Origin of the sequence: Flavobacterium hydrophilum (assembly GCF_003202405.1) — a bacterium.
Taxonomy (GTDB): Bacteria; Bacteroidota; Bacteroidia; order Flavobacteriales; family Flavobacteriaceae; genus Flavobacterium; species Flavobacterium hydrophilum.
In genome coordinates, this window is record NZ_QJHL01000007.1 from 1 (window position 1) to 57,671 (window position 57,671).

Annotated in this window: 34 protein-coding genes (1 of these 34 running past the window's edge); 26 read left to right on the top strand and 8 right to left on the bottom strand. The window is 33.1% G+C overall.

From position 1 onward, the window contains the following. The 4 genes from DMB68_RS20930 to DMB68_RS20945 all read right to left on the bottom strand — a co-directional run. Positions 1 to 2,545 (bottom strand): leucine-rich repeat domain-containing protein (locus DMB68_RS20930; protein WP_124019459.1); only part of this gene is annotated, 2,545 nt, incomplete at its 3' end. 15 nt (positions 2,546 to 2,560) lie between these two features. Beyond that, complete coding sequence (locus DMB68_RS20935) at positions 2,561 to 8,245, bottom strand: hypothetical protein (RefSeq protein ID WP_110348592.1); 5,685 nt, start codon at positions 8,243 to 8,245, stop codon at positions 2,561 to 2,563. Next, positions 8,242 to 8,850, bottom strand: coding sequence for a hypothetical protein (locus DMB68_RS20940; protein WP_110348593.1), 609 nt, complete (start codon positions 8,848 to 8,850; stop codon positions 8,242 to 8,244). Before DMB68_RS20940 ends, DMB68_RS20935 begins: the two co-directional genes overlap by 4 nt. Then, positions 8,834 to 9,337 carry an OmpH family outer membrane protein gene (locus tag DMB68_RS20945; RefSeq protein ID WP_317047379.1) on the bottom strand — a complete coding sequence of 168 codons (504 nt, stop codon included), beginning with the start codon at positions 9,335 to 9,337 and terminating at the stop codon, positions 8,834 to 8,836. Before DMB68_RS20945 ends, DMB68_RS20940 begins: the two co-directional genes overlap by 17 nt. A 460-nt stretch (positions 9,338 to 9,797) precedes the next feature. Between DMB68_RS20945 and DMB68_RS20950 the strand changes: the two genes are divergently transcribed. Next, positions 9,798 to 10,046 (top strand): hypothetical protein, encoded by a 249-nt coding sequence (locus tag DMB68_RS20950; protein ID WP_110348595.1) that lies wholly within the window; start codon positions 9,798 to 9,800, stop codon positions 10,044 to 10,046. Between the two features lie 134 nt (positions 10,047 to 10,180). Here the strand turns inward: DMB68_RS20950 and glmM are convergent, their stop codons facing one another. Then, positions 10,181 to 11,554, bottom strand: coding sequence for a phosphoglucosamine mutase (gene glmM, locus DMB68_RS20955; RefSeq protein WP_110348596.1), 1,374 nt, complete (start codon positions 11,552 to 11,554; stop codon positions 10,181 to 10,183). A gap of 367 nt (positions 11,555 to 11,921) precedes the next feature. Here glmM and DMB68_RS20960 point away from each other — a divergent pair, with 367 nt between their 5' ends. After that, complete coding sequence (locus DMB68_RS20960; RefSeq protein WP_110348597.1) at positions 11,922 to 12,572, top strand: sugar-binding protein; 651 nt, start codon at positions 11,922 to 11,924, stop codon at positions 12,570 to 12,572. Positions 12,573 to 12,577: 5 nt separating this feature from the next. On the opposite strand, the gene DMB68_RS20965 is transcribed toward DMB68_RS20960, so the two are convergent. Continuing rightward, positions 12,578 to 13,618 carry a LacI family DNA-binding transcriptional regulator gene (locus DMB68_RS20965; protein WP_110348598.1) on the bottom strand — a complete coding sequence of 347 codons (1,041 nt, stop codon included), beginning with the start codon at positions 13,616 to 13,618 and terminating at the stop codon, positions 12,578 to 12,580. A 410-nt stretch (positions 13,619 to 14,028) separates the two neighbouring features. On the opposite strand from DMB68_RS20965, the gene DMB68_RS20970 reads away from it, so the two are divergent. The 18 genes from DMB68_RS20970 to DMB68_RS21055 all read left to right on the top strand — a co-directional run bounded on the left by DMB68_RS20970 (position 14,029) and on the right by DMB68_RS21055 (position 44,005). Continuing rightward, positions 14,029 to 15,105 carry a mevalonate kinase family protein gene (locus DMB68_RS20970; protein WP_110348599.1) on the top strand — a complete coding sequence of 359 codons (1,077 nt, stop codon included), beginning with the start codon at positions 14,029 to 14,031 and terminating at the stop codon, positions 15,103 to 15,105. Positions 15,106 to 15,129: 24 nt separating this feature from the next. Next, positions 15,130 to 16,002, top strand: a complete 873-nt coding sequence (locus DMB68_RS20975; RefSeq protein ID WP_110348600.1) for a sugar phosphate nucleotidyltransferase — start codon at positions 15,130 to 15,132, stop codon at positions 16,000 to 16,002. A 21-nt stretch (positions 16,003 to 16,023) separates the two neighbouring features. Then, complete coding sequence (locus DMB68_RS20980) at positions 16,024 to 16,947, top strand: NAD-dependent epimerase/dehydratase family protein (RefSeq protein WP_110348601.1); 924 nt, start codon at positions 16,024 to 16,026, stop codon at positions 16,945 to 16,947. 82 nt (positions 16,948 to 17,029) lie between these two features. Then, positions 17,030 to 18,412, top strand: coding sequence for a sugar MFS transporter (locus DMB68_RS20985; RefSeq protein ID WP_231131713.1), 1,383 nt, complete (start codon positions 17,030 to 17,032; stop codon positions 18,410 to 18,412). A 34-nt stretch (positions 18,413 to 18,446) separates the two neighbouring features. Further along, complete coding sequence (gene nagB / locus DMB68_RS20990) at positions 18,447 to 20,375, top strand: glucosamine-6-phosphate deaminase (RefSeq protein WP_110348602.1); 1,929 nt, start codon at positions 18,447 to 18,449, stop codon at positions 20,373 to 20,375. A 421-nt stretch (positions 20,376 to 20,796) separates the two neighbouring features. Next, positions 20,797 to 23,949, top strand: coding sequence for a polysaccharide lyase family 8 super-sandwich domain-containing protein (locus DMB68_RS20995; RefSeq protein WP_110348603.1), 3,153 nt, complete (start codon positions 20,797 to 20,799; stop codon positions 23,947 to 23,949). A gap of 122 nt (positions 23,950 to 24,071) precedes the next feature. Further along, on the top strand, positions 24,072 to 27,128 hold the full coding sequence (locus DMB68_RS21000) for a chondroitinase family polysaccharide lyase (RefSeq protein WP_110348604.1): 3,057 nt from the start codon (positions 24,072 to 24,074) through the stop codon (positions 27,126 to 27,128). Positions 27,129 to 27,133: 5 nt separating this feature from the next. Further along, complete coding sequence (locus tag DMB68_RS21005; RefSeq protein WP_110348605.1) at positions 27,134 to 28,258, top strand: glycoside hydrolase family protein; 1,125 nt, start codon at positions 27,134 to 27,136, stop codon at positions 28,256 to 28,258. A gap of 319 nt (positions 28,259 to 28,577) precedes the next feature. Further along, positions 28,578 to 31,742 carry a SusC/RagA family TonB-linked outer membrane protein gene (locus DMB68_RS21010; RefSeq protein ID WP_196783715.1) on the top strand — a complete coding sequence of 1,055 codons (3,165 nt, stop codon included), beginning with the start codon at positions 28,578 to 28,580 and terminating at the stop codon, positions 31,740 to 31,742. A gap of 20 nt (positions 31,743 to 31,762) precedes the next feature. Beyond that, positions 31,763 to 33,439 (top strand): RagB/SusD family nutrient uptake outer membrane protein, encoded by a 1,677-nt coding sequence (locus DMB68_RS21015; RefSeq protein WP_110348606.1) that lies wholly within the window; start codon positions 31,763 to 31,765, stop codon positions 33,437 to 33,439. Positions 33,440 to 33,527: 88 nt separating this feature from the next. After that, a complete protein-coding gene (locus DMB68_RS21020; protein WP_165830185.1) occupies positions 33,528 to 34,730 on the top strand; it encodes a glycoside hydrolase family 88 protein in 1,203 nt (400 codons plus the stop codon). Positions 34,731 to 34,910: 180 nt separating this feature from the next. Next, positions 34,911 to 36,467, top strand: coding sequence for a DUF4955 domain-containing protein (locus DMB68_RS21025; RefSeq protein ID WP_110348607.1), 1,557 nt, complete (start codon positions 34,911 to 34,913; stop codon positions 36,465 to 36,467). 40 nt (positions 36,468 to 36,507) lie between these two features. Continuing rightward, positions 36,508 to 37,455, top strand: coding sequence for an alpha/beta hydrolase (locus tag DMB68_RS21030; RefSeq protein ID WP_110348608.1), 948 nt, complete (start codon positions 36,508 to 36,510; stop codon positions 37,453 to 37,455). Positions 37,456 to 37,512: 57 nt separating this feature from the next. Continuing rightward, complete coding sequence (locus DMB68_RS21035; protein WP_196783716.1) at positions 37,513 to 39,003, top strand: sulfatase family protein; 1,491 nt, start codon at positions 37,513 to 37,515, stop codon at positions 39,001 to 39,003. 25 nt (positions 39,004 to 39,028) lie between these two features. After that, positions 39,029 to 39,811 carry a gluconate 5-dehydrogenase gene (locus tag DMB68_RS21040; protein WP_110348609.1) on the top strand — a complete coding sequence of 261 codons (783 nt, stop codon included), beginning with the start codon at positions 39,029 to 39,031 and terminating at the stop codon, positions 39,809 to 39,811. A 71-nt stretch (positions 39,812 to 39,882) separates the two neighbouring features. Continuing rightward, positions 39,883 to 41,013, top strand: coding sequence for a DUF4861 family protein (locus tag DMB68_RS21045; RefSeq protein ID WP_110348610.1), 1,131 nt, complete (start codon positions 39,883 to 39,885; stop codon positions 41,011 to 41,013). A 354-nt stretch (positions 41,014 to 41,367) separates the two neighbouring features. Further along, a complete protein-coding gene (locus DMB68_RS21050; protein ID WP_110348611.1) occupies positions 41,368 to 42,849 on the top strand; it encodes a serine hydrolase domain-containing protein in 1,482 nt (493 codons plus the stop codon). Between the two features lie 358 nt (positions 42,850 to 43,207). Continuing rightward, complete coding sequence (locus DMB68_RS21055; RefSeq protein ID WP_110348612.1) at positions 43,208 to 44,005, top strand: DUF2971 domain-containing protein; 798 nt, start codon at positions 43,208 to 43,210, stop codon at positions 44,003 to 44,005. A gap of 289 nt (positions 44,006 to 44,294) precedes the next feature. Here the strand turns inward: DMB68_RS21055 and DMB68_RS21060 are convergent, their stop codons facing one another. Then, positions 44,295 to 47,606, bottom strand: a complete 3,312-nt coding sequence (locus DMB68_RS21060) for an HD domain-containing protein (protein ID WP_110348613.1) — start codon at positions 47,604 to 47,606, stop codon at positions 44,295 to 44,297. Positions 47,607 to 48,098: 492 nt separating this feature from the next. On the opposite strand from DMB68_RS21060, the gene DMB68_RS21065 reads away from it, so the two are divergent. Genes DMB68_RS21065 through DMB68_RS21080 form a run of 4 tightly spaced genes read left to right on the top strand, consistent with a single transcriptional unit; the run spans position 48,099 to position 52,758 of the window. Then, positions 48,099 to 49,352 carry a hypothetical protein gene (locus DMB68_RS21065; RefSeq protein WP_110348614.1) on the top strand — a complete coding sequence of 418 codons (1,254 nt, stop codon included), beginning with the start codon at positions 48,099 to 48,101 and terminating at the stop codon, positions 49,350 to 49,352. Beyond that, positions 49,349 to 50,347, top strand: a complete 999-nt coding sequence (locus tag DMB68_RS21070) for a hypothetical protein (RefSeq protein ID WP_110348615.1) — start codon at positions 49,349 to 49,351, stop codon at positions 50,345 to 50,347. The genes DMB68_RS21065 and DMB68_RS21070 overlap by 4 nt, the downstream gene beginning before the upstream one ends. Further along, complete coding sequence (locus DMB68_RS21075) at positions 50,340 to 52,163, top strand: metallophosphoesterase (protein ID WP_110348616.1); 1,824 nt, start codon at positions 50,340 to 50,342, stop codon at positions 52,161 to 52,163. The genes DMB68_RS21070 and DMB68_RS21075 overlap by 8 nt, the downstream gene beginning before the upstream one ends. Before the next feature lie 37 nt (positions 52,164 to 52,200). Next, positions 52,201 to 52,758, top strand: a complete 558-nt coding sequence (locus DMB68_RS21080; protein ID WP_110348617.1) for a CinA family protein — start codon at positions 52,201 to 52,203, stop codon at positions 52,756 to 52,758. A gap of 346 nt (positions 52,759 to 53,104) precedes the next feature. Here the strand turns inward: DMB68_RS21080 and DMB68_RS21085 are convergent, their stop codons facing one another. Continuing rightward, positions 53,105 to 53,569, bottom strand: a complete 465-nt coding sequence (locus DMB68_RS21085) for a JAB domain-containing protein (protein WP_110348618.1) — start codon at positions 53,567 to 53,569, stop codon at positions 53,105 to 53,107. 426 nt (positions 53,570 to 53,995) lie between these two features. On the opposite strand from DMB68_RS21085, the gene DMB68_RS21090 reads away from it, so the two are divergent. Further along, positions 53,996 to 54,664 (top strand): SLATT domain-containing protein, encoded by a 669-nt coding sequence (locus tag DMB68_RS21090; RefSeq protein ID WP_052483594.1) that lies wholly within the window; start codon positions 53,996 to 53,998, stop codon positions 54,662 to 54,664. Between the two features lie 419 nt (positions 54,665 to 55,083). Then, a protein-coding gene (locus tag DMB68_RS21095; protein ID WP_110348619.1) for a P-loop NTPase fold protein crosses the window boundary here: on the top strand, positions 55,084 to 57,671 show its 5' portion. 661 nt of this gene lie beyond the right edge of the window; the window shows 2,588 of its 3,249 coding nt (coding positions 1-2,588); it begins with the start codon at positions 55,084 to 55,086; its stop codon lies off the right edge, out of view.

Sequence of the window (57,671 nt, forward strand, 5' to 3'; positions counted from 1 at the left end):
TGATAGTCATTTGCGGATTGGTGGATACACAATGATAATCACCGGCATTGGCAAGCGTTAAATTCGACAAGGTATATTGTCTGGAAGTTGCACCTGATATAGCGACCCCGTTTTTATACCACTGATAGGTATCAGCAGGCGTAAAACGATTATCCTCATACATGGTCAGGGTCTGGGTTTCTCCAACTGATTTTGTTAGTGTTGTTTCAGAATCTGTTTTAGCCTGGTTTGAATATTGAAAAAAAGTAAGTTTACTTTTGTATGCACTAAATTGAGAAGCAAAATCGACAAATCGAAACTTATTACTTTGAAAACTTAGATTGGTTGTAACATTTGTTAAATTCGGAATATTACCTTCTAATTGGTTATTGTATAAATTAAGGATTTGAAGCTGAGTTAACTGTCCAATTGTAGTAGGAATTGTTCCGTTTAATAGATTATTATTTAAATAAAGGTTTTGAAGTTTTGTTAGTTGTCCAATTGTAGCAGGAATTGTCCCTGTTAATTGATTAACATGTAAATAAAGATTTAGAAGCAGCGTTAACTGTCCAATTGAAGTAGGAATTGTTTCGCTTAATTGATTATAGCTAAAATTTAGATTTATAAGTTTTGTTAGTTGTCCAATTGTAGCAGGTATTGTACCGCTTAATTGGTTGTAGCTCAGATTTAAGCTTTGAAGTTGTGTAAGTTGTATTATTTCATTAGGAATTGTTCCGCTTAATTGATTACTATACAAATGAAGATTTTGAAGGTTTGCTAGCTGTCCAATTTCAACAGGTATTGTTCCACTTAATTGATTAGTGTGTAAATAAAGATTTCGAAGTTTTGTTAACTGCCCAATTTGAATAGGTATTACTCCCTTTAGTTGATTATTGTATAAGGAAAGTTCTAAATTTTCTGTTAATAGTCCAATTTCAGATGGTATTGTTCCGCTTATTTGATTGGAATGCAAATAAAGTCCTGTAAGTTTTGTTAACTTTCCGATTTCAACAGGTATTGTTCCGGTTAATTGATTATTATTTAAATAAAGGATTTGAAGTTGCGTTAGCGGTCCAATTGCAGGTATTACTCCACTTAGTTGATTGGAGCTAATATTAAGATTTTGAAGTTTTGTTAACTGCCCAATTGTAGCAGGTATTTTTCCGGATAATTGATTAACATGTAAATAAAGATTTAGAAGCGATGCTAATTGTCCAATGGTAGCGGGAATAGTTCCGCTTAATTGATTATAGCTAAGATTTAGGTTTGTAAGTTTTGTTAACTGTCCAATTGTAGGAGGAATTGTCCCAATTACTATATTGTAATTTAAATAAAGTGTTTGAAGTTGAGTTAACTGTCCAATTTCAATTGGTATTGATCCACTCAATTGATTATCATTTAGATAAAGAGTATTAAGTTGTGTTAATTGTCCAATTGCTGCAGGAATTGTCCCGTTTAACTTATTAGTGTATAAACTAAGTGTCTGCAGTTTTGTTAATAGTCCAATTTCAGGAGGTATTGCCCCGCTTAATTTATTATTACCAAAAAAAAGTGATGTAAGTTGTGTTAACTGTCCAATTGCAGTAGGTATTGTTCCGGTTAATTGATTAGTATGTAAAGAAATTGAGATAAGTTTTGTTAATAGTCCAATTTCATTAGGTAAAGTCCCGCTTAATTGATTTTGGTGTAGAGAAAGTGATGTAAGCTTTGTTAATAGTCCAATTTCCGCAGGTATCGCGCCACTTAACTGATTAACATTTAAATAAAGTGTTTGAAGTTTTGTTAATTGTCCAATTGAAACGGGTATTATTCCGCTTAATTGATTAGCGTATAAATGAAGTGTATGAAGTAATGTTAACTGCCCAATTGATGTAGGTATTGTTCCGTTTAATTGGTTTTGATGTAAATATAGAGATGCAAGCTTTGTTAACTGTCCAATTTCAGTAGGTATTGTTCCGCTTAATTTATTATTATTTAAATAAAGGGTTTGAAGTTCTGTTAGCTGACCAATTGCTGCTGGTATTGTTCCGTTTAAATTATTATTACTTAAATTAATTGCATTGACATGTCCTCCTATAACACTAATACCATACCAGGCTGAAGTAACAGGAGTACTAAAGTTCCAGCCAGTTTTGTTGGTCCAGTTGTTACCATTGGTACTGTTGTATAGAGCCAATAGAGCATCTTTTTCTGTTTGTGGAATGTCCACCGCAAGAGTACTTGCGGTTTTTGCGGTTAGACTATTGTTTACGGCTAAACTCTTGTTTGTATTTAGGGTATTATTTTGGATTATATTTGTTTCTGCTTTTAAGGTTAGCTCCGATGACATTTTTTGCAAAATTTCATCTTCACTTTTTTTCATTGCTGCATACTGTTCATTATGAAGCTTACGCATAAGTGCAACTTCTTGTTGTATGTTCTCATCTGTAAGACCTCGCTTTTTTAATGTCACACTAATTCTGGCAGTATCAAAGCCTGTTTCCTGATCGCTGAAATTTTGAGAAAATACAGTAGTGATACTCAAAAAGAGTAGTATGCTGAAAACAAATCGGCAGGTTAATTTCATTTGAATTTTAAAGTATTATTGAACTGTAGTTCCTGTTGGAGCGCAAAGAATTACTTGTTTTTTTACTGTTGCTTTTTTACCGGGAGCTATCCTTAAACTTTTTCGTCCTGTATGAGACTGAGAAGAAGATACACTGATGTCGTTTTGTTTTAACTGCGCTTTATAATCAAAATGCGATGCTTTTACACATTCAGGATTACTGTCATAATCTTCAAATCCATCATTGGCAAGTTCATTATACTTTGTGTTGGAACCGACGGCGACAGGAAAACGATTGTTATAGCCATAAATAGCAGAGGAATAGCGGTTTAAGGCATCTCTGTTTTCTACTTCCTGACCATATGGGTTGTACTGCGTAACTTCTGAAGCATAGGTCCATTTGTCAGTGTTTTTTATACTCCATTTATTATCTTCAAAAAGGTAGAATGAAGCAAAATCGATAAAAAATCCTGTTTTACGAGGTGTAGGGTCAGCAGTATAATTTCGTCCTGTTAAATAGGCAAAAGATTTATTGGCTCTCCAGTTTCCTAAAACATTATAGAGATATGGATTGTAATATTTATCAGAATCAGCATCGTCATCTTCACTTATTATTTTTTCATATTCATATATTAAACTTCCATCTTCTGCAAATGTCATTTTTGGCAGATTGCATTCACATTGTGAAGGCCATATATCATTATATTCTACTGCAGAAGCATTTACAATTCTGTCATTAGCATTTGGAAGATAGGCAGGATTATTCTTTGATTCGGCAGCTGCTATTACATCTCTTGGACCGGTTATATCATTATTGGCATTATACTTATACAATGGGTTTCTCATAGAAGTTATACTTGCCATTGAAGCCATTTGCATATTACGATATCCTGAACGGATTACTTTCATTTTTCCATCGCTTGCGATATTTTTAACTAATTTTCCATTTATATCGAGCAATTTGAAATTTGTATCGGTTAGTTTTACGATCCAGGCTCTTATATATTGTTTAAATCCTTCGACATCTTTCCCTGTAACCCAGACTTCATCTCCATTAATTAAGTAGTCAGATAGTTTGTCTGTTGAATTTCCTTCGAATCTGTAGCCGTTATCGGATGCTACTATTTTTGATGTTAGCTCTGCATTTTTGGCAGCCTGACTCATCCCGGCATAACTCCAATAGGCAGGGAAATTAAAACTGTAATAATGGTCGTTGTACTCATTTGTCGTTTCAGTTAACAAAACTTCGCCTGTATCAGCATCCCAGGCGAGATTTTTGGTGGACACTTTTGATCCGTTGTCAAAAGCTATTTTTTCAACGAGAATTCCGGAGCTATGAATCACTTTTGTGGTAGTAGCTATCCTAATTTGATCTTCATGTTTAGAATAGGTGTAATTGACCATTGGAACAACAATAACTACCAGGGTAAAAGGCAGGGTTGCAAGATTAAACTGAACTCCTCCGGTTGTCGTGGTGGTTGTGCTTTCCCTGAAATCGTTTATGACATCATAATCTACACCTACCAGTTTATCTCTGATAGCACCTTCAGAGTCAATTGTGGATATAGTATTATTCAGCCTTCCGGAATTTGAGTTTTGAACAGTGGTCGTTTTGCTATAATTGTATTCAACTCCCGAGATTGGTTCTTTTTGATCTTCACCATATACCTGTTGATTTTTTATTTTTCCATCCATATCATTTGTATGAACAGAAAATCCTTGCGATAAAGTAATATGGTTTTTTACACTTAGATTTAATATATTGGCCAAAGCGGTAGACGTATCAAAATTATGTGCCAAAGTGGTACGATCTGTTAGGGTTGGAAATTCTTTTGAAGTGTAAAATTCGGTTACAACAGATCCAGTGGCATGTTTTTTAACCACCATATCTACACTGTTTTGTTTTTTTTCCCTAGGCAAATTTGCTACAGTAACCCTGCTATACGTTATTTTAGGGGATGGAAAAAAAGATTCTCCAAAAGGCTCCTCGACATAATTTTGTACATCCGGACCTAATAAAAGTTCTTTTTTATTTTTATCATAAAAAGGTTTTACAAATGGATTTTCTTTGCAGCCTAAAGGTTCGTAAGTAGCCACACCGGATGAATTACCATCTTTATCGGTATAGGTATATTTCTGTCCATAAAACTGCTTGTAATTGTCATCACTGGTATTTTCGGTCATTACATCCCATTGATCATGAAGCTGGATGTTTTTAACCCTGCTGCCTCCTCCAATTTTATGTCCGTTTGTATTCATAAGTCGAATCCAGGACTTATTCGTAACAAATTTGCTGGCAATTCCATTGTCTTTTAGCTGTTGGTCCGGACTTTTGAAAATATTCGAAAGCTCCTGAATAGAGCCAATTAACTGCATTACAATCCCTTTTACATTTTTAGTGTCTTCCTCTCTGTGTTTATCGTACATTAGACGGCTTAAGTATTGTCTTCCAAAATTCCAGCCTGCCTTTTGTATAGGATTTACCTTTTGTATAGGGCTTACTGGTGTACTAGATTCAAAGTTGTCTCCACTTCCAGTGTCCTGAACTGGAATTGAGGCATATTTGTTCACTCCAATTTCAAAAAGTCTACAGCCAGAAATATCTTTCCTTACATAACCGGTAACATAATCATATTTATCTTCGCTTGCTCCCGGTAAGGGCTTTGTGGTGGTCATGTTAAGAAGGAATCTGAAATACAGAGGGTTGTCTTCGCCTCCTAAAGATTTCAGATAAGTATCTTCAAATTTTTTGACGGCATTAGTTTGATGGATATCAAAATTTTTATCAATTTCAATATAAATATACTTACCCAAAGAAATTTTATTTATGTCGTTATAAATAGTACCGCTAGGGTTATTGCCGCTTCCTACTACTTTAAACATCTGCATGGCTTCCTTATTTTGTACAAAAGCATAGTCATCAGTTTCAAAATTAACTTCAATCTTTCCTCCCGATGGCAGCTGTATTGTTTTAAGCAACCATGTTGCGGCATATAGGTCTGCAGCTTCACGATCACTTTGGTCAACAAACGGGTACTCTGCATTAGAAAGATTTCCTAATGTTTTGCCATCGATAATATCATTTGATTTTTTGTAATTTCCCCATACGTCATAAGCCTTCATGTCATAAGGGACATTCAAATCGTATTCTTTGACGTTGTTTTCGTGGTTAACAGTTACTTTAGAAGCATAGTTGAAAACATAGGGAGTAAATTTCCCCATTTTCGAGTTTTTATAAGTAAAATAAACTTTACTTAGGGTTAATTTACCTCTTTCTCCATCAAGGTCATCATTGTCTTTGTTAGCACCTGTGTTGTTTATATTGTTATCAATTCCTGGGCACAAACTATAATTATACTCAAAATGCGCTTCTTTAATTGGTGTTGGTTCTTCTTTTGCTTCGTATTCGGGCTTAGAATAAAGTGAGATTTTATCGAGTTTATACATTTTAGAATCTTCACCTAATCCTCCGTTCTCATCGGCTACTCCATAACCATCTTTTCTTTCTGAGAGATGAAAAATGGCTACATGTGTTTTGGTAACTATTTTTTTAATATACAGTAATTCTTTCTCTCCATAAATATAATTCCCTTTATTATCTTTCTTGCTCGCACGTAATCCTTCGTCATAATTAGCCATATCTTTTTTGAATGGAACCCTCCACTTATAAGTAGATTTAGCCTTGTTTTTATTTTCGTATTCAAATTTGGTATAGGTGCCTAAGTCATCATCAGAAGGGCCGTCATCAGTCAAATCCTGATATTCAGATGATAAAACAGACGTCAGTAAATACGAATGGGCATAAGCAGGTGTAGTAATACGATTAAAATATTTATCACCATCCTGGTCATTATTTATAGAATTGTCAGCATTTTTTTTATAAGAGACTAAACCATTTTTAAAATCTGCATCTTTTGCTAAGCCCACATCAAAAGTTGTTTCTTTTTTAACGGTATTATAAGCCGCACGCCCGTAAATATAGCGTTCACCGCCGTCTTTGGTGATTTTTATTTCTGAAGTGTGATGATCATGTTTTCCTTTTATAGAAAAAGGGCTGATGTTGTCAAAACCTTCTTTATTTTTGTATTTGCTTGATCCATAGCTTAAAGCTTCTGATCGTGTCAATTTCTGGATAGATTGATTTCTTGACAGACGTTTTTTACGTATAATTGAACCTGTTCCTTCTACCTTTGGTGTTGCAGTAATATCTGTGTAGTAGTTTTTACTGGTTTTTCTTGAAAATTTTCCTCCTTCAATGTTTAACCTTATGGGGCTATAACCTCCTAAATTTTCTTTCAGAATGTTTAATTCCTGATCAACATGGCTTCCTCCAATATTCTTGAAAAAGACTTTTTCATAATCAGGACTGTTGCCGCTCTTTTTTTCTTTAAATCTTTCTAAAGCAGGGTTTAATTGGTTCCATACTGCAGATTTGCTTTTTCCCAATGTTATTGTTTTGTCTATACCAAAATGTACACCACCGCCGGCACCAAACTCAAGACCTAAATTTCCTCCTGAACTTGCATCTGTAGTTTCATTATCGTATACATAGCCTACCTGTGATTTGTACGGGCGGTACATACCTGAGATACCTTGTCCCTGAATACTGTATATGTCATAAGTGTTGTTAGTAACAGGTAATGATGTCGTATTTTTATTAAATGTCCTGTCTTTTTCTCTGTTAAAATCCAGTACATCAGATTTACCGGCATTGTAAGTGTTTTCAAAGCCATAAGCTTTTTCTGTTTTATATTTTTCAGAGTCTTTTATTCCCTGACTTGAAATATACCCTGAGAATTTCATTCCGGGCTCAATTCCCCAGAACTCTCCTTCAATATTAAGATTAAACATAAAATTAGAAGAAGTCATTCCTACTCTTTTAGTAGGTGTAAAGGAAGCATCGATAAAAGATAGTGTGCCTGACATACTTCCCGCACTTGATTCGTTTTCACTCTTATGCTTTTTTATATTTTCTTGATTATTGAATTTAGTAGACAATGACATTCCTATCGTCATACTTTCAACACCTTTTCTGCTATTGTAAGAAACACCTGCATTTAGTCCCGGATATATATCATTGTTTGTTGTACTTCCTAACCTAGGAGAAAAAGAGGCTCTCGGTGAAACGGAGACTCCTTCTGACATAGAAGAAGAAACATCCATACCAACAGAAAGATTATCACTTATTTGATAGCTAAGACCAAAAGTCGAAGAAACACTGACACCGTCATAATTATTGTATTTAACCCCCAAACCTGCGCTGACTTTAACTTTTGATTCCTTTACACCAAAAGCAGTTGCGAAAACATTTGCAGCCGATCCAATAGTAATATTAGGTTTTAGGTTGTTTTCATAAATCATTTCATCACCATTAAAATCATCCGGTATACCACGTAGCTGTCTGTTTATTTGTCCAACATCCAGATTCCAGCCAAGTCCTACCCATGAAGCTTCCTGATCCATGGTTACTCCGGAATTGTAGGCAAGGTTGATTGGATATCCTCCAACATCCATGATTGGTATGTTATAATTAAAATCACCACTGGCTAAATCTACCATGTCTGAAGTCCCGATAGGAGTAAAGGCCTCAAATTCCGGTTGAGAAGGACCACCGGTCAAAGCATAAATCTGCATTGGCTGAAGGGTTTCCAACAATATCATCATGGCTAAATAAATAGCAACTGTTTTTTTAAATTTACTTATTTTTCTTTGCTGGATCATAAGGCTAATGGAGTATAGGTATCTTTAAATTTAAATTTTAGGGTGCCCTTTCTAAAAAGGTAATCTGTATATACTAATTGTATTTTATCATTTGGGTCAATTCCGGAGAAGAACAGCATCACTTTTTGATAAGGAGCTATTTTATAACTACGTTCATAAGTAACTCCCGAGCATGGAATGGTATCTTTTTTTGAAGTCACAACATAAAAGTCTTTATCAAGACCAAACGACATGTATTTTACAGCGTCGGTATATTCCATTCCTGTAAAATCTTTAGCTAGTAAATCTTTCTCTTCGTCCTGCTGAAAAGTAAATTCAATTACACGTTCTCTTTTATTTTCTTCGTAAAGAGAGTCTACCGTTTTTAAGTTTTCTGTACCCTGATCTTTTAGTAAATAATACTGAATTGGGACTTCAGTAGCGGTAAAGCCGATATCCTCAATTTTTTGTGTATAGGCACGGGATTTCCATCCTATTTTTTCTAAGTTAAAATAGCGATCTCTAATCTCTGAATCGTCAATTTTTGTTGATTGGGAATCTTCTTTTTTACAGGAAAACAAAACAAGAAGCAGAAAGGCCAAAACAAGCCTACTTAAGTCCTTCATATTTTTTGTTTATGTATGTAAGTAAATCGTTTGTAACATCAATCTTTTCATCAGCAAATAAAACATTGATTTTATTTTCTGATCCGATTATAAGCTGGTATTTATTTTCTTTAGAGAATTCTGAAGCATAACTTTTTATTCTTGCCCAGATTTTTGAGGATTGTTCAGCAGCGAAATATTGATTAAACTGCTCTAATTCTTCTTTTTGCTGAACGAACTGCTGCATAACCAGTTTTTTTTGTGAAGGAGAAATTTCCGGAGATTGTAGTTTTGTATATAAAGAATCAACGGCCATTTTTTTCAGGTTGAATTCTTTTTCTCCTGAATTTTTTAACTCCTTAGTCATATTAAAATTATCAAAGAGTTTGATGTTATCTACGTACACAATTTTAGGAGAATTATTGTAATTAAATAAAATAAAAAATAGTAAGATTGTGATTGTTAATATGTTGCTAAATAGTAAAACGCTTTTGTAGTTTTTTATCACGGAATTATTGGTTAAATTTCCTGCAAATGTAATTTTTTTTTTAAAATGTTAAAATAATTCTCACTTATTTTGTTAAAATTTTTTAACATTTGTTCCTGATTACACAGACAATAATTAAGTGTGAAATCTAAAATAAAAAGGATGAATTTAATTTTCTTTTATAAGTTTAAGAACAGACGTTTTTTGCAAATTTTTAAAAACACTTTAATAATTTCTCCATGAGAAATTCCAACAGTATATTTCGAGCAAAAAGAAAAGAGTTAAACCAAGTGCGACTGCACATTATAATTTATAGTAAAGACTAGTGTTTTTAAGGTAATTGATAATTTTATTCTTCTTTGAAATTGTTATTAATGTGTTGATAAATAATATTTTATAGATTGTTTCGACGATTGTTTTAAAATAATTAATAGTTATATTTGAATTAATCAAATGGTTTATTAATTTAAAAATATTTACTATGGATAAAGCTATAAAACTAAAAGTTCGTAAGGAGTTAAATGGTCAGCAGCAGTTGAATATAATTAGATTAAAAGGAACTTTAATTTCTAAAGGATATACAGAAATAATACATATCCTGGATCAGGATGATGAATTTCATATCAATTCGTTTGAAACACCTTCGGAGACTACTAATGAAGTGCAGGAATATATTACGGCATTTATTAGTAAAGAAAATTTGACCGATACAATAACCCTGTATAAATAATACTTTTAGTTATTATAGAAACGAAGATTAAAATCCTCAACAATAAATAGTTTACCAAAAACAAAAAATGTTCGATATTCGAACATTTTTTGTTTTAATAAATTGATAACTTTTAAAACCAGATTTTAAAAAGATTAAACTACCAAATCACTAATTTCCAAGGCGATTTCTTTAGCTTTTTCCGGACTTCCTGCTTCCGAATAAACACGTAAAATAGCTTCAGTGTTTGATTTTCTCAGATGAACCCAGCTGTTATTCATTTCGATTTTGATACCGTCTATTGTATTAATTCGATAATTAGGGTATTTATCGACTATTTTTCCCAAAATCGTTTCCATAGATAAATTATCCGGAAGATCGATTTTGTGTTTGTACATAAAATACAATGGAAATTTGTCTTTCAATGCTGATAATGAAAGACCTGATTCTGCCATATAGCTTAACAGAAAACCAATTCCAACTAAAGCATCCCTTCCATAATGTAATTCGGGATAAATCACTCCGCCATTTCCTTCACCGCCAATTATGGCATTCACTTCCTTCATTTTTTCGACAACATTTACTTCTCCCACAGCAGCAGAATAGTATTTTCCGCCTCTTGCTTCCGTAATATCTTTTAAGGCACGGGTAGAGGATAAGTTAGAAACCGTATTTCCTTTTTGATGTGATAAAACATAATCTGAAACGGCTACCAAAGTATATTCTTCATTAAAAGGTTCACCGTTTTCACAAATTACTACCAATCTGTCAACATCCGGATCTACGGCAATACCAATATCAAAATTGCCTTCCTTCATTTTTTTGATTAAATCTCCTAAGTTTTCTGTTAACGGTTCAGGATTGTGGGCAAATTTACCTGTTGGGTCACAATGTAAAAGTTCAATCTGATCAATCCCAAGACTATTCAGTAATAAAGGAACCGCAATTCCTCCGGTAGAATTTACGGCATCAACAGCAACTTTAAATTTTCTTTTGCTGATGACTTCAGTGTTGATAAGTGGCAAGGCTTTAATTGCTTCAATATGATAGTTAAAATAATCATTATTTAGGCTGTAACTGCCCAAATTGTCTACATCGGTATACTGATAATTTTCTGCTTCAATACTTTCTAAAATGACCGTTATGTCTTTGGCTGAAATAAATTCTCCTTTTTCATTTAATAATTTTAAAGCATTCCATTCCTTAGGATTATGACTGGCGGTTAAAATGATACCGCCGAGGGCTTTTTCGGCAACGACTGCCATTTCTACTGTTGGCGTGGTAGACAATCCTAAATCAACAACATCCAGTCCCAGCAACTGTAAAGTCCCGCTTACAATTTTAGAAACAGTTTCTCCCGAAATTCGGGCATCACGACCAATGACGATTTTTTTAATTGTAGTGTCTTTTGTTTTCAGCCAATAACCAAAGGCTGCCGTAAAAGATACAATATCGTTTGGTGTAAAGCCATTTCCTGCAGTTCCGCCAATGGTTCCTCTTATTCCTGAGATGGATTTTATTAAAGTCATAATTAATAATTTTTTGTATTAAAATAATTGTGTTTGCTGATTATTGGTGAAGTTGTTTACGATGATAAGATGATTCTGTTTTTAAATATTTTTTCCAGGTTTAAAGCTGAATTTAAACACGAAAGCAAATTTTAAATTTTATAAAGAAAAACAAGAGTTTGAAATAAAATTTGAAACCAAATAATTGAATTTAAATAACTAAAAATCAATTAGTTATATTTTTGATTATTGAGTTTTATAAATTTTTATGTGACAAAAGTAGCGATACACTATAAAAAAAACAAGCAATTGTGTTAAAAATGTTCTCGAGCACACTATATTTGTAAAAAATAAATCCGGACAAATATTCTAGAATAAATTGCTCATTATGGAAAATGGAAATAATATTTATAAAGTCAATCTGATTAATAAAGAAGAATTAAAAATCACCGGAAAAGGGGAGAGTGATGTCTGGAGGAAATCAGAAGTTTTAAGCCAGTTCATTTCGCCATGGGATTCAAAGGAGCCTTCAAAAATTGAATTTAGAGCATTATATGATGGAGCTAATTTCTTTTTTTGCTTTACTGTTTTTGACACAGAAATTCATATTGACACAACAGATGATACAGCAGACAGTATTAATAACTCAGACAGAGTTGAACTTTTTTTCAGACCAAATCATTCATTAAATCCCTACTACTGTTTAGAAATAGATACTCAGGCAAGAATAATGGATTTTATAGCGTATCCAAATAAAAATTTCGATTTTAACTGGAATTGGCCAAAGGGTGATATTAGTGTCAAATCATCAAAAAATGATAGCAGTTTTACTGTAGAAGGAGCTATCAGTCTGGATTCTTTAAACAAATTAAATTTGATTAAAGGAAATAAAATAGAAGCAGGTGTTTTTAGGGCAAAATATAATTCTAAGATTAATGGCAATTTTGAGCCAGTCTGGATTACCTGGATTGACCCTGAAACGGAAACCCCAAACTTTCATACAGCATCTTCTTTTGGGGTATTCCATCTAATGGACTAAATTAGTTATTCCATATAATAACTGGCGTTTTCAGAATTGACAATATCAATAGGTAAAAGTGCCGAATGGTTAATTTCTTTTCCAAAAATAAAATGATCGACCAAAAAGCTTAATCCCAAATAAACCTGTTGTTTAGGATTTTGATTGATCAGGAAATCAATGGTTCCCTGATTTAGAAAACTTATGTTTTTATCCAACAGGTCATAGCCGATAAGAGCGATCGTATTATTTTTAGTTTTATCAATAATTTCGGCAATTTGATATGCTTTTGATGTAGTGATAAATATACCTGTGAGTTTCGGATTTTCTTTAAGAAAGTCTTCCAGCTTAGTTTCGTAGTTTTTTCTTTTTAATTTTAAAGTAGTGACTTCGTAATCTGAATTTTCTTCTTGGAGAAAGTAATTTCTAAATCCTTTTTCTTTCTCCTGCATGTGCACGGCATTCTTGAATTTTTCATCAAAATGAATGATCGCTATTTGGCCTTTCTGAGCAATAGAATCTATTAATTTTGCAGCAACCCTGCCGCTTCTGTACAAATCCTGACCTACAAAGTTTCTGATTTCATCAGATTCCAGCTGATTATTAAATGTGTTCACTAAGATGTTTTGAGCGCTATATTTTTCTACAGCATCAAGTGCTTCTTTAGAAAATAAAGGCGCTAATAAAACAGCATCGGGTGATGAATTTAAAACGCTTTCGTTTACAGCTATAAAGGATTCTGTATTTTCCGGATCAAAATAATGAGCATTAATGGATAAATTAAATGCTTTGAATTCCTTTTTTGCCTGTTCTATTCCTTTAATACAAGGAAGCCAGTAGGAATCGGATTCAGGATTTGGCAGCACTACACATATAGAGTAAATCTTATTGTTTTTAAGATTTCGTGCAATTAAATTAGGCTCGTAATCTATTTGTTCTAATACAGCATTAATACTTTCCAGCGCTTTTTGAGAAACTTTACCTCTTTTATGTAAAACCCTGTCAACTGTTCCTTTTGAAACACCCGCCAATTGAGCAATATCTTTTATTGTAAGCTTTTTATCCATAACCACAAATATATAAAAGTTTGGTTTATTAATTTTTTTGCAAATTTTCTTAATCCATAAAGTATGTCTTTTCCCTGTAGATTTTCTTAGTTTTTGTTTAGAAAATATAAGGTAAAATCTTAAAGACAGATTTATTTAAAGATGAAAAAGAAAGTTGCGTTTTGGTTTAAAATTTTGAGACAATTAGTAAAATGATTTTTCAATAATACGTCTTTTTTTTCAGTTTCCGTTTCTTTTTTTGTGCTCGAGAACATAAATTTAGTGTGTTCGAGCACATTTTTATGTGTTTTCCTTGTTTTAGTAAAATTAAATCTATAGTTTCGCATTATGAAACCTATATTTAATATGGTTTTACGATGTCGGTTGTGTATTTAAGTTGTTGTTTAACAGAGTTTTGAAAATAATAAAAAGTGAAAAAAATTATATCATTAGCACCAGGGAGAACATGTTTGTTTGGTGATCATCAGGATTATCTTGGGCTGCCTGTTATTGCCTGTGCAATTGACAGGGACATAAGGCTGACAGCAGTGCAAAACAGCACCAGTGTTTTTAATTTAAACATGGTGGATATTAACGAAACGAGGATTATTAAGATCGATGAAACTTTCCCTGAATTAAAACCACGAGATTATTTTGCCTCTTCGTTAAGAGTGCTTAGAAGGTATGGTTGTATTCCAAATATTGGATACGATATCAATATCTCCGGAAATATTCCAATCAATTCCGGAACCTCGAGCTCATCGGCATTGTTGTTGGCATGGATCAATTTTTTGATCGAAGCTTACGGAGTGAATGAAGAAGTGACTCCCGAATTTATTTCTAAAATAGGCTACCTGTCTGAAGTCGTGGAGCACGGAGAACCGGGAGGAATGATGGACCATTACAGTATTGGTGTTGGAAACGTGGTTTACATAAATACTGTAAATCCTTTTGCTGTTACAGTCATAGGAAAAGAACTGAATGGTCTTGTTACAGGGGTTTCAGGAGTTCCAAAGGAAACAATCGGATTAATTGGCGAATTAAAAAATAATGCACTGTTGTCTATTGATTTGGTAAAACAAAATGATAAAAGTTTTGATTTAAATACTGCTGAAATTGAAGATTTAAAAAAGTACTCCAACTTTTTACCGGACAGACTGATTCCTTATTTTGAAGCAGCGGTTAAAAATCACCATTATACCAAACTGGCACTGAAAGAATTTCAAAAAGCCTCTCTTGATTTAAAAAAGATTGGCGAATTAATGAACGGTCATCATGCTGTTTTAAGGGATCTGCTAAAAATTACAGTGCCAAGAATTGATGCTATGATTAATGCGTCATTAAAAGCAGGTGCTTATGGAGCCAAAATAGTGGGTTCAGGAGGTGGAGGCAGTATTGTAGCCATAGCTGAACCCGGCAAAGAATCGCAGGTTGCAGAAGCAATGCTGGCAGCGGGTGCAGTTGCAGCTTATGCTGTAAATGTTGATCCTGGAGCGAGAATAGTATAGATATTAAAATTAAAAAAAAAGAGTATGCATGACAATTTAGTAATTTTAGCAGGAGGCGCTTCTTCAAGAATGAAAAAACCGGCTGAGGTAAGTAATCTGAGCGAGGAAGAAATAGCTCAGGCTAACGAAAGAAGTAAAGGACTGATAGGGGTAGGACCAAATGGAAGACCATTGATGGATTATCTTTTAGTAAATGCAAAAAAAGCAGGCTACAAAAACATATACATTATAATAGGAGAGCAGGGAGATTTATTCAAATCTTTTTACGGAAGCAAGGATAAGGATAATGATTTTCATGGTTTGAATGTTTCGTTTGCTGTTCAGTATATTCCTGAAGGAAGAGTGAAACCATTTGGAACTGCTGATGCATTGTTTCAGGCTGTAGAACAATATCCTGAACTAAACACTCAATTTTATTCGGTTTGTAATAGTGATAATTTGTATTCATCAGAGGCATTGTATGCACTTCGTGAATCGAATAGTCCTAATGCGTTTATCAGTTATGATCGTGATGCAATGGAATTTCCTTCTGAGCGTATCTCTCGTTTTGCGGTGGCAGAATTGAATAAGGATAATTTTCTTCTTGATATTGTCGAAAAACCGGATGCTGCTGTCGTAGAATCTTTTAAAGATGCTGAAGGTAAAATCAGGGTGAGCATGAACGCCTTTAAGTTCAAAGGAGAAGCCTTATATCCTTATCTTAAAAATTGTCCGGTTCATCCCGAAAGAGATGAAAAAGAATTACCAACTGTACTTTTGAATCTATTACAGGATTTTCCGAATACGGCATTAGGAATCCCTTTTTCTGAACATGTTCCGGACTTAACGGCAAAAGAGGATATTGTAGAAGTAAAAGCCTATCTGAAAAAACATTTCCCTGTACTGGACTGGAATTAATAATTTTTAACTGAAAACGAAATGAAAAAATATGTAATCACAGGAGGTGCAGGATTTATAGGAAGTCATATTGCAGAACAGCTATCCGGAGAAGGGCATGAAGTAATTGTACTGGATAGTTTAAGAACCGGATTCGAAAAAAATCTCAACGGACTGAATGTTCAGTTTGTTCATGGAGACATAAGGGATAAAAATCTTGTAGAAAAGTTGGTACAAGGCGCAAGTGGTATTTTTCATCTCGCAGCTTTGGTTAGTGTTCCCGAATCGTTATTGCGTTTAGATGAGTGTATTGATATTAATACCATCGGAACCATTAATATTCTGGAAGCTGCAAGAAAAAATAACGGATGCAAGGTGGTACTTTCTTCTTCGGCTGCGAACTATGGAAATAACCCTGTTCTGCCTAAAGTAGAAAGTATGATTCCGGAACCGATGACTCCTTATGCCATTACAAAATTAGACGGAGAATTTTATCTAAAAATGTATCAGGATCAATGGAATGTTCCGACAGCTTCACTGCGCTATTTCAATGTTTTCGGACCAAGACAAAACCCTCAGTCGGCTTATGCGGCTGCGGTGCCTATTTTTATTAATAAAGCGCTTCAGAATGAAGCGCTAACAATATATGGTGACGGTTCTCAAACCAGAGATTTTATTTATGTGAAAGATGTGGTAAAAGCGAATATTCTGGCTTCTCAGATTGGGACAGAAACGTATAATGTTGCTTTGGGATACAGCACTTCTATTTTAGAATTAGCAGAAAAAATAATTAAAATCACAAATTCCAAATCCCAAATTCAGTTTCTGGAAGAGCGTTCCGGTGATATAAAACATTCAAAAGCAGATCCGTCAAAATTTAATGATTTAGGATTTAAACCCGGTCATTCGATTGAAACTGCTTTAGAAGAAACCATTGCCTTTTACCATCAGGAATTGCTAAAATAAAAAAGGATGATTTGATTCATCAGACAAATTTTGATACTTTTCAAAAAGAATAGATTTACCAAATAAATACTGTATTGAACAAATGGCACAAACTCAAAACACATTAGAAAAAGGTCAGGGTAATGTTTTAATTCCTATGGCAATTTTGACCCTGTTATTTTTTATTTTAGGATTCGTTACCTGGCTAAATGGACCATTAATTCCATTCTTCGAAATTGCCTGTGATTTAACCGGATCGCAAGCCTATTTTGTAACTTTTGCCTTTTACATTGCTTATTTTGTAATGGCGATTCCATCTTCATGGATTATAGAAAAAACAGGTTATAAAAATGGTATTTCACTCGGTTTAACTGTAATTGCCATTGGTGCATTTATGTTTTATCCTGCTGCAGAAACGAGAACCTTTCTTTTGTTTTTGATAGCCTTATTCATTATGGGTACAGGATTGGCTATTTTGCAAACCGCTGCTAATCCGTATGTTGTTGTAATTGGCCCAAGAGAAAGTGCCGCAGCAAGAATTAGTGTTTTGGGAATTGCCAATAAACTGGCAGGATTTATAGCTCCGTTAGTATTGACCACTTTGGTACTCTCCAACATGAAGCAGTATACGAAGGAAAAAATAGATCTCCTGGATGCTGCCGCCAAATCGGCTACACTGGACACACTAGCACTGCAATTACAAACACCTTACATCTACATGGGAATTGTAATTTTGATTTTGGCAATTTTAGCGAAGTTTTCCCCTCTTCCTGAAATAGACTTAGATGAAGATGGTCACGTTGCCGATTTAAGTATTTACAAACAAATTAAAAGTGCATCAAAATACCCTCAGCTTGTTTTGGGGGCAATAACGCTGATGCTATATGTTGCTGCAGAGGTTATTGCAGGTGACACCATTGGAACTTTTGGAAAACAGCTTGGAGTTTACGGAGAAAATGGTGATTTCTATCTTAACCTGACCTCATTTACCATGACCGCAATGCTGATAGGCTATATCGTCGGAATTACTTTAATACCAAAATACCTGTCTCAGGTTACGGCATTAAAAATTTCAGGAATTTTGGGAGTTGTTTTGGTAATCTTAATAGTTTCTTTATCTCCGGGAATTATCATTCAATTACCTTTATTACCAGATTTGCCTTTGATAATTATTTTGGTCGCCCTGTTTGGACTTGCCAATGCGCTTTGCTGGCCGGCAATCTGGCCTTTGGCGCTTCAGAATTTAGGAGGTCATACTAAAATTGGCGGAGCAATATTAATTATGGCAATCATTGGCGGAGCAATATTTCCATTATTATACGGACTTTTAGCAGAAAGTATCAATCTGGCAAATGGAACGGAACACATTTTAACAACAGAAAAATCCGGAAACCAGATAGCGTATTTAATGCTTTTACCGGCTTACTTGATGATTATCTTCTTTGCGCACAAAGGACATAAAATTACCAGTTGGTCCCGGGCGTAGATTCACAATAAATAAAATTTAAAATTAACTTACAATGTTAAAAAGTAATATAGACAAATCTACAGGATTTGAAAAGCGATTTGAAAACATTAATACAGTGGTTTTTGAAAACTCTACCGCTGCTTCTGTATCAGTTGCAAAAGAAATAGCGGCATTGATTCAGTCAAAACAAAAAAACAATGAATTATGTGTTTTAGGTTTGGCAACCGGTTCTTCACCAAAAGGATTATATGCAGAGTTAGTACGTCTGCATAAAGAAGAAGGTTTGAGTTTTAAAAATGTGGTATCATTCAATCTGGATGAATATTACCCGATGGAACCAGATTCAATAAACAGCTACGTGCGTTTTATGAAGGAATTATTGTTTAATCAGGTTGATATTTTGCCTGAAAACATTCATATTCCGGACGGAACTTTATCAAAAGAAGAAATTGCGAATTATTGTGCCGATTATGAAAACAAAATTGAAGCTCTGGGCGGAATTGATTTACAGATTTTAGGAATTGGAGGTAACGGTCATATCGGATTTAATGAATCAGGATCTTTGCAGAATTCAAAAACACGTCTGGTTGCCTTAGATCATATCACCAGAGTTGCAGCAAGCGGTGATTTTTCAGGATTGAGCAATACACCAAGAACAGCAATTACGTTGGGTGTAAAAAAGATAATGGAAGCAAAACAAGTGATTTTAATGGCTTGGGGAGTTGGAAAATCCAATATCATCAAAGCTTCTGTTGAAGGTGAAGTGACAAACCGTATTCCGGCTTCTTTTCTTCAGGAACATCAAAATGCTGTTTTTGTTTTGGATAAAGAAGCTTCTTCAAAACTAACCAGAATCAATACGCCATGGCTGGTTGAGAAAATTGTCTGGACAGACAAACTCATCCGAAAAGCTGTTTTAGGATTGGCGCTTCATTTGCAAAAACCAATTTTAATGCTGACCGATGCAGATTATATTGAAAACGGAATGAGCGATTTATTAGCAGATTCAGGTCCTGCATACGATATCAACATCAAAATATTCAATCAGTTACAAAATACCATTACGGGATGGCCAGGCGGAAAATCGAATGCAGATGATTCACACAGACCTGAAAGAGCTGAGCCTTCAAGAAAAAGAGTGTTAATCTTCAGTCCGCACCCAGATGATGATATCATTAGTATGGGAGGAACTTTTATGCGATTACAGGATCAGGGACATGAAGTGCATGTAGCGTATCAAACCTCAGGAAACATTGCCGTTGCTGATGATGAAGCGTTACGATTTGCCAGTTTTGTTTGCGATTACAATGATAAATTTGGAATTAAAAGTGAAGAAGCTGAAACCATTTATAAAAAAGCTTCTGCATTTTTAAAGAACAAAAAAGCAAGTGAAATCGACATTCCGGAAGTTAGATATATAAAAGGATTAATCCGAAAAGGAGAAGCGCGTGCTACAAGTCATTTTGTTGGTTTACCGGACGAACAGATTCATTTTATGGAGCTTCCTTTCTATGAAACTGGTAAGATTGAAAAAAATCCTATTGGTAAGGAAGATATTCAGTTAACGATGGATTTAATCGAAAAAATCAAGCCACATCAAATTTATGCTGCAGGTGACTTAGCAGATCCGCACGGAACACACAAGGTATGTCTGGATGCTATTTTTGAAGCTGTAAAAAATCTGAAACAAAAAGATTTCATGAATGACTGCTGGGTTTGGTTATACAGAGGAGCATGGCAGGAGTGGGGGATTGACGAAATCGAAATGGCCGTTCCGATGAGTCCGGATCAGGTACTGGCAAAAAGACACGGGATATTTAAACATCAATCTCAAAAGGACGGTGTTGTGTTTCAGGGATCAGATGCAAGGGAATTTTGGCAGAGAGCCGAAGACAGAAACAGTGAAACAGCCAATTTCTATAAACAGCTCGGTCTTGCTACTTACGCAGCCATGGAAGCGTTTGTGAGATGGGAATATTAGTGTAAAGAATCTTATTTTGCCCCAAAAAAATAAATGATTCAAAAGACCTTTAAAATTAATTTTTTAAAGGTCTTTTTGTTTTTAAATTCTTTAGAATTTAAATTTTACACTACTCAGTTTTATCTTATAATTTTAAAATGTGTTCGAGTACATTTAAGTGTTCTCGAGCACATTTTTGTGTTTTTCCTTGTTTTTATGAAACAGTTTTTGTAATGTTGTGAGGCTTAAGCGCTATAACCAATCTTTATTATCATTTTAATTTGATTTGAAACAAGCTGTGTTTTAATTCTTTCCGTGCTTGGTAGATGTTTCTTCCAAATTAGCAATGGAGAATATTAAATGGCTTTTGTATTGTATGTTGGCGGATTCGATTTAAAATGTTAATGAAAAAAAAATTAACTAATTAAAAATCACTAAAAGAATGAAATCTAAAATTACGCTGTTACTGATTTGTTTGTTTTTAATTTCAAATAAAATCAGTGCTCAAATTATAATTGACGGATTCAACTATAATTGGGCAAGAATTGAAAATACTACCCCTGTAACGCTGGCTTCTACAGATGCAGACAATGGAGATGGTCTTAATGATGGTGCAATGCTTATTAAAGGAACTGCCAATACACCTGCACTTCAGGGTGTGCAATATACTTTGGGTGGAAGCCCGCTAACTGGCGAGCAGATTAATCTTGAAATAAAATATTATCAAAATGCGGCATCATTTGCAAGATTCAAAATGCAGGTTTATAATGTAACGGATAATCTTGTTTTGGCAGAAACGGCTCAAATTACCACTAGTACAGGAGTTGTTGGTACATCAACATTAGCCTATACTTTTACAGCATCAAGTGTTGGCGACCAGATTATGGTTCGATTTGTTCGTGCAGATGACCTGAATATTGTTCGTGTAGCAGCTTTGGATTATCTAAAGGTAAATGGAGAATTTATAAATATGATCGAAGTATGTAAACCAATATTTAATTTTGATCTATCCCTCACAACAGCTACCACTGCAGAAATTAATGATTTAGCTGCGATTCGTAATAGTTTGTCAAATCAGCTGCTAGGAACAACGGCTCCTACAACAGCTCAGCTAAATACTGCTCTGGCGCAATACGACGCTTTAAACATAACGGTAACAGGGACGAATATAACCGGAAACGCTATAACTGACGATTCGCAAATTAATTTTTTAAAAATGTTTGCCAGGTATTTGAAATTTAATCCAACAGATACCAATGTAAGCGACAAAGCGGCAAAAGCGGTTTGGTATATAGCGAGTCTGAACTGCAGCCCGAAATCTAATGCTGCTTTGACTTTTTATAGCTATCCTACTTTTTCGCGTGGTGCCATTTTTCTGAATTCTTACCTTTCGGATACAGTAAAAGCGATATTTGGAAACACACTTTATCAGGAAACAGCTTTATTCAAAAATCTCTTCGATGTCAATTACGATTTCAACACAACACAAACCGATGCCATTAATACAGATACGATGTATCTCGATATAGATGTTTTACTGGCTTATGCGGACTGGTTTAAAACCAATGATGAAAAAATACGATATTTAAAAACTGTTAAAAGATATCTGGACCGTTTCTTAATTTATACTTATGGTGCAAAAGACGGTTTGAAAAAAGATGGTTTAGGTTATCATCACAACGCCGCTTATGATGGATATATGTATGCCTATAATACCGTTTCAGTAGCTTTGAAAGCTTTAGAAGGTACTGGTTTTCAAATTGACCAGGCTTCTTATCTTAGATTTAGGGATGCAGTTTACGCACAAACAATGTATTCTAACGATGCAGGGGTAAAGCCTTTTGCAATGGCGGGAAGAAATCCGCAGTCAAAAAACAGTACACTGGCATCTGGTACTTTAGCTAATACTGCAATATCCGGCGGAAAAATTTTAGGATTAAGTACTGCAGATCCTACCTTAAGCGGAATTTACAATAGAAAATACGGGGTTAACAGTCAGTTTAATAACAGCACCGTTGCTCCATTTGAAGAAGGTTTTATTCAGTTCAACTACGGTAACTTAGGGATTTACAGAAAAAATAACTGGGTCGCTTCGATGAAAGGACAATCTGATGTTTTATGGGGTTCTGAGATTTATATCAATCAGAACAGATTTGGAAGATACCAAAGTTATGGTGCATTAGAAATTATATATCATGGAAACAGCAGTACAGGAAACGGTTACAGCGAAATAGGATGGGACTGGAATTACAACCCGGGAGCTACAACAATTGTATTGCCCTGGGATAAGTTACATGCCGAAAAAGAACGTGTTGATGAATACAATACCTATGGTTTTGCCGGTTCTTTAGCATTAAATCAGTTAAACAATGGTGTTTTGTCCAACACCACAGGACAATCAGGATTATTTTCGATGAAATTTAAAGAGCGTAATAATTTAGGTTTCGGAGGCACTTATGGAGCGATTACCCATAATGCTACTTTTGAATTTACTAAAACGTATTTTGCCATTGACAGTTTTATTATCTGTCTGGCCAGCGGTATTAAAAATGACGATACTGTCAATCCTACCGTTACGACATTGTTTCAAAGGCTTAATAACAATTCAGCAGATGTTTTGGTAAACGGAAATGTAAAAACAAGTCAAAGCACAGAGTCATTTTTAGCAACTTCGCCTAACTGGATCATTGACAATTATAATACGGGTTATTATATTTTACCGAATTCAGGAACCTTAAAAATTAGAAATTCTGCTCAGACGACACCTTATCAAAACCAAACGACTCCGACTGAAGCTACTATAGCGGCCAATTCATCCAATAATTACCATCTTGCTTACCTTGATCACGGAAATGCCCCAACAAACAGTTCTTATGAATTTATTTGTATGCCTTTGGCAGATTCGGCTAAAATGACACAATTTGCTCTGGAAATGCAATCTTCCAATAAACCTTATACTGTTTATCAAAACAATACCAATCAGCAAATAATTGAGCATAAAAGCTCTAAAACATGGGCATATGCGTTACCTGCTGCGAATACTACGATTACTAACGGATTGCTAAAAGCAAATGACACGCCGTGTTTGGTTATGTATAAAGGTTTAAATGAAAACTTTTCTGAAATAGTGCTGTCTATAAGTAATCCGGACATGGGAGCTGCACCATCGACACCAAAAGTGATTACCCTAAAATTAAGTAATGAATGGAATTTGTCACAGCTAAATTCTAATGCGAATATTGTTTCAGCTACAGCTACAGAAACTATAATTGCATTTACTGTGGCTGATGGTCTTCCGGTCGAAATAAAATTAGTATCATCAGCTAACACGCTTAAAATTGATGAAGAAACGTTTAATTCGCCAAATGTTGTTTTATATCCTAATCCTGTTCAGGACTATTTTAACATCAACGTAGCTGAATTACAAGCAAATGCAACGATTCGTGTATACAACGTTTTGGGCAACAAGGTTCGTGAAGTTCGTTTTAACAATGTGCCAAAAAGGGTTTTTGTTGGCGATTTATCAGTTGGTACTTATTTTGTAGTAATTCAGAATGGGAGCCAAACCTTTAAAACTAAAATTATTAAAAAATAAAACTTAACTAGATTCCCAATCAAAATGATGCATTGAAATTTTGATTGGGAATTAATAATTCAATTCAGATAAGGCAATACTATAAATAGCCTTAATTTTGAATATTAAACCATTTAATTGCAATGAAAATAGAGACTAAAATCGTTGAAAAGCTCTTTTTAATGAACCTCTTTTTAGCAGGAACCTTAGGTTTTTCGCAACAATCGGGTAATGCTCCCGTAAAAGAATCGTTTGAAAATGAAACTTCAATTGTTACTTATAAAAAGAATAATTCAGGCAGCTTATCGATTAGTAATAAACACCATCAATTTGGGAAATCTTCACTGCAATGGGAATGGTCGGGAGGAAGTTTTTTTGAAACTTCTAATTTTAAAATAATAAGTAAAAAAGACAGTCCCTTGCAATATGGAGATTATTTTCCTGCAAGTCCTACTTTGATCATGTCTTTATACAATGAAAAAGCACAGAATGAAACCATTAAAATTTCTTATGGAAAAAATGGCAAAGAAGAAGTTTGGTTTCCGATAAGTTTAAATTTTACAGGCTGGAGAACAATCAGGGTTCCTTTTTATGAAATGAATGGAAATCCACCAAAAAAAGGAGATGCAATAGGGTATGATACTTTTAGGATAAGCTCAACTTCTACTACAGGCAAAGGAAAATTGTTTTTTGATGACATTGTTTTTTCACAATATCAGGATGACCGTCATTCGTACCCGGATGTAATGGTACCTTTTATCAAACGAAATTTAGAAGAAGGAGCAGATCACTGGATGCCTTTAATAAGAGATATGAAACGGGTTCAGGAACTGCCTTTGAAAGCAGTTTCGGAAGCAACGAAAAATGAACTCACTATCATCAAAAAACGTATTGATGATACTTTCAATAAAGGTGTTGAAAAAAATAATAGTCTATTAAAAGCAAAGGAAGAATTTGCTAAGCTAAATTTAGTAAAAGAGGAAACGGTTTTGGGACCTCCTTTGACTTTTAAGCTTGAAGAGGTACATCCTGATCAGAAAAATTTTACTGATATTGGAACCTTTGGTAAAACGATAAAAAAAATAGCGATTTTTTACCTTAAAAGTACAGATGATAATAAGGCTCAGATAGAGGATATGTTTATTGCTGCATCCCGATATTATTTAGATCAGGGCTGGCAGGAAGGCGCATCAGGAGGGACGAGACACCATATAGGCTACAATACGAGAGAACTTACAGAAGCCTTTTTTATGATGAGAGAACCGTTAAAGAAAGCAGGTTTACTAAATGAGATCGGAAATAGTCTACAGTGGGTTTTTAACCTGGGTAAGATTCTCGGACCTGAAGAAGAATTTCATTCCAATATCGATTATTATAACACGCAGTCTTTCTATCATTTGATGCTGGTTTTTATGTCGGATAATGTGGAAAAACAGGCCGCTTTATTAGAGGCATATTCAAAATATATTTCGATAACTTTAGCTCAGGACAATGAGTTGGGAGTTTTCAAGATTGATGGGACTTCATGGCATCACAACGGACATTATCCTGCTTACGGATTAGGTGCTTTTGCCAGTATTCCTCCTGTGATTTTTACACTTTCCGGAACGCAGTTCAGAATTAATGAGACGGGTCATAAAAACTTCAAAAAAGCACTTTTGACGACACGTTTGTACAGTCAATTGTACAGTTTTGGTTTTGGAAATGCAGGACGTCATCCCTTGGAAGATGATTCTATTAAATCCTTAAAAAATGGATTTTTACTGATGGCGCAATCCGGAAATCCTGAAGGAACTTCTAAAATCGATAATGAAGCAGCAGCAGCCTATTTAAGATTATGGGGCGAAAGCGATAAGTCAAACAGTGCTTTGTTTCAGGCGAATACTGTTGGGAAGGATATTTTGCCGGGCTATCATGTACTTCCGTATGCTGCAACTTCAATTCACAGAAGAAATGACTGGGCAGCAATCATCAAAGGATACAGCAAATATGTCTGGGCGTCTGAAATATATGTTGATGCCAACAGATACGGAAGATATCCTGCAAACGGAAGTATCCAGATAAATAATATTGGTGGCGATCAGGGAAGTGGTTTTAAGCAGGAAGGCTGGGACTGGAACAGATATCCTGGAACAACGGTTATCTATTTACCGTTTAAAGAGCTGGAACCGGATACACCATTACTGATGTTTAGATCAGATGAGACTTTTGCCGGAGCAGTGACTTTGGGTGCTAATGGAGTTTTCGGAATGAAATTGAATGAATCCAAAGGTTCTGATGCAGAAACATCAGAAAGCAAAGCAGGATTCCCCGGGAAACTGAAAGCGAATAAATCGGTTTTTTCTTTTGGCGATAAATTAATATGCATTGGTACCGGAATTTTGAGTATTGATACCGTAAATCCGGTTCAGACAAATTTGTTTCAAAATTTTATAGGAGACAAATCGATACCAATATTTTCATCTAAAAGTAAAAATATTTCGACGTTTCCTTATCAGGCAAAAATGGAATCCACAGGAAAACCAGGTAAATGGCTGATTGATGCATATCAAAACGGATATTATATTTTATCACCTAATACAATTGAAATCAGGAGACAAGCTCAGGAATCTTATAACAATGCCTATTCGATTAATACAGGTAAAATGAATCCAAAAGTAAAAGACGCTACTGTTACAAACGGGGACTTTGCTTCCTCATGGATAGATCACGGAAAAGTACCAAAAGATGCTTCTTACCAATATGTTATTTATCCGGGACTTGAAAAAGATGCGGTTAATTCTTTCGAAAAGAAAATTAAAAAGGATAAATCCTATCAAATTCTGAAAGCTGATAATGTTGCCCATATTGTAAAAGATAAGGATACTGAAACAACAGGATTCGTAATATTTGATTCGGGTAAAGAGTTGGACAATGCTATTTTAAAAAGTGTTTCTGTTCCTTCGCTTTTAATGATTAAAAATGAAGCGAAAAAACTAACAGTAAGTGCGGTGCAGCCGGATCTTAATTTTTCGGCAGGTAAAGATAAAGGCTTTAGCAACTATAGTATGCCTGTTGACCTGACCATTACGCTGAAAGGAGAATGGAAACTCGCAGCTGATTCAGCAGTAAAATCTATTGTGACTGACGGAAAAAATACAGTCATTACGATGGAATGCAGACATGGATTTTCGAATCAGATTAATTTAATAAAAAAATAGGGTTTATGAAAAGAATGCTTTTTTTATGTCTTGTGTTAATTGGGTTTCAGTCAGTGTCATCTCAGGAAAAGTTAACAAATTTAGTAGAGCTGAAAAAAAACTCAAAAAATGAAATCTTCCACAATTTAGGTCAGGCTGATAAAAAGGGCGGTTTTTTCCTCAAAGGTTATTGGGTTTGGGACAATTCGGTGATAAAGGGAGAGGATGGTAAATATCATTTGTTTTCGTCCTGTTATCCCGATAGTATTCCTTTTCATCCGGGCTGGATGGTTTCTGCAGAAATTATTCACGCCGTTGCTGATAAACCCGAAGGCCCTTTTCGGTTTGTAAATAAAGCGCTCGAAGCCCGTGGAGCCCAGTATTGGGATGGCCGATCCACATTCAATCCACAGATATTTAAGCATAAAGGTAAATATTATATGTTTTATGTAGGGTCTACTCATCCATTTGAAGAAGCGAAGCATGATGAACTTACCGTTGAAAGCAAATGGTGTATTGTAGGCCGAAGCAATAAACGTGTTGGACTGGCAGTTGCGAATAGTCTTGACGGACCTTGGGAAAGAATGGACAAACCTATTCTTGAAACAGAGCCCAATACTTTTTATAGCTTTCTGACCTCAAATCCGACTATGGCGATCAATGATGACGATTCGGTTTTGATGATTTTTAAAGCCAGGGCATACGAAGGCAACATACACGGACCGATGTCACTTGGTGTTGCTTTTGCAAAAACTATTACCGGGCCTTATACCGTTTTGAATAATAAAAAACCTGTTTTTGATGCTAAAATAACAGGGGAACTTGAAGATCCTTTTCTGTGGAAAGACAAAAGAGGGTATCATGTTGTGTTTAAAGATCATAAAGGAAAATACACAAGTGAATGGGGCGGAGGCGTTCTGGCACATTCTGCTAATGGAACAGACTGGAAAATGGATAATGATCCAAAAGCCTACTCTAAAACAATTCAGTGGGATGATAAGACAATTGAAAAAAGAGGGCAATTGGAAAGACCTTTTATACTTTTTGAGAGCAATAAACCACGCTGCATGTATTTTTCTACGATGGATGGAGAAGGAGGTTTTGAAAACGGAACATATTCAGGTATTTTGGCAATACCGTTTTTAAAATAAACGTATTACTTTAAAAAGGTAAGAAGAATAATTTAAGAGGGACTTTGTGTTCCTCTTTTTTATTTTGGAACAATTATTTGTTTGTTATTGATAATCAGGTTTCAGTAACTTGTTTTTTGTAGGTTTTTACCTTTATTAGATATTAAAAAAGTGCTCGAGCACATTCTTTTTAGGTCTTGATATGTAAGGAATTTTTGATTTTTGTATTAAATTTATGTGTTCGAGCACATTTTTTAGCAATTTCCTTGTTTTTATAATAACCTTTACATAATATTGTATCACACAACCGACAAATTAACCAAAAAACTAAACTAGAATTATGAAAAAATTTAATTTAAAATATCCGCCTTTCGATAAGGTTTTCAAGCCTTTACTTGTTGGTATTTTTTTGATACTCATGCCAGTTTTTGTAAAAGCACAAACCCAGACGATATCCGGTACTGTATATGATGATAAGAAAGATCCTCTGCCTGGTGTTACCGTTATGGTAAAAGAAACAAAACAAACCGTACTTACTGATTTTACAGGTCAGTTCAATATAAAAGCGAGTGCTTCATCTCAATTGGTTTTCAGCTATATGGGCTTTGAAACTTTTACAGCTCCTGTTGGAAATAAAACTTCAATGGTTGTTACATTAAAATCTTCAACCAATGATCTGGAGGAGATTGTTGTAGTAGGATATGGAGCAGTAAAGAGAAAAGATTTAACAGGATCGGTTTCTAGTGTAACTATGGAAGACATCAATAAAGCGCCTGTTCGTTCTTTTGATGACGCTTTGGCAGGTCGTGTGGCCGGAGTTCAGGTAACTTCTGCAGATGGTAGACCGGGTTCTGGTGTTAACATTGTTATTCGTGGAAATAACTCCGTTACTCAGGGTAACAGTCCTTTGTATGTTGTGGATGGTTTTCTGATTGAGGATCCTAATAATAATGTGATTAATCCGGCAGATATCGAATCTATTGATATTTTAAAAGATGCATCGGCTACCGCTATTTATGGAGCCAGAGGAGCCAATGGTGTTGTGGTAATTACAACTAAAAAAGGTAAAGAAGGTAAGGCAGTATTCAGTTTTAACAGTACTACCGGAATTCAGAATATGGCTAACAAGTTAGAATTAATGAATCCTTATGAGTATGTAAAATACCAGTTAGAATTCAATCCTGCAGCTACAGGAACACCGATGACTCCAACCGAAATTTATCTTTCTGACGGAAAAACACTTGATTATTATAAAAACCAAAAAGCGATTGACTGGCAGGATCTTACCAGCCGTACCGCTTTGTATCGCAATAATGATTTTGCGGTAAGAGGAGGAACAAAAAAGCTTAAATATGCATTTTCTGCATCGGCTACAGATCAGGACGGTATATTGTTAAATTCAAATTATGCAAGATATCAGGGACGCGCGGTTATAGATTATGCTATTACCGATAAGTTAAAAATAGGAATTAATACAAATTACAGTTATTTGAAACAAACAGGAATCGATCCGACTAAAGGAGAAAATGGTTCGACTACCAATGTTATGACTTCGATCTGGGGAATGCGACCTGTTGCTTCTGATGATTTTAATTTGGTTGACGAATTTCAGGATCCGGATATGAATGCTTCTAATGATTACAGAATCAATCCTGTAATGAGTCTTGAGAACACTTATGATGTAACAAAAACCAATAATATCAATGCAAACGGATATGTGGAGTATCAGTTTACAAAAGATTTAAAATTAAGGTCAACTTACGGAATTATTGAAAACAGAACAGAAAGAGATGAGTTCTACAATACAAAAACATCCAGTGGACGTCCGGGAGGTGTAAACGGTGTAAACGGAAAAATTTCGCATACCAATTACAACAACTGGCTAAACGAAAACACCCTGACCTGGGATAAAAAGTTAGGTGAAAAATCAAAATTAGTTGCTGTAGGAGGTTTTACTGCCCAACAAAGAAAAACATGGAGTTATGGAAGAGCTGTAAATCAATTACCTAATGAAGACCTGAGATTTGACGGCTTTGATCAGGGAGTTCAGTTAAGAGTAGATCCGTTGGCTTCAGACTGGACTATGGCTTCTTTTTTAACAAGGGTGAATTACAGTTACGATTCTAAATATTTGTTCACAGCTTCATTCAGAGCTGACGGATCTTCTAAATTTCCTTCAAAAAACCATTGGGGATACTTTCCGTCTGCAGCTTTTGCCTGGAAATTTGATCAGGAAGAATTCATTAAAAATTTCGAACAGTTATCAACAGGTAAATTGCGTATAAGTTATGGGCAAACCGGAAATAACCGTGTAGGGGATTTTGATTATCTCACAAGCTACTTTGATCCAATAATAAATAGTTATGTTTTTGACAATCAATACGTACCGGGTGTAGTGGCTACAAAACTGGGTAATTCTGACTTGAAATGGGAAACTACAGAACAGATTGATGCAGGAATTGATTTAGGTTTCTTTAAGGAAAGAATCTCTTTGAGTGTGGATGTTTATAAAAAAGTAACTAAAGATTTATTATTGAATACACAGCTTCCTCCAAGTTCAGGTTTTGGCGCTGCATTCAAAAATGTTGGTAGTGTAGAAAATAAAGGTTTGGAAATCACTTTGACTACTAAAAATATTGTTACTAAAGATTTTACATGGACATCAAGTGCTAACATTGCTTTCAATAAAAGTAAATTAACAGCTTTAGGTGAAGGACAAACTTCACTTGAGAGTGTTGTTAAGTGGGACAATACATGGGGCAATACAAGTGCTTATATTGCAAAAATTGGAGACCCTTTAGGACAAATGTATGGATATGAATGGCTGGGAACCTATAAGAGGGAAGATTTTGATGAGCAGACAAACGGTACTCTTTTGTTAAAAGCAGAAGTTGCCACTAACGGAAATACAAGAGCAACTATTCAGCCGGGAGATATCAAATATAAAGATCAAAACGGTGATAATGTTGTTAATTCACAGGATTATGTGGTAATAGGTCATGGTTTACCAATTCATACAGGTGGATTCAGTAATAATTTTACCTATAAAGGTTTTGATTTAAATGTTTTCTTTCAATGGTCGTATGGCAATGATATTTTAAATGCAAATCGTCTTTTGTTTGAAGGAAATGCAAATGCTCAGGGAAATCTGAATCAGTATGCTAGTTATCAAAATCGTTGGACTACTGAAAATCAAGACTCTGATATGTTTCGTACCAGAGGTTTCTTTGGCGGAGGATATTCAACAAATTATGTTGAAGACGGTTCTTATTTAAGATTAAAAACGGTTGCTTTAGGATACAATCTGGATTCAAAGTTTGTTGCTAAATTACGTTTGAAATCATTGAGATTCTTCGTGTCAGGACAGAATTTAGTAACCTGGACAAAGTATTCAGGATTAGATCCCGAGGTAAATACATATAGTTCTGCCTTAACTCCGGGATTTGATTTTTCTGCCTATCCTCGTGCCCGTACTTTTGCTTTCGGTACAAACATTACATTTTAATAACACTAAATTATTTTCAAATGAAAAAGATATATATAGTACTGATTTTAGCCGGAATGATGACAAGTTCCTGTGAAGATTTTTTAAATACCGAGCCAACTGATAAAATTTCTTTAGAACAATATTATACGAATGAAGAAGGCTTAACCCAGGCTTTGGCAGGGGTGTATGACCCATTAGGTTCAGAGAAAATATATGGTAATAATTTATATACTTATCTGGAAGTATGTACAGATGAGGGATATTATGCCCGTTCGGCACAAACTACAGGTGTACAGGTTTATAATTTTAATCCAAGTTCAACAGAGGTTACCAATTTGTGGACAGAACTTTATAACGGAGTTAACAGAGCCAATGATTTAATAGCACATATTAATGTGCCAAAAATGGATGAAGAAAAAAGACAGGTTATATTAGGTGAAGCCTTATTTTTAAGAGGATACTATTACTTTATGCTGGTTTCCAGATTTGGAGATGTACCTTTAAAACTTACCCCTACAACAAGTCCTAATTCAGTTCAGATACCAAAAACAGCGACTGCTGAAGTATATGCTCAGATATTAAAGGACATGACTGATGCCGAAGCAAAAGTAGCTACATCTTCATCAATAGGATATCCAAGCCGTGTTTCAAAAACGGTAGTTCAGGGAATTCTGGCAAGAGTATGTCTGCAAATGGCAGGCTATCCTTTAATGGATACTGCAAAATACGCAGATGCATTAAGCTGGTCAAAAAAAGTAATAGATTCAGGAGAACATGCTTTAAATGTTAGTTATAATACGGATCCGGCTTATAATAGTTTTAATCAGACTATAGCAACTGTTCCGGTTAATTCAAATAATGCATACCGTCAGATATTCATCAATCATGCAAGTGATGTTTATGACATCAAAGAAAGTATGTGGGAAATCGAGTTTAAAGGAAATCGTACCGATGGTTATTCTGATGCAGGACGTTTAGGAAGCCAAAATGGTATCACTATGGCGCCATCATCTGCAACTTCAGTTTTATTAACTAACTTAGGATATTGCTATGGTTTTGTAAAAGGAACCGGACGTTTATGGAGTAAGTATGGCACAGGGGATTTACGTCGTGACTGGGTATTGACTACTTATACTTTTGCGGTCAATAATACTACTAATGTGGCAACTAAAACAGCTATTTCGAAAACACAGCCTTACACCAGGGATTGTGGAAAGTGGAGAAGGGAATATGAAACGCTGACACCAAAAAATAAAAATTATACGCCAATCAATTTCCCTGTTTTAAGATATTCAGATGTTCTTTTAATGTATGCCGAAGCTGAAAATCAGGTAAACGGAGCAACTACAAATGCATACGAAGCCATTAATCAGGTAAGACGCAGAGGATATGGACTTCCAATTAATACGCCAAGCGCAGCAGCTGATTTGACCGGACTTAATGCCGGAGCTTTTCAACTGGCTATCGAAGATGAACGTATGCGTGAATTGTGTTTTGAAGGATTGCGTAAAATGGATTTAATTCGTTGGAATAAGTTTGTTGCAACAATGAATTCAGTGGGAGCTGAAATAGGAGCTAATACAAATGCTACGGCACAGCAATATGGTGGTTTAGGAGGTAAAAGTGTTACAGCAAGAAATTTGTTGTTTCCTATTCCTTCTTTAGAAATATTGTCTAATAAAGCATTAACGCAAAGTGAACTCTGGTTACAATAAAAATAAAACCGGAAGAGCATTTCTTCCGGTTTTTTAAATAATTCCCGAAATTGCATTTTGAAAGAAACAAACTCATAACAATTAAAAAATGAAAAAAATCATATTAGTATTCCTGTGTTTTTTTAGCCTTTTCAGTTTTGCTCAAAAGTCAAAGGATTATGCTGCAATGAAAAAATTAATTGCTAATAATTTTGCTTTTGCGGCAAAGCAATATCAATATCTGGAGAAAGCTACGCCTGTAGATTCCATGCCCAAAACGTTTAAAGACAATCGGAACGTTAATTCAGATGTTTATTGGTGGTGTAGTGGTTTTTACCCGGGAACACTTCTATATATTTATGAGTATACTAAAAAGCCCTTGATTCTGGATGAAGCCAAAAAAAGACTGGCAATTTTAGATACGGTAAAATATTTTACTAAAAACCATGATTTAGGTTTTATGATGTTTTGCAGTTTCGGAAACGCTTATCGCCTGACAAAAAATGAAGAATATAAAAAAGTAATTCTGGAATCTTCAAAATCACTGGCAACCCGATATCGTCCGGATGCCAAGGTGATCCAGTCCTGGGAAATTACCGATGGCGGATTGAGGCAAAAAGGTTTTGTTGGCCCGGTTATTATTGATAATATGATGAATATTGAAATGCTGGAATGGGCAAGCCAGAACAGCACCGATAAAAGTTTTGCGGACATAGCCAGAAATCATGCAAACAGCACCATAAAAAATCATTTCAGGCCTGATTACAGCAGTTATCATGTACTGGATTATGATTTAACCACAGGAGAAGTCCGCAAGAAAGTTACAGCACAAGGTTTTTCAGATTCGAGTGCATGGAGCAGGGGACAAGGATGGGCATTATATGGTTACACGATGATGTACCGTTTTACAAAAGATCCGGCTTATTTAAAACAGGCACAGGGAATTGCAAAATTTATACTGAATCATCCAAATTTACCTGCTGATAAAGTTCCGTACTGGGATTTTGATGCTACTGAAATTCCTAATGCTTTGCGTGATGTATCTGCTGCATCAGTTTATGCATCAGCATTGTTAGAGTTAGGGCAATATACTTCAGGAGAAGAAAAACAAAATTACGTCGATGTTGCCAAAACCATTCTCAAATCATTATCGGGCTCAAAATATCGTGCTCAGTTAGGTACGAATGGAGGATTTTTATTGATGCATAGTGTCGGTTCGATTCCGCATAAAAGCGAAATTGATGTTCCGTTAACGTATGCCGATTATTATTTCCTGGAAGCATTGTTACGTTATAAAAAGTGGTATTTATAAATTGTTTGGTTAACTATTTCAATACATAAGGATAGCTTTTAAATTGCTAAAGGTTTTTTGCTGGTCTCAATCTATCTATAATTTTAGCTGAAAATTATAATTTAAAGCTATCTTCTATGTGTTGAATAAATTGCATTATGCTGTTTTAAAGGATGTACGGTTTATACTAAAAAAGATAAGATGTATAATTTTAATAAAAAACATATTCGAACAGGGTTTATTGCAGCTTTGAATTTGTTTGCTGTCACATTATCCGCTCAGCAAAAATCCAAAATATTTGAAGATTACAAGAAAGACAAGACCCTTTTGCCTGATTTCTCTTATGTGGGTTACCACCATGGCGAAAAGGCAATTCCGAATGTAACTAACTATAAAATCTTTGATGTTACTTCTTTTGGAGCAAAACCTGATGATGGAATTTCAGATAAGACAGCCATTCAAAAAGCAATTGATGCAGCGAATAAAAATGGCTCGGGAATTGTTTTTTTTCCGAAAGGGAGGTTCTTAGTTAATGAAGACAGCGATTTGGCCAATTCTGTAATTTCAAAAAAAGGACATATTGTTTTCAGAGGAAGCGGCTCAGGCACAGGAGGAACAGAGTTGTATATGAAAAACGCTCTTCCACCCGCTGATCCTTCTAAAATGTGGACAGTTCCGCCGTTATTTATTTTTGGCAGTTCCGGTTCTGATAAAAAAATAGGTGAGGTTACGCAGGCAGTTTCTATTGGTAAATTCACTATAAAATTAAATACCACCGAAGGTCTGGCAGAAGGGGATTGGATTGTTCTAAAATTACTCGATAACAATAAAGACTTAATTGCATCAGAATTAAAACACAATAAAGTTGAACCGGAATGGACTTATCTTATCGAGAAAGGAATTGATGTCAAAGTTTTTTATCAGATTAAGAATATAAAGAAAGATGCAGTAACACTTTTTGCACCTGTTTCGTATGCAATTGATCCAAAATACAAATGGGAAGTTTACAAATTCGCCAACAGTGAAGAGGTTGGGATAGAAGATATTGCATTTGTGGGTAATTGGACAGAAAAATTCGTTCACCACCGTTCATGGAAAGACGATAGTGGTTTTACGATGCTGAATATTAGAAGAAACACTAATTCATGGATGAAAAATTGCCGTTTTACAGATTGCAGTGTTGCGGCAACAATTGCCCAAAGTGCCAATATTTCTGTTTTAAATTGTAAAATCGATGGTAATGCCGGACATCAGGCGATAAACTCGAATGGTTCTACCAATGTACTTATAGCTAATTGTGTTGATGAAGCATCACAATGGCATTCTTTCGGCTCATCACATGGGGCTATGAATACGGTAATTTGGAAATGTAAATATCCTTCGACTACTTGTTTTGAATCACATTCGAGCCAGCCCAGAAATACATTGCTGGATAATGTCGAAGGCGGTTTGATGAATGGCCGTGCGGGCGGTGCAAAAGAAAATATGCCCAATCATATGCAGGGTCTGGTGTTGTGGAATTACAAACAAACGAATGAAGCTGTAAAAGATTTTGAGTTTTGGCCTTCTCCGGAAGTATTTGAGTGGTGGAGAATTCTTAATCCAATAGTGGTTGGTTTTACAAGCAAGGGCACAACTTTTAAAATGGAGCAATTAGGACAGTCTGAATCAATAGGAAAAGCTGTTGAACCGGGTTCCTTGTATTTGGCTCAATTGAAATTAAGACTGAAAATGATACCGGATTGGTTGAAAAATTAACGATCATTCAATAATCACACATTATCAAAAAACAAATTTCATGACCCAATCAATTATTTTATCCGAAAAAGAACCCTCACTAATTTTATTCTTTGGAATGGGTATTTCCTCTTTTTCGGAAAATAAAGAAATAAAATTATGGGACAAAATTCCGGATGCTATAACCACTAAACGGTATAAAGAAGTACCGAGAATAGATGACCTGGGAAATATTACGGGAATCCGAAAAGTTATTGAACCTACGCTGAAAATATTTTTAGCAGAGAATAAAGGAGCCAAAAACACTGCGGTTGTTATTTGTCCAGGCGGAGGGTATGCCCTTTTGTCTCATGAAAAAGAAGGCGAACATGTAGCCAAATGGTTTCAGTCTATTGGTATTTCGGCTTTTGTTTTGAAGTACAGGCTTCCAAGTGATGCCATTATGAAAAACAAAACAATTGGTCCGTTGCAGGATGCTCAGGAAGCGATAAGAACTTTGCGCCGAAATGCTGACGAATGGAATCTTGATATGTCAAAAATTGGAATCATGGGCTTTTCGGCAGGAGGACATTTGGCCTCAACTTTGTCAACACATTATAATGACAAAGTGTATGAATGCAAAGATGATAGCAGCGCACGTCCTGATTTCTCTATTTTGATTTATCCGGTAATTTCGATGGAAGACGGAATTACGCACAGTGGTTCAAAAGAAAACCTTTTAGGAAAAACGACCAGCAGTGAAATGATTGCCAAATATTCGAATGAAAAACAGGTTAACAAATCCACTCCAAAAACTTTTTTGATACATGCTACTGACGACAAATCGGTCCCGGTTGAAAACAGCATCAATTATTATTTGGCATTAAAGCAAAATAAAGTTCCGGTTGAAATGCATTTGTATGAAAATGGTGGACATGGTTTTGGTTTAGGAGTTGCAGGAACCAATAAAAATTGGCCAAAGGCTTGTGAAAAATGGTTAGCTGCAAATGGTTTGATTAAAATTCCATAAGAAAGACATAATCAATTTTAAAAAGAATTAAATCTATACTATTTAATGACAATAAGAATGAGAGTTATAAAAAATAAAAAAGACAATATTTGTATTAAAACTATTCTGTTTCTTTTCCTAGTAGCAGGAATTACAGCTGTTGCACAGAAAAAAACCGAATCTAAAACCCCTCCAAACCTGGTGATTATTTTAGCCGATCAATGGAGAGGTCAGGCATTGGGATTTGAAGGAAAAGAGCCGGTTATGACTCCTTTTTTGGATAATTATGCTAAAGAAAGTTTAGTACTGGGTCAAATGGTAAGTAACTATCCGGTTTGTTCTCCGGCAAGGGCGATGCTCATGACGGGCCAATATCCGATAAAAAACCATGTGTACAGTAATGTAAATTCTTCATCTGCTCCCTTTGGAATTGAATTACAAGATGATGCTGTCTGCTGGTCTGATGTTTTAAAAGCAAATGGATATTCTAATGGATACATTGGAAAATGGCATCTTGATTCACCATACAAACCTTATATCCCCACATCAAATAATATAGGTCCGGTAGCCTGGAACGAATGGACTTCTCCGGATAAAAGACATGGTTTTGACTATTGGTATGCTTATGGAACTTATGATGAACATGACAGGCCAATGTATTGGGATACGAATGATAAAAGAGATGATTTTAAATATGTGAATCAATGGGGACCAATTCATGAAGCGGATAAAGCACTGGCTTTTTTCAAAAATGAAAGCGGGAATATCCGTAAAACGGATGCTCCTTTTTCACTGGTAGTCTCAATGAATCCGCCACATTCGGAATACCAGACTGTTCCAAAAAACTATTATGATTTATACAAGGATATTCCTTTGGAAGATTTAGTAAAAGATCCTAATATTCCGCCAGCAGGAACAGAATTAGGCGACCAATACAGAAAAGATGTTAAGTATTATTATGCGAATATCACGGGAGTTGATGAACAGATAGGCCGAATTCTGAAGGGCTTAAAAGATCAGAAACTGGATGAAAATACTATTGTGGTTATTATGGCCGACCATGGAAATTGTCTCGGGAAACATTCCGAAATATCCAAAAATAACATTTTTGAAGAGTCATTAAGAATTCCCTTTATCGTTAATTGGAAAGGTCATATTCAGCCACGAAAAGACAATGTATTCTTAGGAAGTCTTCCCGACATTTATCCAACCCTTCTGGAATTAATGGGAATGAAAAGCAAAACCCCTAAAAATTTAGATGGTAAAAGCTTCGCAAAATACTACCTGAACGGAAAAGGAGAAAAACCAAAAGAACAATATATTTTAGGAGCAATTGTCAGTAATAATGTCGATATGAATACCGGTTTCAGAGGGATTCGTACAAACGATTACAAACTGGCTTTTGTAAAGAAAAAAGGTAAGGGTGAATATGTATTATACGATTTAAAAGCTGATCCTTTTGAACTGACGAATATTTATAAACCGGATTTACCAATTGTGAAAAAATTACAGCCAGTTTTATTTCAATGGATTGAAAAAACAAAAGACGGCTTTGTGATAGATAAATAATGCAAACAATATAATAACAACTACAATGAATTTATTTGATTTAAAAGGAAAGAAAGCAGTAATTACAGGCGGAATCCATGGTTTAGGAATGGCTATGGCCGAAGGATTGGCACAGGCCGGAGCCGAATTAATTATTACCAATAATACTCTGGAACCATTAGAAACAGCTATTGAATATTATAAAAATAAAGGATACAAAGCTACAGGTTATGTTTTTGATGTAACTGATGAGGTTGAGGCTGAAAAACAGGTTACAGCGATGGAAACTGCGCACGGTCAAATAGATATTTTGGTTAATAATGCAGGGATTATCATGCGTGTAATGGCTATTGATATGAAAGTGGAAGATTTCCGAAAAGTAATTGATGTTGATTTGGTTGGTGTATTCATCATGTCAAAATTGATTGCCAAAGGAATGATTGCAAGAAAGGCAGGAAAAATTATCAATATTTGTTCTATGATGAGCGAACTGGGGCGTGATAATGTGAGTGCTTATGCTTCTGCAAAAGGAGGTTTAAAAATGCTGACAAGAAGCCTGGCTACAGAATGGGCAAGACATAACGTTCAGGTAAACGGTATTGGACCGGGGTATTTTGCAACTTCGCAGACAGAACCAATTCGCGTAGACGGTCATCCGTTTAATGAGTTTATTATCAGCAGAACACCTGCCGGGCGTTGGGGAGATCCTGAAGATCTTGCCGGAACAGCTGTGTTTTTAGCTTCAGACGCAAGTAACTTTGTTAACGGACAGGTTATTTATGTAGACGGAGGAATTCTTGCAACCATTGGGAAACCTTCTAATGAATAATAAATCTCAGTTTCTACACATATTACTTTAAAATAGCAGTAGAAATTATCTCAAAATTTTACCTTTATATCATGAAAAACACTAAATACATTTGTTTATTTTTTCTCTTATTACCCTTAATACTTTTGTCCCAAAACAAAGAGATTATCGAAATCCAAAATAACTCAGATTTAGAAAGAAATGAAACGGTAGTGGCTGTTAAATGGGAAGCTGTCTTATCTCGCTATCCTCAAATAGATACTTCAAATTTTGTGGTGATTAATGCTGCGACTAAAAAACAGATTCCGTATCAGTTAGAACACAAAGGGCTTCCCGCGATTCAAAATTTATTGGTGCAGGTGAGTGTCAAAGCAAAAACGACTCTTCGTCTTTTTGTACAAAAAGGAAAACCTAATTTGGTTGAAACGAAAACCTATGCCCGCTTTGTACCCGAACGTAAGGATGATTTTGCATGGGAAAATGATAAAATAGCTTTTAGAACCTACGGAAAAGCGATTGAAAATACCAACGAAGATGCTTATGGTTTTGACGTTTGGGTAAAAAGAACCGATAAAATGGTGATTAACGAACGTTATAAATTAGGAAATTACCATAAAGACAATGGCAACGGAATGGATTATTATCATGTTGGACACACATTAGGAGCAGGAAATATGGCACCTTATGTTAAAGATACGATACGTTATTCTGCCAATTATCATCAATGGAAAGTATTAGACAACGGCCCGTTACGCACCACTTTTCAGCTTGTTTATGACGAATGGAATGCAGGCGGTATAAAAGTAAAAGCGGTAAAAACCATTTCTCTCGATGCCGGATCTCAGCTAAATCGCGTAGAAAACGTATATACTTTTGAAGATAATAAGGCTATGCCGGTTGTAGTAGGAATCATTAAAAGACCTGAGCCTGGACTTATTTCATTGAATGAACAAAGTGGAATTATGGGATATTGGGAACCCACTTTTGTAGAAGATGGTACAACAGGTGTTGGTTCAATTTTGACAACTCCTGTGAAGAATATGCTTGTAAATAACGGCCAGATATTGGCTTTGGCTGAAGTAAAAAATAATGTACCGGTCGTTTATTACACAGGGGCAGCATGGGATAAAGCCGGTAAAATTATGAATTCGGCTCAATGGTTTGAGTACCTAAATCGTTTTTCACAAGACTTGAAAAATCCGATGATAGCAAATGTGAAATAATTGGGTTTTGTTTTCAAAGTAAATTTAACCACAAAAAAAGCCTGAGAAGTAGATATTTCTCAGGCTTTACATTTTTTTCTTAGTAGCGGGAAGCAATCAATTATCTAACCACTTTATTGAAGATTATTATGGCAATTTTTGTTTTAGCCTCTTAAATTAATATTTCAAAAATTCATATAAATCTCTTTATTTAAATCCCGTTAAAGTCAATAAAAATTGTTTACACACGATTTCTTGTGTGATTTGAAGAAACTTTCTGTATAACAGTTATATATAAATCTAAAAATAATAATAATTGTAGTAATAATATTTCATTATTTTCGCTTAAAATTCAATCAAATCATATCAATCAAAATGAAAAAACAAATCTTTGTTTACTTTACAGCCTTACTTTTTACAAGTACCATCTCAGCACAAGAGATAAAAGATTTCTTTTCAACACTTGCTGAAAATAATCTTTTTAACGGCAGTGTTTTAATTTCCAAATCAGGAGAAAATACTTTTTCTAATTTTTATGGATATTCTAATATCGAGAAGAAAGAAAAAATCAATAAAAAATCTCAATTTCCAATTGCATCGGTATCAAAAACATTTACTGCGTTAGCAATACTGCAACTTAAACAAAAAGGAAAATTGAATATTGATGATCCAGTCCAAAAATATCTTCTTAATTTTCCTTATCAAAATGTTAGTATTAGACATCTGATAAGCAATACTTCTGGATTAGTACAATACTATCGTCTATTTGATAATGCAATAAAAGAAAAACCAGAATTTTTTTTTTCTAATGAAGATATTATACCAGCATTGATTGAAAGTAAAGTGCCACTTTCGTCTGCCCCAGGAGATAAATGGGAATATAATAATGTTAATTTCTGTCTTGCCGCTTTGATAGTGGAAAAAATAACTGAAATTGATTTTAGAGATTACTTAGCGAAAAATATTTTCGAACCTGCTAAAATGAAAGATTCATTTCTCCCTAAGAAAAGAAGGCTTAAGGAGCCGAATCAGGTAGAATTGTACACTTATCCAAACTTTTATTCGACCAGCGTCGTGAATGTTCAAACCTTAAAAGAAGCTTTTTTAATTGATGAGAAAAGCAATTTCTATGGACCCGGAGGTATTGTAAGTACGGCTCTAGATTTACAGAAGTACCAAAAAGCATTATTCAGCTATCAGCTTTTGAACAAAAATGAATTAGAAGAAGCCCTGACACCAACAAAGCTCAATAATGGAAAAATTGCTTCTTATCGCTTTGATGAAAAAGAGATTGCCTATGGTTTGGGCTGGCAGATATACACTAATGATAGTAATGAAAAAATAGTTTTTCATGATGGGCTCAATACTGGGCTTACGTCAATTTTGATACATAATATTACTAAAAATCACACTGTCATTTTGCTGTCCAATACAGCAAGTCCGGTTTTTATAACAGCCAATGAAGTTTTGAAATTAATTGACAATAAGCCTTATAAAATGCCGCTACAGAGTCTTTCGAGAGTCTATGGTAGTTTGCTTGAAAGTGGGAGTAAAGAAAAAGCAAATCAGTTAATTAAAGAATATTTAAAAAAAACAGACAGTTACGAAGCAACAGAAAGAGATTTTAATAGATTGGGATATCAATTTCTTAGACTTCAAAAAACAGACAATTCATTACTAACATTCGCTTCAGCAGCATTAATTTTTCCAAATAGCTCAAATATATATGATAGTTATGGGGAGGCATTGCTTCAAAGTGGTAAAAAAGATGATGCGATTAAGATGTATCAGAAATCTGTTGAATTAAATCCAGATAATGAAAATGGTAAAAAAGTATTAAAAGAATTACTGTATTAGGAAATATAAAAGTATCAGCAAAAGTTTAGAAAACAAAAAAGCTCCAGATTTCTCCGAAGCTTTATACTTGTAGCGGGAAGCATTCAAATATCTAACCAGATTGTTGCAGATTATTATGCGATTTTTGCATTCGCATCTTAATTTTTTTTGCTTTTTGTTTGCATAACCAATTATATAAGTATCAAAAAAGCATCAATCAAAATTAAAGTCCTTTTGACAGTTTGTAGTGGAAATAGCATATATTTGAAAATAATTAAGATGTGAAATTTATCACACATATGTATCTAAAATAGAATAGCTTTATATTGTTTTGTTACATATGTAAATAAGCTACCCGTAGTATTAAAAAAAAACGTAAATGATCAACAATCTTATAAACTTGACAGAAGAAGATTTAAGCAAGAGTATTTATAGAATTTACCCTTTTAATAGAATTTTAGAGTTACTTGAAAATAAAGAAAACGTACTTGTAAAAACAGAATTCTGGGAGGACCCTTTTGAAAATTTTTTATTAAAATCTACAGGTAAACTTCCAAATGGAGAACTTTTTACAATTAACTCAAGAAACAAATATTACGGACAGTGCTGGAGTTTAAAAAAAGAAAGTGATGCTATGTGGAGAATTTATTCTCAACACATTAAGGACGATGAAACTAAAGAATTAAAAATAGATAATATTGGAATAAAAGTAAAATCAACTATAGGAAAAGTATTTGAGGATTTATTTAAAACACAAAAAAGTCATATAAACCCCTACAATAATCAACCTTACAACTTATTTACGTTCGCAGGAAAAGTAAAATACCAAAAAAAGGAGAAATTAGTTGAGCTTCTGACTAATGCTTCCAACTTTTTACTTGACACTACTGGAAAAGGACAAGCTGAAACTCTGATGCTGAAAAGATTAGCCTTTACTCATGAGAAAGAAGTTAGAATTGTATATCATAATGAAAACTGTAAGCCAACTGATAAGCTTTTTAAATATAAGATTAATCCTAACGAATGTTTTGAGGAAATTGTAGTTGATCCAAGAATTTCTAAAGAGAATTATATAAAAATTAAAAAATTATTAATAGAAAAAGGATTTAAAAACAACATAATTCAGTCTGGATTATATAAGATTGAAAATTTTGTTTTTGAAACAGATTTTAAGTAAAAATACTACCGTTAACAGATGCTTGGCAAGGATTTTAGCCTGAATTTAAAGTTGTTTTGTATTAGGAATATCTGTGATTTAATCGCAAATTCTCACATCTTTATTTCCCAACATTCCTAAGCTCTAGAGTATTCCTGTTTGCGCGAGCGTCACGCCCGCAAACGTAACGAATAAAAGTTTACTAAAAAAACATAAAAAAACTCCTGATTTCTCTGAAGCTTTTCTATTTTTATGGGAGCATTCAAATATCTAACCAATTTATGCAAGATTACAATGGAATTTTACTCCATTATCCTAATACGACTCCCCATTTACCCTGACTTTTTAAATATTTCTTTTTTGATAAACCTTCATAGTGATTTTGAAATTTTTTGCTTTCCTTAATTGAATTATTTACAAAATCATTTATAGTAATAAGTTCATTATTAAATATATGAAAAATTTGATTCTTATTAAACGTAGTATATATTTCCTCTATTTTTTCATTAAGATAATTAAAATTAAATTTAATATTTTGTGAATAGTAATAGTTTTTAATAAAAGGCAAATCATTTACCATGTCAAATAATTCTCCGACAATTCTTTTTGAAAGGGTATTATTGTTATCCTCTTCAATTATTGTTAGTGCGATTTTAATTATTTCTATTGCTTTGGGATGCTTTACATTTATGTAAGAAAATGAATAAAATAGTTTATCCACGAATGGTTCTGGAAAAATAACAAGTTTAGGGAAATTTTTAAATTTTCTTTCTAATAAGGAGTGTAATTTGTACCAATTATAGGCATCAAATTCTGCAAAGGGTGAATTTTTTGAATATAAAATAGTATGAGGGTTATCTGGTATTTTCTCATGAAGCTCCATTACTATTGGATAGTCTTTTCCTAAAGGCGAGGATATAAATTGTATTTGAGAAAAGAAATAATTACAATTGAATACATTACTAAGTAATTTTAATGCATTCTGAAGTATCATTGAAAATTCGCTGAGGTTAGATGGATTTTTAAATGAATAAATGGCTAGCTGTCCTTCGTAATTATCTAATACACTTTTACTCTTTTTGTATTTGTAAAATTCAGATTCAATTTTTCTTAAATAATCATTTTCAAAAATTTCTGGAAGTATTTTGACTGAATTTTTATTTAACAGATTATGATGAAATTCGATTGAACTATCTTTTGTTGCGAATGGAAAAGGCAGATTGGATATTTCTAATATCTCCTTCATTATTAATTGCTCAGGAATTTTGTAGAATGTCATGACCCTCCCAACTTTTAAAAGAATTTGTTTTGGAGCAAGATTATCAATTTCTTCGAAGTATTTTTTACGCAAGTATTTTCCTAAATTTTTCCAAATTTTGATGTCCCATCTTATTGTGGAATCTAGATTCGTTCTAGCTAAATCTATTTTTACTCCTGATGGTTTAGGAATATTAACTATAAGCAAAGGTGAGACAAAAGAGTCTGGATTCCCTGAATTATACTTTGTTGATCTTCTATTATAGTTCATGTCAAATTGACGATTAAGATTTATTTCAGGAGGTGTTATATTGGTTAATAACAGTCCATCAATATATACACTATAATTACGATCAGGGACCTCATATTTGCTCGGTAATCTGTAATGTCTTCCAAATGAAATCCAGTCGTCTTCCCATCTTATTTTAAGTTTATCAAAATTTTCATCTTCGAAATGTACAGTAGTTATCTCACGTACTGGCCAAGATCTACCAGTGTTAATGATATCTAGATTTTCATCATTAGGTATCAAGTAAGTTATACATCCTTTATACTCTCGCAAATCTAAATCTTCTTCAATTGATATTTTTTCTTCATGAAAGTGTTTGTTGACAAAATCAACATGTTGAGGTTTAAAAGCTTTTTCGTATGGAAAAGTATAATTTAGCCTTAAAGATGAAAGATTTGTGGAAGAGGGGTTTTCAATTTGTACAACTCTACCATTTTCTTCAATAATTATTGGATGTTTTACAAAGCCAGCTGTTCTATGCAAATAATTTGTAATATTAAAATCTATAGGTGTATCTTTAACAAATGGTAATTTTTTCTTATCTAAAAACACTCTAAATTTTGTTCCGATAGGGAATTCATTACTATTTTTTTGAATTTTAAAATAATTCTCTTTCGCAGGAATTGAAATCTTTAAATGTTCTTTAATTTGACTAAGATTAGGATCCTTAAATGTTTCAATTTCAATATTGTCAGATAACATAAAACAACTTAAAATCCCAATTCCAAACTTAGATATTGGATCAAGGTTTAATTGTTCTTTTTGAAAGTCCAAACTTCTGTAATAACTTCTACCGACAAGGGCAAGATAATTTCTAATGATATATTCGTCCATACCAATGCCATTGTCTGAAATTTCAATAATATAGAATTCAGTATTATTCGTAGATGATATTTTAATACATGGCGTAAAAAACATCTGCTTTTTTGCTAAGGCTTCAGCTCTAAAATCAATGGCATCTATTGCGTTTTGTAAAAGCTCTCTGATGAAGATGAAAGGATTACCTTGATAGATGTCATCACTCAAAATTTCAAACATCCTCATCCTATCAAATTCAAATTGTATAGTTACAGGCTCAAAACTTATTGGTACAATTCGCCAGTCTAGATGCCCAATATTTAATTTGTGATATAAATGATTCATTCTGTTTAGCATGTCTAAACTTTGTCTAAACTGATCATTTATATATCTTTTGAGATCAAGTATACTCATATATACTTGTTGGTCATTTGTACTGCCTTCAATTTGTACATTTCTGGTTAGTTGATAATTGGGAAATGTAACTGGTTGCAATGCCCTATGTTTTGCCCACTCAATTTTAGAGCGATTATTTCTTGGTGCTACAAATTTCCAAAGAACAAATGGAGTTCTATCTTCCCCTAGATCTAAAAGGTCTATTAATCTGACATATAATGTAATTGCTTTTATATTTACAATGTCACGATGTAATGAAGCATCAGTTGGATAAGAGAAATAGTCGTCAATCATATCGAAATTATGCCAATGTCCCTCACATATCCTCGCGCAGAAATCACCTATTCCTGCGCTGATTCCTTCAAAATATTTTCTAATTCTTTTACCACTTCTAAATGCATGTGTCTGTCTTACATACTCTTGCCAGTCAGCAGTTTCTACCTCAGAGCGTGTGATATTTCTATCTCTACAAAAAGACTGAAATCGTATTTGCTCATCATCTAATGTAGCAAACTTTTCATCGTAAGTGCCACTAATGATAATTTCCTTTTCCTCGTTGCTTACTGCCATTCCCCAATCATGACCATATAATGAGGCGGCTAGCAAAAAAAGCTCCGTTGTATTCATCGCAGATATTACAGAATCTTCTAACATTTGATCAGCAATAAAAAACAATTTTGTTAAATGATATTTTTCATCATGAGGAGTGTATTCTGGAAATAGTAAATTTATTTGTGTTATTTCAATCGAAATAACTTTCCTTAATTCATCTAGATGATGAATGTAACTAAATTCATAGTCCGATTTCAAATTAGATTTTTCTGATAGTTGATATATAATTTGACTTTTAGGTAAGCCCTCAGGAATAGTATTCTCTGTCATAATTTTCTTTATGAATTAAGGATATAATTGATGTAAAATATCTAGGTTTAAGTTTTCGATCTAAAGATAAATAAATTTTAATCTGTTATTTAATTATAAACAAAACTCCATATGTTTTTTGTAATATTACTCTTCTTTATTATAATAACTTATTATTTTTGAAAAAATAGAGCTGAGGAATTTACAGTCTGGATAGTTTTATTAATAATAATTTTCAAAAGAATTGCAGTAATTACTTATTTTAGAGTTTTTCTATTAAATATACTGAATTAGGATATTAGGATAGAAATATTCAATCAAACAGAAATAAATAATTAGTTAGTTGATTGTTTTAAATAATAGATAACGACAGACATTGTATTTTTAACTTTACTGATAATATAAAGGAGTAAAACAATTCAATTGGATTGAGACTGTGAAAAGATATATAATATGGTTAAATATGCTATTATTATTGTAAAATGTATTTAGAAAATAGTTAATACTAAAAATATGGATAATGAATATGTTACAATTTTAGAAAATAAAAAGCCCTTCACCTCTTTTTATTTTTACACTGATTTTATTAAAAGAGTTGCAGATTTTTACAGAGCTAGTTCTAGCAAATCACTTATTCAATTTAATTTGATTCAAGAAAATGATTTTGAAGCAACATTTTGCACTTACTATTTTGATCCAATCTCAATACCTGTTATTCTAAGTCTGTGTGAACAATTGAAAAATTATCATAATAGATCTCTGCCTCTTTTTCTTTCAAACAATAATGGTATAAATCAAGTTTTAGAATTTCTTTATAAAGCGGATTTTTTCTTTGTTTCTGGAAATAATCTTAATCCTAATTTCCCTGTTGGTAAAAAGATTTTTTCATTTCAAGAAGGTTATCTTGGGAATTTTGCGGGCAAAAATCAGAGAGTTGAACATAAAGTTAGATGTTATTCCATAGCTGACGACAATTTATATGATATAACTAATAGCGAAGCATCAGATGAGAATAAAAGGGATGTTATTATAGAGTACTATACAATTAAAGTACAAAATCACTTTTCAGAATTATTATTTGAAAATTCTGTTACTGAAAAATTACAAAGTTTCTTTGTTGAAGTTTTAGCAGAATTAATTACCAATGGTGTTTTGCATTCTAAATCTAATGTTTATGCGCTAATGTTTTTAGACAAATACAAAACTAAATTTTCAATTTCAGATAATGGAATTGGATTGTACAGCTCTTTAACTGAGAAAAAAGATTGCTTTTATTACTCAAAATTTGTTTTTACTGATGAGATTTTAAGATCTAAACAAATAAAACTAAATGTTGACGAGAATATAAAGAATAATCTCTTTGCAATTTTTGAAACTTTATATTACTCAATGTTAAAAAACAGGAAAGGTTTGTTTGATTTGATGTGTAATGTTGTTCTTAAATGTAATGGATATTTTAGACTTCACAATGAGAATTCTCAAATTATAATATCTCATAGAATGGTCAATGATTTGAGTCAGCTTTTTCAAATGAGAAACGAGGTATTAGAAATTCATTATAAATTTTTATTCGAAAATGATTTAGAAAAATATGAAAATGATTTAACAAATATTATTCCAAGGTTAAAAGATTTATTTGCCAAATTCGTATTTAATACGATTGACAAATATAACAATGATGTTAAATTTTCATCTATTAGATTCTATGAAATAAAGTTTAAAGGTGTTCACATCGAAGTTGAAATCCCAAATTCAAATTTATCATGATAGTTTCAAAAATATTTTGGGGAGATACGGTATGCTACAGCATACATCCTGAGCAAATTATTACAAGTACATACTTGGATGAAGGCGGCAGGGGAATTGAAGATACAATACTTACAATTGACACTTTAAATAGGATAGCTGATGATTGTTCAAATTCGTTTTGCACAATATTAAATTTTGATAAAATTATTTCTTTTCAAAGTAATTTAATAACAGTTCTTAAAGAAATAAAAGAAACGTCTAAAAATTTAATTTTAATTAATATATCTGGAGAAATTGTAGATGGACAGCATTTAAATACATATAAAAATGCTAACAACATTTTAATTGATGGCGTATATAAATTATTATATATGAATGATAATAATTCTGTTATTGATTACGATTTTTATAATGAAGAAATTTTTCGATTAGATTTTAAAGAAAAATTAAAAAAATATATAGATTCTTCTAATAAAATGGCTCACACTTCTTCATCAGTATATTTAAATTCATATGTAGATGTAAAAGAATTTATTTCTTTAGATTATCAATTTGTAATCTATTCAATTTATAAATTAGCACTACAATTAAGGGAAAAATGGCTAATAGGAGCACATCATAGTAATCCAATTTTAGTTTGTCAAAATTCGAATAGTGCTTTTATTGCTTCTTTACTATCGGGACTATTGGGTCTAGATATTTTAATTTTGGACAAAATTGGACCAATAAATAAACTATACAAGAGATTAGGAAGCACTATAATAGAGAATAGAAACTATATAGTCGTATCTGATTTTGTATGTTTGGGGACTGAGGTTAAAATTGTAAAAAATCTTATTGAATTCTCGGGAGGAAAATATTTAGGAAATGTTTCGCTTATTAGAGTACAAACATTCGATGAATTTGATATAGCATACAAAGATGCACTTAGCGTATTTGAAATTACTAAAGCAAATAACAGGGACTTAAATTATTATATTTCAACAAATTTGGAAATGTTAAGAAATGAATAAAGTAATCATACATATATCAGATTTACATGTCTCATTACATCTTGATGAAGATGGTATTAATACAAAACCAAATTTTTGGTTAAATACGGATGACACTGAAGAAAATAACAATTTTTTTATAAATAACTTCTGTTCATTAATTCAGAAACATTATTCAGAATTTCAAAAATTTTTAATCATATCGGGAGATATTTGCGATAAAGCAATACAGGGTGAATTTGATAGTGCTGAAAAATATTTAAAAAAAATTATTGGAGAGTTACAAATTGAAATTGCGAATATTTTAATAATTCCGGGAGATCATGATGTAAATTGGTCAGATTGTAATAGTGCTTATGAAAATTCACGATTAAAAAATCCTACTAAAAAAGCTTATGAATATCAGGATGAGAAATTGGCAAAATTTTCCGTTTTTTATAGAAATATATTGAATAAAGACTTTATAGCATCAAGTAATATAATTGATAAACTTGTTTTTGAAGACATTAAACTTGTTTTTATTGGGATGAATTCTAATAATTTAATCCAAAAAGGCGGTGGCGAAGGAGCTTTTAATACTGAAACTTTTAAGGCTGACATAGAGGAACTTGAAAATTTATATAGTGGTTACTCTAAGATTGCAGTAATGCATCATAATTTATTTGCGCAATATGAGCCAAGTCACAAAGGACAATGGAATCAAGATAATAGAATATTTACTTTAAGTATTTTGCAGTCATTTAACTATAAGTGTATCTTGTATGGAAATGAGCACACTTTTTCTTCTAAATTTCATGATGAATACAAATTATATGCCTTGGACTCTGGCTCCCTCACTTCAAAAGAAAATCCTCGACCCTCATTTTTTGCAATAACGTTTGATAACAACTGCGAATCTGTGAATCTAAATTTGCAATTATTTGTATGTGATAATAGTATTAGAAACAACAAATACAAATTTGGTAGTTGGATCAAGCCTAATATTGAAGATTATGGAGATAAAAATCACATAGAACTAGCTGGTAAATCTATTGGTACAAAAGAAACTAAAGATTTATTACCAGTAAGTGACATTAGTGATTCTGGAAAGGAAACATCCATTACAAATTTAAGCTCTGGAGATAAATATTATAAAAGTTCAGATTTTTCAACTATGTTGTATAATAACATAAAAGAAAATAAACTTTTTCATTCAGGTCATTTTCACTGGAGTAAAACTTCCAGGGCGCATAATTGGATTGACGTTTCAAAAATTTTGGAAAATAGTAGAGATTTACTTTTAGCAAAAAAATCTATTATTGATGTTATTGAGAAATGCGGTTTAAGCGATAAGTTTGATTTTGTTATTGGTCTTGGTACTGAAGGAAACATAATATCAACTCGGGCAGTGATAAAATACAATAAACCATTTTCATTTCTACCATATTCTTATCGTTACGATGAACATAACGAATTTGAAAAAAAACTAAATTTTTCAAATAATGGTAATTTTAAAAATGTATTGATTATAACTGATGTAGTAAATGATGGCAGAACAATTAGAAAATTAATTGGTAAGAGAGAAAAGGATTTTTTTAAAGATGTCCTTAAAATTTATGTTATAACTCTATTTTATACGGGAGATGAGAAAGATATAAATGCAGATATTTTGAATCATCGAAGTATTAAAAATTTTGATTCCGAAAATGATGAGATCGTAAATAATATCGAGTTTTACTCGGTGGTAAATATTAAAGTTGAAAAATGTCCCTATGGTAACGATTATGAAAGTGAATGCTTAATTTATAAAGATAAGTTGGATTGTGTGCACCTTTTCTATGATGAAAAAAAGTCTTAATGTATATTAAAAAAAAACAAATTGATAAATAGTAAAAATGGAAAACAAAAAAGATTTAGACAGTAAAGTATCAAAATTTAATATCACCCTTAAACAGAATGACTTAACAATAGTTTGTGCTGAAAGTATAACTGCTGGATTACTTTCAAGCACGATCGCATCAATTTCTGGGGCATCAAGTATTTTAAAAGGTAGTATAGTAACTTACAGCAGAGAGCTAAAATCTGGAATATTAAAAGTTGATCCTAAAATAATTGACAAATACACAGCTGAATCTATGGAGACAACTGTCGAGATGGTGTATGGACTAATTAAAGTTTATCCAAGCTCTGATTTTTATGTAGCTGTTACTGGGATTGCATCGCCAGGGACTGAAGAATATCCAATAAAAGGTGAAGTTGGCGATGTTTATATTGCAATTTATTATAGAAAAGAATTAGCTGAAAATAGATTGAGGGAATTTAAATTTAAATTTGGTGAAATTGATCGGAACGAAATTAGAGAAAAGGCAGTATTAGAGATTTTAAACAAGGTTATAGAGATGATTGATGTAGAGAAGTCACCATCATTATTAGCAAAAAAATATTCGAATTAATACGCAAATGCATGATTGCACTTTACAGAATATGGATACAAGGTTAGGGTGTTTTTTACCCCTAGCTTTATATTCCCCTTTTAGTCCTTTTTTTCTTCTTGAGTTTAAGATCAAAACACCACCGAGTTCCGAGGTAAGGGTGGCAAGATAGGCGGTTGTTTAACAACCGTTCATCTTGCCGATTGCAGGAAAGGTGCAATCTTAGAGATTTTTTAAAATCCTTGAAGACTTATTAAAAGTCAGTTTTCAAAAAAATATTTTGGATTGTATTGGGGTTCTATCTTTAGGATTAACCTCAAGTTTTTTTTCGGTTTAAGCAGGACTAAAAAAGATACTTAAAAGGCGCTTACAAAGCGCCTTCATCAGCAAAGGAGTAATAAGATTCGGAAGTTATAATTAATGAATCCAGTAATGTGATATCAAGAAGCCTTCCGGCTTCTTTTACTTTTCTAGTAATCTGTTTATCGGCTTCTGATGCTACGAGGTTTCCTGAAGGATGATTGTGAATAATCATAAGTGACGTAGCATTTGCCTTAAGAGCTGCCGAGAATATTAATCTAAGATCTACAACAGTTCCTGCAATTCCTCCAGAAGAGATCTCGTAAATACCAAGTACCTTATGAGCCTGATTCATCAGCAATACTTTGAACTGCTCGAAGAATTCTATTTTATTATGATCCCAAGCTGAAAGAGCCAGTTTGTATGCATCTTTGGAAGATTTGATTTGTGGTCTTTCAGAGTTTTTTACTTGTGTTTTGTAGATTAGCTCAATTTCACATACAGTCTGCCAGTTTTGATTTAAAGTTTCCATAATTTCTATATTTTAAATTAATTATGGAACATTCACCGGGAATCGCCTAGCAAGCGCAAAAAGCAACGCAATAAAGCAGGAATTTTTTCCTGCATTTATGGGGGAATTTTTTGCTAGCGCCCGCAGACGATTCCCGAACTTTGTGACGAAATTAAATAAGATATTAAGATGGAAAAAAATATTGGGTTTGAGGAAGATGTATATTTCCTAGACGAACTTTTACAACAATAGTAACGTTCTTTTTTGTTGCATATCACTCATATAAGTAGCCAAAAGCATCAATCAAATTAAAAGCCATTTCTTTGATAATCTGCAGTAAAAAAAGTATATATTTGAAAATAAATAATGATGAAATTTATCACACATATCTACTAAAATTTGGATGGCTTTGAGGTTTTGTCATGCACATTATACAAAATAACTAGAATGACAGAAAAAGCAAATCAATTCACGGGACCAAAACAATATTTAGAAAAAAGCTTTCTGGAGGAATTGAATTATAAAATTTGGTCTACTAAGGCATCAAGATTTAATGCTGATAAACGCCTCAAAACAAAAGCAAAATTTTCAAATATAAGTTTAGCTTTTTTATCGGCATATCTAATTATTGCAAGTTTAATTTCTGTTTATAATATAAATTCTGGAAATAGTGAAAATATCATAAACTATATAATAACGGCATTGTCGATTTTAGTGTTGGTAGTAAGTCAGTTTGAAAATGCTCAAGATTACAAGTTGAATGCGCGAATATTCCACGATTGTGGTCTTGAATTATCACTATTATATAATGATTTAAGAGTGTTTAAAACTCTCAAGAGCAAACCATCTGAATACGAAGTGTATACTTTTGCTAAAAATTTATCTGAAAAATATCAGACAGTATTGAGGAACTACCAAAATCACTCACCGATTGATTACGATATATTTCAAATTAATAATGTAAACTATTTTAAAACAGTAGCACCAGAAAAAGTAACGCCAAAAAATATTAAAAAAGTAAAACGGAGATATTCATGGGAAATTTATGGCTGGTATTCAGTTATGATTATTTTACCACCAATATTAATTTTAGGAATAATATTAATTGTGAATTAGACAAAATAAACTTCCCTAGCAGCCGTTAGGTGGAATTTGTGTTTTAGGGCTTAAAGTAAGTTAAGCTACGATACATTTTTATAATCGTGATAGACGGCATGAAAACGGTAATGTAATTTTAAAGATAAAATATTTGTAATGTTTCAGAGTTAATGATATTAGATTCTACATTTATAAGATATTAAGATATAATAAATATTGGCAAAAGTAATTTAAAGATGAGCAGTAGTGCGCATCTTTTTTGTTTTAATATTACCTTAAAAGAATTAATATGGGTAGAAATGCTACCTCGCATTCAAGAGTTATTGAATTTTTATTAAATATGGATTTCAATATAACTTCCTAAAAAAACAGTATAAATACGTATTGTAAATCATCTTTATATTCACTTCCTTGTTACGGTTTTCCGTAATGAAATAATGGATTTATTGATGTTATTTGTTGCTGATATTATCCAAACCAATTTATTATTTAGTAAAACCAAGATATTATTTTTTATTATGGCAGAGAACTCTAAAAGTGAAAAAACAAAAGATTACAATTTTTTAATTAATCAGCCACTTGGTGAAGATTTGTTTAAAAATAAATCCCAAGATAAAATTGCTAAAATAATAAGTGAAAAAATCATTTATGATCCTGAATTTAAAGTGATAGGCATTGATGGGGCTTGGGGTTCAGGAAAAAGTAATTTAGTAAAATTAATAGAAAATAAACTTTCGACTTCTCATCATTTTTTTATTTATGATGTCTGGGGGCATCAAGAGGACGAACAAAGAAAAGCTATATTAGTTGAACTAACAGAATTTATAAATAGTAGAGATGATTTATTAAAACAGAATACGAAAGATTGGGACATTAAACTAAAAGAACTTTTGGCTAATTCAAAAGAAACCACTACGATAAATCAACCTTATTTAAGTGTTGGTTTTATTTTTAGCTTACTATCAATTATTTACGTTCCAACTGTAAATGTTTTTAAAGATTCTATGACTGATTTTTTTCATATTGAATCGTTACTTGGGAAATTAATACTTGTTGCATTTCCAATTTTTATTGTTTTAGGTATTTACTTGTATAATGTTGCTAAAAATTGGATAAATAAAAATGGACTTGTGAAATCACTAAAATTAGCTGCAGAAGAAACTTTTCAAGTCTATACAAATAAGCAAAAGGAAGAAACTAAAATTGAAACCATTTCTGAAAACCAACCGTCTGTCCGGGACTTTCAGAAATGGATGAAAGAGATAGATGGGGATTTAAATAAAAAGATCGTGATCGTCTTCGATAATTTTGATCGTTTGCCTAAGAAACACATCCTTAATATTTGGTCATCAATTCACATCTTTTTTGCTGAAAAAAAATACAATAACATTAAAATAATAGTGCCTTTTGATAGAGAACATATTCAAAATGCATTTAAAGAATTGAATAGCGATATTAATGACAAAACTTTTGGTGATGACTATGTAAATAAAACTTTTGATATTGTTTTTCGAATCACTCTTCCAATAATGTCAGACTGGAAACAGTTTTTTGAGAATCAATGGAGCAAAGCATTCACTAATTACAATGATAATGAGTTGAAATTAGTAATTCAGGTATATGAATTTTTAAATAGAAGAATAACACCTAGAGAGATAATTTCATTTATTAACGAAATACTTACCGTTAAACTTTTAGATGATAACTTTAAAGAAAGATATATAGCAATATTTGTATTAAAAAAAGATGAAATTTTAAAAAATCCCCTAAAAGCAATTACTGAGTTAGAGTATTTAAAGGGTTTAAAATCTATATATCACAATGATGCAAATTTTGGTAAGCAATTAACTGCTATAATATATCATATTGAAGTTGAAAATGCTTTAGAATTAATTTATGCGCAAGAACTTAAAGATTCTTTGAATAAGAATGACGTAGAATTATTTAATACTATCTGTAAGTCAGAATTCATTGAAACAATTTTCACTCAAGCTATTGTTGAAATTGAAATTCCAGAAAATCCGATTAAGACTTTGTCCCAGCTAGATGAAGAAACAAACCTTACACAGTTTAATATCGATCAGGCATGGAAAACACTTTATTCAAAAGTCTTAGGAAAGGAATTAAATATTGATATACTTGAAATTGAAGATTGGCAGTTAATATTAATTCAAAACTATGATGATAATAAGTATTTAAATGATTTATTACAGCAATATGCAAATATTTTAAACGATGATAACACTGTAGATTATATTTCATTATTAGATGAGTTAATTGAAGAAATTGGTTCTGAGAGGTTACTATCGTTAATAATTACTAAAGAAATCAAGCCGAAAAATTTTATAGAAATAATTGAAAGTAAAGGTAATGAATATGCAAAGTATAAGTTAAAATGTAGCAGTGTTGTTATTGACAATTATATGTCAAAACTTAAAATTGAAGACTTGTTAAAGTTAAAAAACACAGCTGTTTTAAGTAAAAACTTTGATCTGAATATATATAAAGATTTTCTAAAAACTAGTTTGAATTCATTTATAGATCAAAATAATGTTCAATTGGCTAATGACGTAGTAATTAAATTAAAAGAAACTTCTAAAAAAAATGGTGATTTAAAAGACATTTTAGATGAATCAAAAATTTATACCTTATATACCAATAATTCATCATCACCGTTACCAATTACTAACGAATTGATAGCTATGAGGATTGCTATGGGTGAAAGTTTTATTTCTCATGCAAATCAATTTCAGTCTATTTTAGACGTTGAAAATAAAAAATTATCTTCTGAAATTTCATTAACTATACTTAATTATATTCAATATGATGATCTTCTGCTGTTATCAAAATATTTTACTACTTCATTGTTATTTAAACAAATTATCCATGAGTTATTAATAAATGGTACAATTAGTAAAAGAGCAAACATTTTAAATGTAATAAAAGAGTATAATCTTATCAAATCTAATCTTGGACTTAACGATGATCTATTATTAAAAGAAATAAATAGATGGGAAATTGATAA

What these genes read in the sequence shown, in the direction of transcription:
- DMB68_RS21025 (WP_110348607.1), top strand. Translation starts at nt 34,911, where the DNA reads ATGTATAATTTTAATAAAAAACATATTCGAACAGGGTTTATTGCAGCT.
- DMB68_RS21070 (WP_110348615.1), top strand. Translation starts at nt 49,349, where the DNA reads ATGATAGTTTCAAAAATATTTTGGGGAGATACGGTATGCTACAGCATA.
- DMB68_RS21065 (WP_110348614.1), top strand. Translation starts at nt 48,099, where the DNA reads ATGGATAATGAATATGTTACAATTTTAGAAAATAAAAAGCCCTTCACC.
- DMB68_RS20965 (WP_110348598.1), bottom strand. Translation starts at nt 13,618, where the DNA reads ATGGATAAAAAGCTTACAATAAAAGATATTGCTCAATTGGCGGGTGTT.
- DMB68_RS21020 (WP_165830185.1), top strand. Translation starts at nt 33,528, where the DNA reads ATGAAAAAAATCATATTAGTATTCCTGTGTTTTTTTAGCCTTTTCAGT.
- DMB68_RS21030 (WP_110348608.1), top strand. Translation starts at nt 36,508, where the DNA reads ATGACCCAATCAATTATTTTATCCGAAAAAGAACCCTCACTAATTTTA.
- DMB68_RS21060 (WP_110348613.1), bottom strand. Translation starts at nt 47,606, where the DNA reads ATGACAGAGAATACTATTCCTGAGGGCTTACCTAAAAGTCAAATTATA.
- glmM (WP_110348596.1), bottom strand. Translation starts at nt 11,554, where the DNA reads ATGACTTTAATAAAATCCATCTCAGGAATAAGAGGAACCATTGGCGGA.
- DMB68_RS20995 (WP_110348603.1), top strand. Translation starts at nt 20,797, where the DNA reads ATGAAATCTAAAATTACGCTGTTACTGATTTGTTTGTTTTTAATTTCA.
- DMB68_RS21075 (WP_110348616.1), top strand. Translation starts at nt 50,340, where the DNA reads ATGAATAAAGTAATCATACATATATCAGATTTACATGTCTCATTACAT.
- nagB (WP_110348602.1), top strand. Translation starts at nt 18,447, where the DNA reads ATGTTAAAAAGTAATATAGACAAATCTACAGGATTTGAAAAGCGATTT.
- DMB68_RS21010 (WP_196783715.1), top strand. Translation starts at nt 28,578, where the DNA reads ATGAAAAAATTTAATTTAAAATATCCGCCTTTCGATAAGGTTTTCAAG.
- DMB68_RS21055 (WP_110348612.1), top strand. Translation starts at nt 43,208, where the DNA reads ATGATCAACAATCTTATAAACTTGACAGAAGAAGATTTAAGCAAGAGT.
- DMB68_RS20985 (WP_231131713.1), top strand. Translation starts at nt 17,030, where the DNA reads ATGGCACAAACTCAAAACACATTAGAAAAAGGTCAGGGTAATGTTTTA.
- DMB68_RS21035 (WP_196783716.1), top strand. Translation starts at nt 37,513, where the DNA reads ATGAGAGTTATAAAAAATAAAAAAGACAATATTTGTATTAAAACTATT.
- DMB68_RS21045 (WP_110348610.1), top strand. Translation starts at nt 39,883, where the DNA reads ATGAAAAACACTAAATACATTTGTTTATTTTTTCTCTTATTACCCTTA.
- DMB68_RS21080 (WP_110348617.1), top strand. Translation starts at nt 52,201, where the DNA reads ATGGAAAACAAAAAAGATTTAGACAGTAAAGTATCAAAATTTAATATC.
- DMB68_RS20935 (WP_110348592.1), bottom strand. Translation starts at nt 8,245, where the DNA reads ATGATCCAGCAAAGAAAAATAAGTAAATTTAAAAAAACAGTTGCTATT.
- DMB68_RS21050 (WP_110348611.1), top strand. Translation starts at nt 41,368, where the DNA reads ATGAAAAAACAAATCTTTGTTTACTTTACAGCCTTACTTTTTACAAGT.
- DMB68_RS20940 (WP_110348593.1), bottom strand. Translation starts at nt 8,850, where the DNA reads ATGAAGGACTTAAGTAGGCTTGTTTTGGCCTTTCTGCTTCTTGTTTTG.
- DMB68_RS20980 (WP_110348601.1), top strand. Translation starts at nt 16,024, where the DNA reads ATGAAAAAATATGTAATCACAGGAGGTGCAGGATTTATAGGAAGTCAT.
- DMB68_RS21015 (WP_110348606.1), top strand. Translation starts at nt 31,763, where the DNA reads ATGAAAAAGATATATATAGTACTGATTTTAGCCGGAATGATGACAAGT.
- DMB68_RS20960 (WP_110348597.1), top strand. Translation starts at nt 11,922, where the DNA reads ATGGAAAATGGAAATAATATTTATAAAGTCAATCTGATTAATAAAGAA.
- DMB68_RS21005 (WP_110348605.1), top strand. Translation starts at nt 27,134, where the DNA reads ATGAAAAGAATGCTTTTTTTATGTCTTGTGTTAATTGGGTTTCAGTCA.
- DMB68_RS20975 (WP_110348600.1), top strand. Translation starts at nt 15,130, where the DNA reads ATGCATGACAATTTAGTAATTTTAGCAGGAGGCGCTTCTTCAAGAATG.
- DMB68_RS21040 (WP_110348609.1), top strand. Translation starts at nt 39,029, where the DNA reads ATGAATTTATTTGATTTAAAAGGAAAGAAAGCAGTAATTACAGGCGGA.
- DMB68_RS21085 (WP_110348618.1), bottom strand. Translation starts at nt 53,569, where the DNA reads ATGGAAACTTTAAATCAAAACTGGCAGACTGTATGTGAAATTGAGCTA.
- DMB68_RS20950 (WP_110348595.1), top strand. Translation starts at nt 9,798, where the DNA reads ATGGATAAAGCTATAAAACTAAAAGTTCGTAAGGAGTTAAATGGTCAG.
- DMB68_RS21090 (WP_052483594.1), top strand. Translation starts at nt 53,996, where the DNA reads ATGACAGAAAAAGCAAATCAATTCACGGGACCAAAACAATATTTAGAA.
- DMB68_RS21000 (WP_110348604.1), top strand. Translation starts at nt 24,072, where the DNA reads ATGAAAATAGAGACTAAAATCGTTGAAAAGCTCTTTTTAATGAACCTC.